Origin of the sequence: Chitinophaga fulva (genome assembly GCF_012927205.1) — a bacterium.
Classification (GTDB): domain Bacteria; phylum Bacteroidota; class Bacteroidia; order Chitinophagales; family Chitinophagaceae; genus Chitinophaga; species Chitinophaga fulva.
In genome coordinates, this window is record NZ_JABBGC010000001.1 from 1 (window position 1) to 57,671 (window position 57,671).

50 protein-coding genes, 2 tRNA genes and 1 rRNA gene (1 of these 53 running past the window's edge) are annotated in these 57,671 nt (G+C 48.1%); 24 read left to right on the forward strand and 29 right to left on the reverse strand.

Features of this window, described 5'->3' with window-relative positions; translation table 11 throughout:
• The 4 genes from HHL17_RS00005 to HHL17_RS00020 form a co-directional block, all read right to left on the reverse strand.
• A 16S ribosomal RNA gene (locus tag HHL17_RS00005) occupies positions 1–219 on the reverse strand; the annotation flags it as partial.
• Between the two features lie 934 nt (positions 220–1,153).
• The gene (locus HHL17_RS00010) at positions 1,154–1,915 is read right to left on the reverse strand and encodes a tRNA pseudouridine synthase A (protein WP_169222784.1); all 762 of its coding nucleotides are present in this window, start codon (positions 1,913–1,915) and stop codon (positions 1,154–1,156) included.
• Positions 1,916–2,016: 101 nt separating this feature from the next.
• Positions 2,017–3,477, reverse strand: coding sequence for a DUF4476 domain-containing protein (locus HHL17_RS00015; RefSeq protein WP_169222785.1), 1,461 nt, complete (start codon positions 3,475–3,477; stop codon positions 2,017–2,019).
• A gap of 36 nt (positions 3,478–3,513) precedes the next feature.
• Positions 3,514–4,011, reverse strand: coding sequence for a biotin/lipoyl-containing protein (locus tag HHL17_RS00020; RefSeq protein WP_169222786.1), 498 nt, complete (start codon positions 4,009–4,011; stop codon positions 3,514–3,516).
• 136 nt (positions 4,012–4,147) lie between these two features.
• Here HHL17_RS00020 and HHL17_RS00025 point away from each other — a divergent pair, with 136 nt between their 5' ends.
• Positions 4,148–6,691: a M1 family metallopeptidase gene (locus HHL17_RS00025; protein ID WP_169222787.1), complete on the forward strand. Its 2,544-nt coding sequence runs from the start codon at positions 4,148–4,150 to the stop codon at positions 6,689–6,691.
• 57 nt (positions 6,692–6,748) lie between these two features.
• Here the strand turns inward: HHL17_RS00025 and HHL17_RS00030 are convergent, their stop codons facing one another.
• The 4 genes from HHL17_RS00030 to HHL17_RS00045 form a co-directional block, all read right to left on the reverse strand.
• On the reverse strand, positions 6,749–7,663 hold the full coding sequence (locus tag HHL17_RS00030) for a DUF1835 domain-containing protein (RefSeq protein WP_169222788.1): 915 nt from the start codon (positions 7,661–7,663) through the stop codon (positions 6,749–6,751).
• 27 nt (positions 7,664–7,690) lie between these two features.
• Positions 7,691–8,461 (reverse strand): TPM domain-containing protein, encoded by a 771-nt coding sequence (locus tag HHL17_RS33680; protein ID WP_169222789.1) that lies wholly within the window; start codon positions 8,459–8,461, stop codon positions 7,691–7,693.
• 39 nt (positions 8,462–8,500) lie between these two features.
• A complete protein-coding gene (locus HHL17_RS00040) occupies positions 8,501–8,959 on the reverse strand; it encodes a TPM domain-containing protein (RefSeq protein WP_169222790.1) in 459 nt (152 codons plus the stop codon).
• Between the two features lie 93 nt (positions 8,960–9,052).
• Positions 9,053–9,631, reverse strand: coding sequence for a LemA family protein (locus HHL17_RS00045; RefSeq protein ID WP_169222791.1), 579 nt, complete (start codon positions 9,629–9,631; stop codon positions 9,053–9,055).
• 391 nt (positions 9,632–10,022) lie between these two features.
• Here HHL17_RS00045 and HHL17_RS00050 point away from each other — a divergent pair, with 391 nt between their 5' ends.
• The 5 genes from HHL17_RS00050 (at position 10,023) to HHL17_RS00070 (ending at position 16,359) form a co-directional block, all read left to right on the forward strand.
• Complete coding sequence (locus tag HHL17_RS00050) at positions 10,023–10,487, forward strand: response regulator (protein WP_169222792.1); 465 nt, start codon at positions 10,023–10,025, stop codon at positions 10,485–10,487.
• Between the two features lie 130 nt (positions 10,488–10,617).
• Positions 10,618–11,988, forward strand: coding sequence for a dipeptidase (locus tag HHL17_RS00055; RefSeq protein WP_169222793.1), 1,371 nt, complete (start codon positions 10,618–10,620; stop codon positions 11,986–11,988).
• Positions 11,989–12,085: 97 nt separating this feature from the next.
• Positions 12,086–12,487 (forward strand): RNA-binding S4 domain-containing protein, encoded by a 402-nt coding sequence (locus HHL17_RS00060; protein WP_169222794.1) that lies wholly within the window; start codon positions 12,086–12,088, stop codon positions 12,485–12,487.
• A 77-nt stretch (positions 12,488–12,564) separates the two neighbouring features.
• Positions 12,565–13,788, forward strand: a complete 1,224-nt coding sequence (gene lysA, locus HHL17_RS00065; RefSeq protein ID WP_169222795.1) for a diaminopimelate decarboxylase — start codon at positions 12,565–12,567, stop codon at positions 13,786–13,788.
• 225 nt (positions 13,789–14,013) lie between these two features.
• Positions 14,014–16,359: a hypothetical protein gene (locus HHL17_RS00070; RefSeq protein ID WP_169222796.1), complete on the forward strand. Its 2,346-nt coding sequence runs from the start codon at positions 14,014–14,016 to the stop codon at positions 16,357–16,359.
• A gap of 54 nt (positions 16,360–16,413) precedes the next feature.
• Here HHL17_RS00070 and HHL17_RS00075 read toward each other — a convergent pair whose 3' ends face one another.
• Both HHL17_RS00075 and HHL17_RS00080 read right to left on the reverse strand, forming a co-directional pair.
• Positions 16,414–20,061 (reverse strand): BamA/TamA family outer membrane protein, encoded by a 3,648-nt coding sequence (locus HHL17_RS00075; RefSeq protein ID WP_169222797.1) that lies wholly within the window; start codon positions 20,059–20,061, stop codon positions 16,414–16,416.
• Entirely contained in the window at positions 20,058–20,909 is an 852-nt protein-coding gene (locus HHL17_RS00080; RefSeq protein WP_169222798.1) for a hypothetical protein, read from the reverse strand. Before HHL17_RS00080 ends, HHL17_RS00075 begins: the two co-directional genes overlap by 4 nt.
• 122 nt (positions 20,910–21,031) lie before the next feature.
• Here HHL17_RS00080 and HHL17_RS00085 point away from each other — a divergent pair, with 122 nt between their 5' ends.
• Genes HHL17_RS00085 through HHL17_RS00105 form a run of 5 tightly spaced genes read left to right on the forward strand, consistent with a single transcriptional unit; the run spans position 21,032 to position 26,768 of the window.
• Positions 21,032–22,279: a Pycsar system effector family protein gene (locus HHL17_RS00085; protein ID WP_169222799.1), complete on the forward strand. Its 1,248-nt coding sequence runs from the start codon at positions 21,032–21,034 to the stop codon at positions 22,277–22,279.
• 6 nt (positions 22,280–22,285) lie between these two features.
• Positions 22,286–24,277, forward strand: a complete 1,992-nt coding sequence (gene ppk1 / locus HHL17_RS00090; RefSeq protein ID WP_169222800.1) for a polyphosphate kinase 1 — start codon at positions 22,286–22,288, stop codon at positions 24,275–24,277.
• 28 nt (positions 24,278–24,305) lie between these two features.
• The gene (locus tag HHL17_RS00095) at positions 24,306–24,815 is read left to right on the forward strand and encodes a thioredoxin family protein (RefSeq protein ID WP_169222801.1); all 510 of its coding nucleotides are present in this window, start codon (positions 24,306–24,308) and stop codon (positions 24,813–24,815) included.
• Positions 24,816–24,822: 7 nt separating this feature from the next.
• Complete coding sequence (locus HHL17_RS00100) at positions 24,823–25,332, forward strand: DUF4442 domain-containing protein (RefSeq protein ID WP_240975053.1); 510 nt, start codon at positions 24,823–24,825, stop codon at positions 25,330–25,332.
• 29 nt (positions 25,333–25,361) lie between these two features.
• Complete coding sequence (locus HHL17_RS00105; protein ID WP_169222802.1) at positions 25,362–26,768, forward strand: MBL fold metallo-hydrolase; 1,407 nt, start codon at positions 25,362–25,364, stop codon at positions 26,766–26,768.
• 52 nt (positions 26,769–26,820) lie between these two features.
• Here the strand turns inward: HHL17_RS00105 and HHL17_RS00110 are convergent, their stop codons facing one another.
• Entirely contained in the window at positions 26,821–29,988 is a 3,168-nt protein-coding gene (locus tag HHL17_RS00110) for a sensor histidine kinase (protein ID WP_169222803.1), read from the reverse strand.
• Between the two features lie 170 nt (positions 29,989–30,158).
• The gene (locus tag HHL17_RS00115) at positions 30,159–30,899 is read right to left on the reverse strand and encodes an SDR family NAD(P)-dependent oxidoreductase (RefSeq protein ID WP_169222804.1); all 741 of its coding nucleotides are present in this window, start codon (positions 30,897–30,899) and stop codon (positions 30,159–30,161) included.
• 81 nt (positions 30,900–30,980) lie between these two features.
• Here HHL17_RS00115 and HHL17_RS00120 point away from each other — a divergent pair, with 81 nt between their 5' ends.
• Entirely contained in the window at positions 30,981–31,370 is a 390-nt protein-coding gene (locus HHL17_RS00120; protein ID WP_169222805.1) for a winged helix-turn-helix transcriptional regulator, read from the forward strand.
• 102 nt (positions 31,371–31,472) lie between these two features.
• Here the strand turns inward: HHL17_RS00120 and HHL17_RS00125 are convergent, their stop codons facing one another.
• From HHL17_RS00125 to HHL17_RS00150, 6 genes are all read right to left on the reverse strand, one after another.
• Entirely contained in the window at positions 31,473–31,658 is a 186-nt protein-coding gene (locus tag HHL17_RS00125; protein ID WP_169222806.1) for a class I lanthipeptide, read from the reverse strand.
• A gap of 100 nt (positions 31,659–31,758) precedes the next feature.
• Entirely contained in the window at positions 31,759–31,956 is a 198-nt protein-coding gene (locus HHL17_RS00130; RefSeq protein ID WP_169222807.1) for a class I lanthipeptide, read from the reverse strand.
• Between the two features lie 209 nt (positions 31,957–32,165).
• Positions 32,166–32,237 (reverse strand) — tRNA-Glu (locus HHL17_RS00135).
• A gap of 83 nt (positions 32,238–32,320) precedes the next feature.
• Complete coding sequence (locus HHL17_RS00140) at positions 32,321–33,004, reverse strand: DUF1345 domain-containing protein (protein ID WP_240975054.1); 684 nt, start codon at positions 33,002–33,004, stop codon at positions 32,321–32,323.
• A gap of 71 nt (positions 33,005–33,075) precedes the next feature.
• The gene (locus HHL17_RS00145; protein ID WP_169222808.1) at positions 33,076–33,753 is read right to left on the reverse strand and encodes an SMI1/KNR4 family protein; all 678 of its coding nucleotides are present in this window, start codon (positions 33,751–33,753) and stop codon (positions 33,076–33,078) included.
• 168 nt (positions 33,754–33,921) lie between these two features.
• Positions 33,922–33,993 (reverse strand) — tRNA-Glu (locus HHL17_RS00150).
• Positions 33,994–34,133: 140 nt separating this feature from the next.
• Here HHL17_RS00150 and gap point away from each other — a divergent pair.
• From gap to HHL17_RS00165, 3 genes are all read left to right on the forward strand, one after another.
• Positions 34,134–35,150, forward strand: a complete 1,017-nt coding sequence (gene gap, locus HHL17_RS00155; RefSeq protein WP_169222809.1) for a type I glyceraldehyde-3-phosphate dehydrogenase — start codon at positions 34,134–34,136, stop codon at positions 35,148–35,150.
• A 166-nt stretch (positions 35,151–35,316) separates the two neighbouring features.
• A complete protein-coding gene (locus HHL17_RS00160; protein WP_169222810.1) occupies positions 35,317–36,507 on the forward strand; it encodes a phosphoglycerate kinase in 1,191 nt (396 codons plus the stop codon).
• Between the two features lie 95 nt (positions 36,508–36,602).
• Complete coding sequence (locus tag HHL17_RS00165) at positions 36,603–38,021, forward strand: cation:proton antiporter domain-containing protein (RefSeq protein ID WP_169222811.1); 1,419 nt, start codon at positions 36,603–36,605, stop codon at positions 38,019–38,021.
• Between the two features lie 159 nt (positions 38,022–38,180).
• On the opposite strand, the gene HHL17_RS00170 is transcribed toward HHL17_RS00165, so the two are convergent.
• From HHL17_RS00170 to HHL17_RS00210, 9 genes are all read right to left on the reverse strand, one after another.
• Positions 38,181–39,452, reverse strand: coding sequence for a lytic transglycosylase domain-containing protein (locus tag HHL17_RS00170; RefSeq protein WP_169222812.1), 1,272 nt, complete (start codon positions 39,450–39,452; stop codon positions 38,181–38,183).
• 10 nt (positions 39,453–39,462) lie between these two features.
• A complete protein-coding gene (gatA, locus tag HHL17_RS00175) occupies positions 39,463–40,908 on the reverse strand; it encodes an Asp-tRNA(Asn)/Glu-tRNA(Gln) amidotransferase subunit GatA (RefSeq protein ID WP_169222813.1) in 1,446 nt (481 codons plus the stop codon).
• A gap of 51 nt (positions 40,909–40,959) precedes the next feature.
• Positions 40,960–41,193 (reverse strand): Sec-independent protein translocase subunit TatA/TatB, encoded by a 234-nt coding sequence (locus HHL17_RS00180; RefSeq protein ID WP_240975055.1) that lies wholly within the window; start codon positions 41,191–41,193, stop codon positions 40,960–40,962.
• A 201-nt stretch (positions 41,194–41,394) separates the two neighbouring features.
• Positions 41,395–41,742 (reverse strand): 50S ribosomal protein L19, encoded by a 348-nt coding sequence (gene rplS / locus HHL17_RS00185; protein WP_169222815.1) that lies wholly within the window; start codon positions 41,740–41,742, stop codon positions 41,395–41,397.
• A gap of 152 nt (positions 41,743–41,894) precedes the next feature.
• On the reverse strand, positions 41,895–42,566 hold the full coding sequence (gene trmD / locus HHL17_RS00190; RefSeq protein ID WP_169222816.1) for a tRNA (guanosine(37)-N1)-methyltransferase TrmD: 672 nt from the start codon (positions 42,564–42,566) through the stop codon (positions 41,895–41,897).
• Between the two features lie 37 nt (positions 42,567–42,603).
• Positions 42,604–43,128, reverse strand: coding sequence for a ribosome maturation factor RimM (rimM, locus tag HHL17_RS00195; protein ID WP_169222817.1), 525 nt, complete (start codon positions 43,126–43,128; stop codon positions 42,604–42,606).
• Positions 43,129–43,220: 92 nt separating this feature from the next.
• Entirely contained in the window at positions 43,221–43,679 is a 459-nt protein-coding gene (rpsP, locus tag HHL17_RS33895) for a 30S ribosomal protein S16 (RefSeq protein WP_169222818.1), read from the reverse strand.
• Between the two features lie 108 nt (positions 43,680–43,787).
• Positions 43,788–45,113: a signal recognition particle protein gene (gene ffh, locus HHL17_RS00205; protein WP_169222819.1), complete on the reverse strand. Its 1,326-nt coding sequence runs from the start codon at positions 45,111–45,113 to the stop codon at positions 43,788–43,790.
• Between the two features lie 263 nt (positions 45,114–45,376).
• Positions 45,377–46,243 (reverse strand): sigma-70 family RNA polymerase sigma factor, encoded by an 867-nt coding sequence (locus tag HHL17_RS00210; RefSeq protein WP_078670220.1) that lies wholly within the window; start codon positions 46,241–46,243, stop codon positions 45,377–45,379.
• Positions 46,244–46,606: 363 nt separating this feature from the next.
• Here HHL17_RS00210 and HHL17_RS00215 point away from each other — a divergent pair, with 363 nt between their 5' ends.
• Entirely contained in the window at positions 46,607–46,987 is a 381-nt protein-coding gene (locus HHL17_RS00215; protein ID WP_169222820.1) for an START-like domain-containing protein, read from the forward strand.
• Here HHL17_RS00215 and HHL17_RS00220 read toward each other — a convergent pair whose 3' ends face one another.
• Positions 46,988–47,602 (reverse strand): hypothetical protein, encoded by a 615-nt coding sequence (locus HHL17_RS00220; RefSeq protein ID WP_169222821.1) that lies wholly within the window; start codon positions 47,600–47,602, stop codon positions 46,988–46,990.
• Positions 47,603–47,756: 154 nt separating this feature from the next.
• Here HHL17_RS00220 and HHL17_RS00225 point away from each other — a divergent pair, with 154 nt between their 5' ends.
• The 3 genes from HHL17_RS00225 to HHL17_RS00235 all read left to right on the forward strand — a co-directional run bounded on the left by HHL17_RS00225 (position 47,757) and on the right by HHL17_RS00235 (position 51,639).
• On the forward strand, positions 47,757–49,214 hold the full coding sequence (locus HHL17_RS00225; RefSeq protein WP_169222822.1) for an LptF/LptG family permease: 1,458 nt from the start codon (positions 47,757–47,759) through the stop codon (positions 49,212–49,214).
• Between the two features lie 11 nt (positions 49,215–49,225).
• Positions 49,226–49,897 carry a phosphatase PAP2 family protein gene (locus HHL17_RS00230; protein WP_169222823.1) on the forward strand — a complete coding sequence of 224 codons (672 nt, stop codon included), beginning with the start codon at positions 49,226–49,228 and terminating at the stop codon, positions 49,895–49,897.
• A gap of 116 nt (positions 49,898–50,013) precedes the next feature.
• Positions 50,014–51,639: an ArnT family glycosyltransferase gene (locus HHL17_RS00235; protein WP_169222824.1), complete on the forward strand. Its 1,626-nt coding sequence runs from the start codon at positions 50,014–50,016 to the stop codon at positions 51,637–51,639.
• Between the two features lie 73 nt (positions 51,640–51,712).
• Here the strand turns inward: HHL17_RS00235 and HHL17_RS00240 are convergent, their stop codons facing one another.
• The gene (locus HHL17_RS00240; RefSeq protein WP_169222825.1) at positions 51,713–52,444 is read right to left on the reverse strand and encodes a superoxide dismutase; all 732 of its coding nucleotides are present in this window, start codon (positions 52,442–52,444) and stop codon (positions 51,713–51,715) included.
• An 87-nt stretch (positions 52,445–52,531) separates the two neighbouring features.
• Between HHL17_RS00240 and HHL17_RS00245 the strand changes: the two genes are divergently transcribed.
• The 5 genes from HHL17_RS00245 to HHL17_RS00265 form a co-directional block, all read left to right on the forward strand.
• Positions 52,532–52,828: a hypothetical protein gene (locus HHL17_RS00245; RefSeq protein WP_169222826.1), complete on the forward strand. Its 297-nt coding sequence runs from the start codon at positions 52,532–52,534 to the stop codon at positions 52,826–52,828.
• Between the two features lie 115 nt (positions 52,829–52,943).
• Positions 52,944–53,666, forward strand: a complete 723-nt coding sequence (locus HHL17_RS00250; protein ID WP_169222827.1) for a hypothetical protein — start codon at positions 52,944–52,946, stop codon at positions 53,664–53,666.
• Between the two features lie 17 nt (positions 53,667–53,683).
• The gene (locus HHL17_RS00255) at positions 53,684–54,799 is read left to right on the forward strand and encodes a ThiF family adenylyltransferase (RefSeq protein WP_169222828.1); all 1,116 of its coding nucleotides are present in this window, start codon (positions 53,684–53,686) and stop codon (positions 54,797–54,799) included.
• A gap of 17 nt (positions 54,800–54,816) precedes the next feature.
• Complete coding sequence (locus HHL17_RS33685) at positions 54,817–56,988, forward strand: sensor histidine kinase (protein WP_169222829.1); 2,172 nt, start codon at positions 54,817–54,819, stop codon at positions 56,986–56,988.
• Between the two features lie 15 nt (positions 56,989–57,003).
• A protein-coding gene (locus HHL17_RS00265) for a sensor histidine kinase (protein ID WP_169222830.1) crosses the window boundary here: on the forward strand, positions 57,004–57,671 show its 5' portion. It continues 430 nt past the right edge of the window; only the first 668 of its 1,098 coding nucleotides appear in the window; it begins with the start codon at positions 57,004–57,006; its stop codon lies beyond the right edge, outside the window.

A 57,671-nucleotide genomic window follows, 5' to 3' on the forward strand; every position in this document is an offset into this window, starting at 1 on the left:
TGATAAATCTTTAAATGCTGTCTCATGCGAGACTACATTCCTATGAGGTATTAATCCAAATTTCTCTGGGCTATCCCTCGCTTGAAGGAAGGTTGCGTACGTGTTCCGCACCCGTTTGCCGGTCGCCACCCAGTATTGCTACCTGTGCTGCCCCTCGACTTGCATGTATTAGGCCTGCCGCTAGCGTTCATCCTGAGCCAGGATCAAACTCTCCATTGTAAAGAAGTTGATACCTGACTAATTCTCTTCAGAAAATTAATCGGATATTTAAAATTATGTTAGCTATAACATTACCTGTGTTTGTTGAATCAAACTATCACTAATTTGATTCGTGCTGTTGTTTCCATTCTTTCAAAGAACTTTAACTGTGATGGTCATGATTAAAACCATGATAACATGATTTTGAACTGACCGGCTACAGTTGTTGTTGATGTTCGAGATCCGATCTCTGTGGCCCGTTTGGCCGTACATCTTATCGTGTCAATTTCGCAACTTCGCTTTCCGTTCGTTGCCCCGTTATCGTTGGGGTTGCAAAGGTAAGCAACTTTTCATTTCCACCAAATCTTTTTTAAGATTTTTTTATTTTTTCTTTTCGAAGAGCAGTTAGCGCAAACACGCTGCTATTCGTTATTTGCAGCGATACGCTACTAATTCGAAAAACGTAAAAATGAAGTATGTGAAGAGCTTTTGTATGCGTGCTTTCTATCAAAGCGGAGCGCAAAGGTAGGCGGATTTTTAACACTTCCAACTTTTTTACTGAACTATTTTTTCAAGAAATGACTAAATCCTTTACCACAAAGGATTTCAGGTTGAATTTTTTTTAATAAAAAATCAGGAAACCAGATGATGGATTACGTTATTCACCGGAAAACCCTCATTATTTGTTCCCAGGGCTTCAGCCCTGGGCTATGATGTTATTCAATTCCTTTCACATGAAACGTGCTATTATTTATGCGGCACTCATTGAAGCACCAGACCGAAGCCACTGGTTAAGATGGCAGTGTGCGGTCATTTATGTAGTACCATATTGTACCACCGCGCTAAAGCCCAAGAGACAAGAAAAGCAATAACCCAATTAATACAAAGAACAAGGGACTGACCCAAAAGGTCAGTCCCTTGTTTAATATCATGAGACTTTAAATAGCATAAGACCTTACCTGACAAAGGAAAGCGGCTCCAGTAATCCTTCGGGATAACGAACAGTCATCAGGAACAATCCCTGCGGCGGTACGGCAAAATCCGCACGGGTACAATCCCGGCTTTCAATCGCTGCACGGAACGCTGGTATCGTCAGCTTACCGCGCCCCACCCGCAGCATGGTACCTACCAGCCCCCGCACCATCCCCCGCAAAAAACGGTTGGCGGTAACGTTATAGACTATACGCTCCCCCTCTACCGTCCAGAAAGACTCTTCTATCGCACAGATAAATGTCTTCACCTGCGTATTCCGCTTGGAGAAAGTAGTGAAATCACTGTATTCACGGATAATACCGGCTGCTTCCTGCAATGCGTCCACATCCAGCTTATAGGGAAAGAAATACCCACGGTCCTGCATAAACGGGTCCTTGCGGGTATACAACGTATATTCATAGGAACGGCCCAATGCGGCAAAACGGCTGTTGGTATCCTCCGGGACCCGGTACACGCCTTTCAGCACTACGTCTGCCGGCAAAATAGCGTTGATCTTATACAGGAACTGCGGATGCAAAGGCGCATCCGTATCAAAATGCAGGAAGTTCTGCCGGGCATTCACACCCGCATCAGTCCTGCTGGAACCAGTACTTTCAATCTTCTCGCGGAGCAACAGGCTCAGGGCCCTGTCCACTTCTGCCTGCACGGTGTGTGCATTCTCCTGTACCTGAAAACCACTGTACTGCGCACCTTTATAGGCCACTTCTATAAAATATCTGTTCATCGGGGGCGAAAATAATACAATTAAAAAAAATGAGCGAAGATGGTCAATCTTCGCTCATTCATCGGCCGAAGGCCAATACATTTATCTATTTGTTTATTTATCTATTTATGTAACATCGCTCTAAAACGGCCTTTATAATAACTTTCCGTCAGCAGTGACTCCAGAGAACCATATTTCTCGGTATCATAGGTTTTGGCGTAAGCCATGTCCAGCAGGCGATAACGGGCTTCATCGGAACTCACCAACAACGCCAGCGACTTAATCTGCTCGGTTTCAAGACAGTAATTGCGGGTAGACTTGCGGAACATGTCAATCATGCTCTCATCGGACTTAGCGCTCACAAACTTCCGCAATACCTTACGGAAGGTGGCTTCGTCCATCACATTACCACAGTCTGTATTAATCAGGCGAGTGCCAGCATCTTTCTTCTCAGATGCTTCGGCTACTGCCTCGTCATTCTTTTTCTTCTTCCTGGAAGGAGTTTCCCCGCTCACAGCCACACCATAACCACTGGAATCGGTGATAATATTGTTAGGGTGCTCCGTGTCATCAAACAGCTTCCGTTTTTTCTTCTTCCTTACCGGCGCCTCTTCAGTGGCTGGCAGATCTACAGCCGGAGCGGTGGTTTCTGCCGGAACAGCGACAACTGCCGCAGCCGGTGCGGGCACACTGGCCTTACCCTCTTCCTGGAATTCGATGAAATCAGGATCTCCTTCCCTTTTCTTATGTTTTTTCTGTTTTTTAGGAGCAGGTTGCTCTTCTGCTTCCTGTTTCGGCTGATCTGCAGTAGCAGCTTCACTGGCTGCTGTCTTGCTTTCTTCTGCCATAACAGACTTCAGTATGTCCTGCTCTTCTTCGGAAAGCGGTTCGCGTTCTGCTTTATGTTTCTTGCCCCGGGGCTTCTTCACGGCGGTTTCTTCTACCGGCACTTCAGTGCCCTTAGCTGGTTTGGCAGGCGCTACTTCCGCAACCGGTTCTTCCCGGTCATCACCAGACACTACTACTTTATCGAGGGCGGAAGAAAAGGCATTGCCGGATTTTGGGGCAGATGGCTTACCCGGACCTGTTACGGTCGCTTTCTGGGAGAAAGTATCTTCCAGCTCTTTCTGAAGATTACCCATCATCTCTTTACGGGTGGTATCTTCCGGGTTGCTGGCGGCCACCGCTTCCGGAGCCGGTTCCTGTGCCGCGGCTGTAGCAGCGCTACCGTCGCCGTTGTCGGACTTGATTTCCCGGAATGTCTGGAGGTTGTATAAGGCGCCTTTCTTCAGCAGGAAGCCCTGGTCATTTTTGGCGATCCGTACATAGAACTTCTGTTCCTGTGCAGGGCCTTCGCTCTGGGCATATCCAATAGACATCGGTACCGTGCCGCTTTCCAGTTTTGGAAGGATAATATATCCTCTTTCTGTAGAGCTCAGTACCTGACCATTGACCTTTACATAGAAAGGCTGGCCTTTTTCACTCTGTATATATACGTAATGCTGCTGATTCTGTGCCCATGCCTGGCCACAATAAAACAAGCACGCCAGTAAGTATAATACTGTCCTGTATTTAAGAAGCATACTAAAAATTGGTATAAAACTGTCCTTATGCAAATATTATTCCAGCACGATCAGCACCTCCCCTTTTTCTACGGCGGTGCGCTCTGCGACTTTAATTTCTTTGACTACGGCATCTGAGGCGGCCTTGAATACATTCTCCATTTTCATGGCTTCCAGGATCAGCACCGGGTCCCCTTTGTGGATAACCTGTCCGGGAGTAACCAGCACCTTCAGTACCAGTCCCGGCATCGGTGCTTTGATATCATTCACTTTTTTGGCCAGGGCGTCTTTAATACCCATTGACGCCAACAGCTGGTCTATCGGTTCTTCAATCGCTACCTCATACTGCTGCTGATTGATCTGCAAGGTCACGGTTTTGCTCTCTCTGTCCACTTTCAGCACCTGGGCCTGGTAGCTGTTACCGTCCATAATGATACTGTAATCACCTGAAGGCACCTGTACTGCTGACCAGTCCACCGCCTCTCCATTGCAGGTAATGGTAGAATCCTGATTGATGCTGAACGCAGACTTGCCGTTAACTGTTGCTTTGATCATAATTGCTGTATTTATTAGCCTCTTGGTCTAACAAAAATAGCATTTTTAACCACTTGGCTCATTATAAGGCCATTTGTTTAAATTTGACGCTTTATATAATCAGAAGCTGATATATTTAATCAAAACAGTTTTTTACATGAATCAATACTTGAAGCGGTCCCTGCTGGGTGTGCTGATCGGTGGGATGGCCGGCCTTGGTGCTACTACTTCCCTGATGGCACAATCCGGGAAAGCGGCCACCGATGATCCGGCCCTGAAGATATACAGAGCGGCAGCCACCAAGGTCAATGACCTGGTACATACCAAACTGGACGTGCGGTTTGATTACCCCAAAAGGTACCTCTATGGTAAGGCCTGGATTACCCTGAAACCCCATTTCTACGCTACAGACTCCCTCACCCTCGATGCCAAAGGCATGGACATCCATGAAGTAGCAGTCGTAAAAGGCGGCAAAAACACGCTACTGCACTATAGCTACGATACCATGCAGCTGCATATCAAACTGGATAAAAAATATGCTGCGACTGAATCATATGTGGTATATATCAATTATACCAGCAAGCCCAATGAGCTAAAAGTGAAAGGCAGCGCCGCCATCACGGATGCCAAAGGCCTGTATTTCATTAACCCGGACGGTACTGAGCCCAACAAACCCACCCAGATATGGACACAGGGCGAAACGGAGAGCTCTTCTGTATGGTTCCCTACTATCGATAAAACCAATCAGAAATGCACGCAGGAACTCAGTATGACTGTTCCGCAGAAATATGTGACCCTCTCCAACGGTAAACTGGTTAGCCAGAAAGCCAACACCGACGGTACCCGTACGGATACCTGGAAGATGGACCTTCCCCACTCTCCATACCTGTTTATGATGGCAGTAGGTGACTACGCCATCGTAAAAGACAAATGGAAAGGCAAGGAAGTCAACTATTACCTGGAAAAACCATTTGAAAAATATGCGAGAAACATCTTTGGCAACACACCGGAAATGCTCTCCTTTTATTCCAATATCCTGGGATATGAATACCCCTGGGTGAAATACTCCCAGATCACCGGCCGTGACTACGTGTCCGGTGCGATGGAAAACACCACCGCCACCCTGCATGGTGAATTTCTCCAGAAAACAGACCGCGAACTGCTCGACAATAACAATTATAACGAATGCGTGATCGCGCATGAACTGTTCCACCACTGGTTTGGTGACCTGGCTACAGCTGAATCATGGAGCAATCTGACCGTCAACGAGTCTTTCGCTGACTACAGCGAATACCTCTGGCTTGAACACAAATACGGGAAAGATGCCGCCGATGAGCACAGCTACGATGCTGCCATGTCTTACCTCTCCATGGTACAGTACTCCGGAGACAAGGACCTGGTACGTTTCCACTACCACGACAGGGAAGACATGTTCGACCAGATCACTTATCAGAAAGGTGGCCGTATCCTTCATATGCTGCGCAACGCTGTCGGCGATTCTGCTTTCTTTAAATCACTGAACCTGTACCTGAAGACCAACGCCTTCAAAGCTACAGAAGCCCATCAGCTGCGCCTCGCCTTTGAGGAAGTTACCGGTCGTGATATGAACTGGTTCTTCAACCAATGGTATTTCGGTCAGGGCTTCCCCGAACTGGATATCAGCTACAAATACAACAATAATAAAGTCACTGTTATTGTCCAGCAGCTCCAGAAAGAGGCCAAAGTATGGCAACTGCCGATGGCTATTGATATCTATGCCGGCGGTAAGAAAGAACGTTACAATGTAACGGTGGCCAACCGGGTGGATTCTTTCACTTTTGCCTATACCACCAAACCAGACCTAGTGAACGTAGATGCTGATAAGGTGATTCTCTCCAAAAAAGATGACCACCGCGATTTCTCCACTTATGTTTATCAGTATGCCCAGGCGCCACAGTACATGGACCGCCGCGTTGCTATAGAGGCAGCCACAGAAGAACAGGGCCGTAATCCGGAAGCCGTGAAACTGCTGGTACAGGCGTTAAAAGATAAATATCATGGGCTGCGTACATTGGCAGTTTCCTCTCTCAACCTGAAACTGCCGTCCGTAAAAGCTGTTGCAGTGCCAGCCTTGTTGGAGATAGCCAAACAAGACCCCAGCTCGCTCACCAAAGCCGCTGCCATCAAACAACTGGGCGACCTGAAAGATGTACAATATGTTGCGCTGTTTGAAGCTGCCACCAAAGACAAGTCTTACGGTGTGGAAGCTGCTGCGCTGGAAGCGTTGTCAGAACTGGACCTTAACAAAGCCTATGGCATCGCCAAACAACTGGAAAAAGATACCAAAGGTAAACTGGTGAGTGCCATCGCCGGCGTATATGCCCGTCAGGGCAACCCGGACGATATCAATTTCGTGGCCACCAAATTTGACGAAACTTCTGGTCAGGACAAGCTGAATGCCGCATTCGACTATCTCGGCTTCCTTTCCAAAATCAACAACACCACTGCCGTACAGCGTGGCGTAGACCAGGTAAAGGCAATGACCGTACAGTTCAACAATAGCCAGGTGAATACGTACATCAGCAACTGGTTGCAGGAGATAGCCCGGAAGAAAGACAGCGATGCCACCGCCGTTAGCGGCGCAGACCGCGATGGGCTGCAACAGCAGGCCACCTATATGCGTAAAGCATCTGATACTATCCGGACAGCCATCAAAGAATAGTATTTCAGACACGATAAAAGCAAAGAGCGAAGGCCGTTTGGTCTTCGCTCTTTGCTTTTATTCTTTCTTTTCGATCCTTTGTTTAACCGGATCCCACCACCAGGATGATTTAGCCATCCTGACACCGCCCAGCCAGCGATGTTCCAGCGAAACGTAGTCGAGATAATGCTCTTCATTGTTCAGTACTTCGCTCCCCAGGCTGGTGATGCCGATCATTTGGGCATCTTCTTCTATCACGCCGGCGCGTTGCATCCGTTGCACGAGCAGGTCCAGCTGAAAATCACCGAAGCCATATATCCACAGTTCATCCCAGAAAGCGATGTAAAGGTCATAACTCCTGTACCGGCCCATGGAGAGTTTTTGCAGGAAAAATTTTTCGATGGCACTGAGCCCGTTTTCCAAATTGGGGAAACGTTGCAGATGCGCGTTGATAGCGGCGGGCAGGTATTTGAGGTTTCCCGCCGGCATGTGGGAGATTGTTTCCAGTTCCAGCGGAGTATCCGCGCAGTAGGCGTCCCAGGCATCGAGCGCATGTTGAATGTCTGCCGGCTGAAGCAGCACCCGTTCTTCCAGTAATTTGGGGAAGTCTGTCGCTTCGCGGTGATGGGGCAGGTCTACCAGGCTGACGGGCGGTAAAGTATCGAGATTGGTTTTAAGGTAATGGATAATGAAGAGGAGATTGATTTGGCAGAAGAGGTCTGCCTCAAACCAGAGTACGATTTCATCAAATGAGCCGGAGTTTTTTAATTTCTCCAGCTCATGTACTACGTTGGTAAAATAAGTTTGTTTATCGATTCCGTAATGAAATTCGAGATGTTTAGCGCGGCTTTCAAAAAACGTATCAGCGTTTTTAGTGGCTTTCACTTTGCCTTCGCTCATCATTTCCCTGCACACCACCACACCTCCTCTCAGTTTGCTTTGCCGTAGCAGGGACAGTGTAGCATCTCCGTTTAACACATACATGAATGACATATCTCAGTTTTTCAAAGGTTTTCAGTATTACCAGCTGCCGCTGGCGCCTCCTCCGCCGCCGGAACCGCCACCAAAGCCTCCGAATCCGCCGCCACCGCCGCCGCCGGACCAGCCTCCTCCGCCACCGCGTCCGAAGCCGCCCATGCTGCCGATAACCGGCCATATCCAGCCTCCGCGCCTGTTGTAAGTGGTGCCACCACCGCCACCACCGCCGCGGCTGATGATGGATATGATGATAACAATCACCAGGATGAGGAGGAAAATGGCGCCCGGGCTGATACCCGGTTTACTTTGTCGTGGATCTCCTTTGTATTCACCGGCTGCTGCCTTGATGATGGCATCAACCGCTTTGTCAAGGCCTTGATAGTATTGTCCTTCCCGGAAAGCGGGCTTAATGATCTGTGCTATAATCTCATTGGCTATCGCATCAGGTACAGCACCTTCCATGCCGTAACCTGTTTCGATCCTTATCTTCCTGTCTTCCATGGAAACAAGAATAAGGATACCATTGTTCTTGCCTTTTCTACCAATACCCCAGTCTCTTAAAATTTTCAGCGATACCTGACTGATGTCATAGTCGCCAACAGATTTAAGGGTAACGATCGCTATTTGGGTGGAGGTACTGTCGTCGTAGGCTACCAGCTTTTGTTCCAGCCTTTCATCTTCATCTTTCAGGAGGATGCCGGCAAAGTCATTTACTAAAGTGGGAGGATCGGGCCTTGCCGGAATGTTCTGTGCTTTAGCCAGCAATCCCGTCAACAAAAATAATACAGGTAAAAACCAGCGTAATATCCTCATGTTCTTCTATGCTAAAAATCGTTTAAAATAGTGTGGCCGTTAGATACTGAAAACAATATCATCCGGTAACTCGTTGGCATCGCCGGCCTCATGCGGGAAATGTGTACGGAGGGATTCACCGATTTCACGGATACATTCTTCAATCCCCTCAATAATTTGATTGCCCTGAAAATGTGTTTTCAGGAGCGTGGCCTCTTTTTGCCAGAAGTCGTTACCTACTTTATCATGGATTCCCTGATCGCCGAGGATGGCGAACTGGTGATCTTTCAGGGCCACATATACCAATACGCCATTGCGTTGTTTTGTTTTTTCCATACCGAGTGACACGAATGCCTGGCGGGCACGGTCCATGGGATCTACATAACTGCAATGGTTTTCTACAAATAACCGGATCTCACCGGACGTGAGCCGTTCGGCTACCCGGATAGCCTGCACCAATTTGTTTTTATCCGCTTCGGAAAAAATCTCTCTCTTTTTGCTGAAAGGGAACAGACGCATGCTATTTCGTTATTGGGTTATTTGGTTATTTAGTTATTTGGTTATTGCGCTTAGGGCAATAACCAAACAACTAAATGATAAAATTTCTAAATATTAGAATTTCACTTCAGGGGCTTTGTCGGAGCCGGCAGCAGCTTCAAAATAACCTTTCTGTTTGAAACCACCGAGACCAGCGACGATATTGCCGGGGAAGGAACGTACACTGCTATTGAATCCTTTTACAGCATCGTTGAAATCATTACGGGCTACGTTGATCCTGTTTTCGGTGCCTTCCAGTTGAGCCTGCAGGTTCAGGAAGTTCTGGTTGGCTTTCAGTTCAGGATAGCTTTCGGAAACAGCCAGCAGACGGCCGAGCGCCTGGCTTAACTGGCCCTGTGCAGCCTGATATTGCTGAATTTTTTCGGGGCTAAGGTCGTTTACGTCCACTTTGATCTGTGTAGCGCTGGCGCGGGCTTGTATTACCTGCGTGAGCGTTGTAGTTTCAAAGTTGGCGGCGCCTTTCACCGTACTTACCAGGTTGGGGATAAGGTCTGCCCTGCGTTGATAGCTACTCTGTACTACACCCCATTTATTCTTCACATCTTCGTCCTGTTTAACTAATCCATTGTACTTGTTGCAACCCAACAAACCCAGTAATGCGATAACAATGATTACAATGATGCCTTTTTTCATCTGAATAAGAATTTAAGTTTTTGTGCCTGCCTGGAAAGCAAAAGCTGTTCCTGTTTCCGGGCCTGCCGGTGTAAGTAGTTGTTTTCACGGTGAATGCTATAAAAAACACGGTAAACGCGTGTTTTTCATCCCTACACGAAAATATGGAAACTAAAGCACTAAATCGCTATTGCTTAGGGAAACGATGAATTTAAAAAAAAGTTCATCCATACTTGAAAAATTCACACTAATACAGTATGTTTATATGTACCTTTATAGTAACGTTTATCGTTAGCCTTTTGCCGATAAATGCCAAAAAGTGAATGGGGCAGGATAAATACTAAATCGATATAACTGGTTTCATTGTTTCTAACTCATTTATTATTACTAACTTGGAACTAAGTCTGCTTAAATGAGTGCACAACACATCCATATACTCTATATTGATGATGAAATACACAACCTGAATGCCTTTAAAGCTTCATTCAGGAGGCTTTACAACGTTTCTACCGCCACCTCTGCGGAAGAAGCGGTGAAAGTGCTGGAAGAACGGGAATTTCATATCATCATTTCCGATCAGCGCATGCCGAAAACGACCGGAATCGAATTTTTTGAGTCTATACTGGAAAAATACCCCGAACCAATCCGGATGCTGCTTACCGGCTATGCCGATATTAATGCTGTAGTAGATGCCATTAACAAAGGCCAGGTTTATAAATACTTCTCCAAACCCTGGAATGAAGAAGAACTGAAGCATAACATTGAAAAGGCTTTTGAAGTTTATTCCCTGCGCAAGGAGAATAAGGAATTGACCGCCAAACTGCTGGATGTCAATGAAAAACTGGAGTTCCTTGTACGGCAGAAACTGATCTCTTAGCATTTAGACATTTAAATATTTTACTATTTAAATATTTCCCCCGGCTCCCGAACGAATCTGCAAATCCCAAATTCCCGAATGTTGTTTTTCCGTTAACTTGCACCCCATTGTGAACTTAATTTTCTGAATCATGCAAGTTTGGAAAGATTACCAGGCCCAACACCAGGATCGTTTCCTGGAAGAATTGCTGGAATTGCTGCGCATTCCCTCTGTGAGTGCTGACTCCCGCTTTAACGGCGACGTACAAAAATGTGCCGAAGCTGTAAAGCAACGCCTGCAGGAAGCTGGCGCGGATAACGTAGAAGTGTGCCCCACCGCAGGACATCCCATCGTTTACGGAGAAAAGATCATAGATCCTTCTTTGCCTACCGTACTGGTTTATGGCCACTACGACGTACAACCCGCAGATCCACTGGAACTGTGGCACAGCGGCCCGTTTGAACCTGTTATCAAAGACGGTAACATATATGCCCGCGGCAGTGCAGACGACAAAGGACAGTTTTACATGCACGTAAAAGCCTTTGAAACTATGCACAAAACCAACACGATCCCCTGCAATATCAAATTTATGATCGAAGGGGAAGAAGAAGTTGGTTCTGCCAACCTGGGCATCTTCCTGGAGCAAAACAAGGAAAAACTGAAGGCTGACGTGGTGCTGATCTCTGATACCTCTATGATCAGCCTCGAAACACCGTCTATCGACACCGGTCTCCGTGGCCTCTCCTACATGGAAGTAGAAGTGACAGGTCCTAACCGCGACCTGCACAGTGGCGTTTATGGCGGCGCCGTAGCCAACCCGGCTACCATCCTCGCCAAAATGATCGCTTCCCTGCACGACGAAAACAACCACATTACCATCCCCGGCTTCTACGACAAAGTACAGGAACTGACCGCTGAAGAAAGAGCAGCCCTCAACTCCGCTCCCTTTGACGAGGAGGAGTACAAAAAAGACCTGGGAATCAACGATGTATGGGGTGAAAAAGGCTATAGCACCATCGAACGTACCGGTATCCGTCCTACCCTCGAGGTAAATGGCATCTGGGGCGGTTACACCGGTGAAGGCTCCAAAACCGTACTGCCATCCAAAGCTTTCGCGAAAATCTCTATGCGCCTTGTTCCTAATCAGGACTGGCATGAGATCTCCGACCTGTTTGCCAAACACTTTGAAGCCATCGCTCCCAAGAGCGTGACCGTAAAAGTGAACAAACACCATGGCGGCAGCCCTTACGTAACACCGACAGACTCTGTGGCCTACAAAGCAGCCCACAAAGCGATATCAGCTACCTTCGGCAAAGAACCCATCCCCGTTCGCGGCGGCGGCAGTATTCCGATCGTAGCCCTCTTTGAAAAAACCCTCGGACTCAAAACTGTTCTCATGGGCTTCGGACTGGATAGCGACAACCTCCACTCCCCCAACGAGAAATATGGTGTGGCCAATTACTATAAAGGCATTGAAACCATCCCGTATTTCCATCAGTATTTTGCCGAGATGAGTAAATAATTTCTTGATTTTCGATTTCCTGATTTAGGGATTTGGTGGTTAATCCCCACTTTAAATCCCTAAATCAAAAAATCGAAAATCCCTGAATTTTTATACTATGAGTAATACCGAAAAATTACGGGTAGACAAATACCTCTGGTCCATCCGTGTGTTCAAGACCCGAAGCCAGGCCGCAGACGCCTGCGACGGCGGGAAGGTGAAACTGAACGGCAATAATGTGAAAGCCGCCAAACCCGTGGCTATCGGCGATAACTTTGAAATCAGGACAGAAGGCCGCAAATGGCTCATACAGGTAACAGGCCTCCTGGCCAACCGTGTGGCCTACAGTGAAGCCATCAAATACTATGTGGACAATACCCCGGAAGAGGATAAAACCGCTCCCAAAGCCATAGCCGCCGTATTCCAAACCGGCAAAAGACAAAGCAAAATAGGACGCCCTACCAAAAAAGACCGGAGAAGCATCGAAGGATTTATGGAAGGCGAAGGGGAGGAAGACTGATTTCATCCCTCCCTATATAATTTCTCAGTTTTGCGTAGTAATTTTGCCTCCTCATTATTAAATCAAGGAGTAAATCAATGCCTAAACAAAGCGACGTTCTTGCTACCGACTTTCTGGTGAAAATAGCAGAAGAATTTGGTACCCCGGTATACATATACCACGCAGAAAAGATCAAAACCCAGTATGAAAAGCTCCAGAAAGCCTTTCATAAGGCCAACACCCGCTTTTTCTACGCCTGTAAGGCATTGACCAATATCAACATCCTGAAGTACATCAACTCCCTTGGTTGCGGACTGGACACGGTATCCATACAGGAAGTACAGCTGGGCCTCAAAGCCGGCTTTGATCCTAAAAATATCATCTTTACCCCTAACTGCGTTGACCTGCAGGAAATTATTGCTGCCAAAGACCTCGGCGTGATTATCAATATCGATAACCTCTCCATCCTGGAACAATTTGGCAACAAATTCGGCGGTAGCTATCCTATAAGCATCCGGCTCAACCCCCATATCATGGCGGGTGGCAACTTTAAAATCTCCACCGGGCATATCGACAGCAAATTTGGTATTTCCATCCACCAGATGCGCCATATCGAAAGGATCGTGAAATCCACCAAACTGAAAGTGACCGGCCTGCATATGCACACCGGCTCCGAAATCAAAGACGTGGACGTATTCCTCCGCGGCGTGGAAATCATGTTTGAAATGACCCAGCACTTCCCGGACCTCGAATCCATAGACCTGGGCAGCGGGTTTAAAGTGGCCTACCAGCAAGGCGATCCTGAAACAGACATCGACCTGTTGGGCAAAAAACTGAGCGACGCCTTCAATAACTTCGCTAAAAACTACGAGAAACCTCTCCAGCTCTGGTTTGAACCAGGAAAATACCTGGTAAGCCAGTCCGGTTACTTCGTGGTAAAAGCCAATGTGATCAAACAAACTACCGCCAACGTATTCGTAGGCGTCAACTCCGGCTTCAACCACCTGATCAGGCCTATGTTCTACGATGCATTCCACCTGATCCGCAATATATCCAACCCGAAAGGCACGGAACGTATTTATACCGTGGTAGGAAACATCTGCGAGACCGACACCTTCGGATGGGACCGCAAAATCAATGAAGTGAGGGAAGGCGATTACCTCGTGTTCTATAACGCCGGCGCCTATGGCTTTGAAATGTCTTCCAACTTCAACTCCCGCCTGAAACCTGCGGAAGTACTGGTGAAAGACGGCAAGCCCTTCCTGATCCGTAAACGCGATACCATCGAAGACCTGCTGAAAAACCAGATCGAACTTGTTTAGTCATTTGATTATTTTGATATTTGGCTATTTATAAAAAGCTGTAGATCAACAGCGACAAAATAGCCAAATATCAAAATAATCAAATTTAAAATATTGGCCCTACCTTTACGTCTGCATACTATCTCCCCTTGTTACTCCTGCACTGTTTTAACTGTTACTTGTAATAGAAACTTTTTTGCTGGCACACAAATGAACAGCCTTTGGTGATAATTTTATACCGTTTATATGAAGATTTTAACTGCAGATTCCAGTGTAATACATGATGAACAGGTAATTGATTCTAATATATCTTTCGTCCCCTTCGTCCGCTTCCTGAAGGAAAAAGCGGCGAATGAAGACGATCCACGCTCCGCGTTTTATCGAATGATCATACGGAAATTTGAAGGCCACCCTGAAATCCTTCAGCCCATTCCTCCATCAACCGATCTTGCGGAATATAAAGAATACCTCGACCTGTTGACAGCCGCCATATTCCCTGTCACTACTGATACCACCCGCGATATCTACGGCATCGGCGTACCGTTTAAATTCGCCATCTTTTATTATTCCGACCTGTTCCGTAAAATGTTTACCGACAACGGGCTGGTGGCCGTACCACAGGGCATGTCGGTCAACAAGGTCAAAAAAGACAAACTGACCTGGTTGTATAAACTCATCCTGGAAAGGATATATCATTATCCGGTCAACTACCAGAATGAGATCATCCATCATATGGAGCTCCCCGATGGCACTAAAAAATATGTGAAAGTCAATATAGACCCGCGTTTTGTTGATGTGAAAGTAAAAGGCGACACCCCGCCGCCACTGGATTACAACAACTACTGCACCTATCAGACATCTCCCGATGTATTGAAAGAGATTATCCCCCCGGATAATTTCTACCTTGAAGGGTTTGTAATTTGGACCGTAGAAGATGTGACCCAGACGGAAATCCTCAACAATATCAAAGGACTGGTGATGAACATGAAAGCCAGCAACGAAGTGGAAAGCTATCGTACGCTGGAGAAAATGATCCCTACCATCATGGGCGGCAAAGGGATTACAGCCCATATTGTGCCTTTCCCGAAAGTAAACGGCAAAAACGTGCTGGAAGAACAGTTCTCCAATGCCGATCCTATTCTCGGTGTTGGCAACAAAAAACAACAGCAGCATTTCTTCCAGCTGTTATTGGACCATGCGGCCAAACAGCCTACCCCGCTGATACTGCCAACGGTGAATGAAACCAGCCTGACTCAGTATCCGTTCCTGAAGTATCTGCCCATTAAAAATATCCAGAGCTTCATCCTCTTCCCCATCACCCACAAAAAAGAAATACTGGGTGTACTGGAACTGGCATCTTCCACGCCCGGCGCACTGTCTGCCGAACCGCTGTGGAAGCTGGAAAGCACCTACCCGCTGGTAGTTATGATGCTCAGCCGGAGCATGAGCATCCTCGATAACCGGCTCAACGAAGTACTGAAAGACCAGTTCACCGCCCTGCAACCTTCCGTGGAATGGAAATTCACTGAAGCTGCCTGGAACTACCTGCTTACACCACCGGAAGAGCGCAAAGACATCGAGAATATTTCTTTTGAAGAAGTATACCCGCTGTATGGCGCCATCGATATCCGCAACTCCTCCGTACAGCAGGGCAATGCCCTGCGGGAAGATCTCCAGGAGCAGCTGGAGCTGATCAAATTTACCCTGCAACAAATAGCCCAAGAGGTACACCTCCCGCTGCTGGAGGAACTGATGTTTAAGACAGAAGACCTCATGCAGGGCCTCAGCGATAACCTGACTGCCGGCGAAGACCTGAAGGTGAACGAGTTCATGGAACAGGAAATCCAGCCCATACTTGAACACCTGTGCGAGGGCAGCGAAACCCTGAAGCCGGTACTGAACAACTATTTCAACAAGATCGATAAGGAACAGGGCCACGTATTCCGCCACCGGCGCGAATATGAAGAGAGCCTGTCTGTCATCAACAGGGCTATCAGCCAGTACCTGGAAAAAGAAAGGCTGTACATTCAACAGTCATTCCCCTGCTACTTTGAAAAATACCGTACTGACGGTATCGAATATACGATCTACATCGGGCAGTCTATTGCGCAGGAAAAGAAATTTGACCATCTGTACCTGCGTAACCTCCGTCTGTGGCAACTTTCATCCATGGCCCGCATTGCCAGGCTGACCAATAAAATATCGCCACAACTGAAAATACCGTTGCAGACCACGCAGATGATCCTCATGCACAGTGCGCCCATTACCATCAGTTTCCGTAGCGACGAACGCCGCTTCGACGTGGAAGGTGCCTATAACATCCGCTATGAGATCATCAAAAAACGAATCGATAAAGTACATGTGAAAGATACCGGCGAACGCCTTACCCAACCGGGCACCATCGCCATGGTGTATTCTTATGTGCGGGAAATGGAAGAGTTCAGGAAATATATCTCTTTCCTGCAGGCGAAGAACATCCTACTGCCTGATATCGAAATGCTGGACCTTGAAGAGCTGCAAGGTGTCAGCGGCCTCAAAGCCCTGCGTGTGAGGGTCAATATGGACCCGGATTTACCAGAATCAGGCATTTGATAATATTGATATAACTAAAAGACCGGAGCGATGGCCCCGGTCTTTTTTTATGCTTTAGAATTTAAATCCCAGTGTTAAATATGGTAACGTTTCTTCCCTCGAATGCCCTACCACCACCGTAACGATGAGTGCATTCACCGGCGCCAGGTATACCCCGCCACCATATCCATCGTGCCATACGTGGGAATGTTCATTGTCTTGCCATACACGGCCTACATCATTAAAGGCCAGCAGCCCTACCGTGGCTGGTAACACATAAGTCTTCAGGTCAAACAGTTTCACCCTGATCTCTGTGTTGTTATAAGCAGAAGCACCACCGGCAAAGCGGTAGTTACGGAAGCCGCGCAGATTCTGCGTGCCACCAATAGTAGCAGCCTGGAAAAACTCATAGTCGCCCCAGATTTTGCTGCCTCCAAAACGGCTAACGATCACAAAAGTGGCCGGCACCCGGAAACTCATATACAGGCTCAGATCGGACTGTAGTCGGGTATAGTTGCGGCTATCGCCGTTGAGTCCTTTGTTACCGGTCAGGGAGGTGGTCCACAGGATACCTCTTGTTGGAATCAGCTTGTTATCGCGGGTATCAATCTGAGCAACCGCCTTTAAACCTGCGTAGGATTTATTGCTGTATACGCTGGCAGAATCCAATCCATTTTTATCAAAACTGGTGATAAAGCGATTATCGTTTTCGTCTTTGTTGAACGCGTAGTTGTTTAAAGTTGGTCCGTATGATATACTGATGTGATTGCTCAGATTTGTACGGAGCAGGGCTTCCAGCGAATACAGGTTAAAACGGGCGCGATAATAGGTAATGCGCTTACCACCACTTTTATCGAAAACAGTTTCATTACCGAGGCCGAAGAAGTTGATGGTATTGTTCGGCGCCTTGGCGCTTGCTGCCAGCAGGAGGTCTGACTTACCGATTACATCGGTGAACTCCCCGTCGTATTTGAAGTTCCATGCTCTTGTGGCCAGCGCATGGGTAGCCGTAAAGATATGTTTGGCAGCATAAGGCTCTTTACGGAATGAATGACGGATCAGTTGTAAGGCCAGGCCCAGCTGAACGCCGTCATCACGGTTGTAACCGGCTGCCAGCATGGGGAAGGTTTTGTTATACTTGAATGCGCTGCGGTTGTAGCTTATATTCTCCGGATTATCGGACAGGCGGCGTTGCGTATGGCCGTCCAGCTGGAACGTATCCTTGCCGGTGCGTTGGTCGTATATCCGTATCCGTTTGCCACCACCGGAAGTGGAACTGTCGATATAGGTATCTGCGTCTTTGCCGCCGATCAGCCGTATCCGTATGGGAGTGCCGTGGTTTCCTTTGATCTCAAAACGGTCATGACCGCCCAGTCCATATACGTTTACCTCTTTTGTTTCTTTAGGGCTGAATGTGCGGGAATAGATGTTTTGCTCCACTTCCCCCTTCTTGCTGATCTTGAACATATTCAGGGATACCGCGCCTCCATCCAGCTTTTCCACCTGTATCAGTTCATTTTTTTTCGTAGCGGGTACATCCACTCCTTTAGCCAGAAAGCGGTAATATTTGAGAATATTGTCTTTGAGGATATCCCGGCGAACGGAAAGGCGGTGCACCATCATGGGCGCCACCTGCTTGCGGATGGTCTCCGGGAAAGCATTGACAGCTGCTTGTATCACGCTGTCTGTCATTTTCCGGAGGAATTTGTCCGTTTGTTTTTCCCAGTCTTTTTTGTCCAGTTCATTCATAAAAGAGCGGTCAAAGTAGCGGGCGCTGAACTGGAAGCCATTCACATAAGGGATACGGTCACGGAAGCCTTGAACATCAGGAAGAATCCACGGCTTACATATCATACGGGGCAACAGGCCTTCATTCACAAAGAAAGCCTGGTCACGGTCACGTGGCACCGGGTAGTAGTATTCCTGTCCTTTATGTTTTTCACGGTACCAGCGCCATTGGTCATCATGCCGGTCAAAGTCCATGATGTAGGTATCTAAGATACGTGCGCGCAGTACGGCTTTCTGGTCAATATGAATATCATTATCACCCAGTACTTTGTCCAGCACTTTGGGTGTACTGTAGGTTTTGTCTTTGTCGCCGGTTACGGGTTCCCTTTCTTCCAACAGAAAAACTTCATTACCGAATACATTGGCGTAAGTGCCGAGGGTTGTGTCCAGCGGCAGATACACAAAAGAGGGATGTGTATGCGGTACCCCGGCCGCTTCTGCCAGAACGCTGACAGCCAGCGGGGCGTATGGGTTAGACGCTGATATCTGGTCCTGTACCACTTCGCGGGCAATAGTTTCGCGCAGCATTTCAGGGATGGCGGCCAGCGGGAATTTTTTTAGGGAGCGCATAGCGTATTCCGTGCCGGTGCTGTCTGCAAGCCGTAGCGAGTGGGTTTGTTTACCGCCGCCACGTTGTAAGATGGTATATCCTTCTTTTTGCAGGTTTATCACCGGGAAATTCATCGGCGTATTCCATACCTCCCGGTAATTGTTGCCGAGCAGGAGACGATGGAATTTAGTGACCTGTGCATATTGCGTATCCGCCGCTACTTTCACGTATGCCGGCAGGTTGGAAGGCTCCCGGAATGGCAGTCCCTGGCTGCGAATATCCTGAATCCGCATCACCGTATCGCTGAAAGCCGGAGCTGACAATTCTTTTGCCAGGAAGTACTGTGCTCTCACCGTACCATCGGACATTACCTCCAACGCGCTGAAACCATTCTCAGATGTAGCGTACAATGATTTGCTGCCTTTTTTTACCCGGTTGTTTTTGGCGCCGCTGCCACTCACAATGTAAGTGTTGGGGGTGTCTTTGATCAGCTGTAACGTATGGTCATGACCGGAGACAAAGACTACCGGGCCATGTGGTTTAAACGCTTCCTCCACTCCTTTGATCATGTTCTGATATTTGGGATTGGGGATATCTTCCGGGGTACCGAACACGCCGCGTGCCAGCGGATAGATAGAACCTATCACCGGCATAGGCACATACAGCCATGGTTTCAGGTCAGTAAGCGGGAAAATATGTTGTTTGATGGTATAATAACCTCCATGGGGACCGTAGCTACGGAATGGGTGGTGCGTAGCAAAAATGAGCAGTTTGTTGCGGTTATTGGCAACAATGTCGGCCAGTCGGCCCACCACCTCTTCTTTGTCTTTACAGTCGCAGGATGATTCTGTTCCCGGCTTTTGATACGGGAACACCCACCATTCGCTGTCCATGATAATGAGTGTGATATTATCAGCCAGCTTCACCTCCACGGGGCCGGGGCAACCATCTTTAGGCTGGAAGTCCACGTTCTCCAGATGCAGGGAGTCAATATATTGTTGCTGGTTACGGATTACCTGCCATCCATTGGGTTTACTCTTGTCCCAGTCGTGGTTACCGGGAACAAAAATGCCTTTGGCGCGGGTACCTTTTACCAGTCCTACCTGATAGTCCAGTATCTCTTTGGCCATTGGATAGGATTTATGGGACTGGTCAGGTAACCCTCGCGGGTATACGTTATCACCGAGGAACAGGACGGTGTTAATATCTTCCTGTAAGTCGTATTTCTGTCTTACCGCATCTACCACAGGATTACGCCCGTTTTCGTGCAGTTCACCGGCATCCCCGATGAGAATAATCCTTTTAACGACGGCGGGCGATTGCGCAAACATGCGGCCGCAGGTCAGAAAAGCTAGTGTGACAAGGATAATGGCTTTGTTGATCATTTGCGCTGGTAAGTGAATTTTAGGATATTGGCTGTACCGTCGTAACCGCCTTCATTGGAGATATACAGATCGCCGTTAGCCGCAAAGGTAAGGCCTTCCGGTTGTAGGAAGAGCCGGTGTTTGAGGTTATAGGCTTCCTGAACGTGGCCCTGCAGGTCGGTGATCACCAGCAGCCCGTTGACCGACGCCACGATATACAGTCTTTTCTCAATCGGATGTATAGCAGCGGCAGATGGTTTAAAGAAGCGCATGTCTGTACCGGCCAGTTTGGCTATCTCCGCATTGTCGAGCCGGTAGATGGGTACCGTATCAAATGTGCGGGTAGCGAGATCGAACCGGTAGGCGCTGGTCATGCCTTCTTTTTTATCATCAGGTGCGTTTTTGGTGATTAGTACAATCGCATTGCGGACGCTATCGAAATAGGTGGTTTCAAATTCCCTTTTCGCTTCTTTGGGGAATTTATAGTGTGTACTGGAAGCGCTGTCCGTGAAAAGGCCGTGTACCTCATATAAGGAACCGTTGCTTTTGAGCACAAACCAGCCGCTGTCTGTACGGCATATATCTTCATAGTCTCCGTGTTTAGCGAACTTCCAGGAAGGATACGCTTTGTTGGTATGGACATTAATCTGATACACCCGGCCTTCTTCGTCATTGATCGCGATCATATTGGTTTCGTCCGGGAAAGCTTCGATACCGGAGATCTCCTGCATGGATTCCCTGACCCTGTAACGTACCGGCGCTTTGAGGTCATAGCCCGCCGGGGAGGCGAATACTTTCTGTTCCTGGTCGCTGATGTTATTGCAGGAAAGGAACATTAACATGATTAGCAACAGGGTTGTTCTGTTCATACATCGGCTTTGTAGCATAAATTTAACTCAAAAATGCAGTAACTTCCCTCATGCAAAGGCGCAAATCGGGGGAATGCACGCAAAAGTACCGCTTTCTCCCTTTGCCGGACAAAACTTAGAATATGCAGAACAGCTCACTCATCGATGCCGCCAGAGACTTTGTGATGGCCCAGTACCAGCAACATCCGCATCCTGAACTGGTATATCACAACCTAGAACATACGCTGCAGGTAGTAAAAGCAGCCGCTCAGATTGCCGCCCACTACCGCCTTCAGGACGAAGAATTACAAGCCGTTTACGTTGCTGCATGGTTCCATGATGCCGGCTATCTGATAGGTGAAGCTGGCAAACACGAAGAAAATGGCGCTGTGGAAGCTGTCAACTTCCTGCAAAGCCAGCAGGCACCGGAAAATATACAGACGATGGTAAAAGGCGCTATCCTGGCCACTAAAATGCCACAGTCGCCCCATAGCCTGGTAGAACAAATCGTTTGTGATGCAGACCTGTTCCACCTTGGCTCCAAAGATTTCGCCGACCGGAATAAGCTATTGCGCAAAGAGGTAGAAATGAGAACGCAGCAGGAAGTACCTACCAGCACCTGGCTCGCCGGCAATATCAAATTCCTCACCGCCCATCACTACTGGACCGACTACGCACAGACCTACACTAAACAACAAAAAGAAGAAAACCTGCAGAAGCTGTATAAAAAAATGGAAAAAAAATCTGCCGAAGCCGCTGAACCAGCCACCACACCGGTAGCTGGACCAGTAGACAACCCCACTACGCCCGATGCCCAGCTCCTGGAGAAAAATAAAAAGAAGGACAAGGATAAAAAGCCGGACCGCGGCGTGGAAACGATGTTCCGCATCACTTCCACCAACCATATCCGATTAAGCTCTATGGCCGACAGCAAAGCACATATCATGATATCGGTCAACTCCATTATCATTTCTTTTATGCTCTCAGTGCTGGTACGGCGGATAGAAGACTATCCCAATATGGTCATCCCGGCCATCATCTTCCTGGTCACCTCTGTCACCACCATCATCTTTGCGGTACTGGCCACACGGCCCAATGTCACCAGTGGTACTTTTACAAGAGAAGATATCAATAACAAAAATGCCAACCTGCTTTTCTTTGGTAACTTTTATAAGATGAAGCTGGATGAATACGAATGGGGCATGAGGAAGATGATGGACGACGCAGATTTCCTCTATGGCAGCATGACCAAAGACGTATATCATCTTGGTGTGGTGCTGGCCCACAAATACAAACTGCTCCGTATTTCCTATAACGTTTTTATGTTTGGCCTGATATCGTCTGTGCTGGCCTTCATGATCGCAGCCATCTTTTTCCCGGTAAAAGCATAAGTATTCATGGCTATTCCTTTATATAACCGCGATCTCAGTTGGTTGTCCTTCAACCACAGGGTATTGCAGATGGCAGCCGATTCACGGGTACCACTATACGAACGCATTAAATTCCTGTCCATCTTCTCTTCCAACCTCGACGAGTTTTTCCGTGTCAGGATGCCCGCCATCCTGGCCATCAACAAGGTACTGGAACGAGATCCTGATGCCGCCGGCGAAGAGTCTCCCACACCGGAAACATTACAGGAAGTAATGGACACTATTAACCGTCAGCAGGAAGAATACGGAAAGATATTTACCGGTATGGTGCTGCCGGCGATGCAACAACAAGGTGTCACCCTTTTCTATGGCACCGAACTGGCGCCGGAACTGGCCGCCCGCACCCGGTCCTACTTTCAATCCACCGTACAGGCCTGGCTGCAACCAGTATGGCTCAGTCAACGGCATAAAAAGTTTTTCCCGGAGAACAACGCATTATACCTCGTGGTGACACTCAGTCCGCAGGCGACTCCCGATAAACAGGAAATCGTGCTGGTGAATATTCCCTCCGGGCTGAAACGCTTCCTGACACTGGATGCGCCTGATAAGCAGTTTCACATTGCTTTCCTCGATGATATTATCCGGGCGCATCTGCCCTACCTCTTCCGTGGCTACATCATCCATCAGAGCTATTGCATCAAACTCACGCGCAACGCGGAAATAGATATGGATGAAATGAAAGGCGATGTGCTGGAAGAAATAGAAACCATGATCCGCAAGCGGGAACTGGGCGTGCCTACCCGCTTCCTGTATGACGCCTCCATGCCGTTATCGCTGCGCAACTTCCTGGCTGGCCAGTTTGAAGCGGCCGATAATGAAATGGTGCCCGGCGGCCGTTACCACAACCTGAAAGACCTTGCAGACCTGCCCATGCCGGCCGGCCTTCCCGGCGCCTTATATCCCAAAGCCAGACCGGTAGTACAACCAGAGGCAGCTGCCGCCGACTACCTGCTGGACCTGATACAACGCAGGGACCTGCTGCTGCATCTCCCTTATGAGCAGTACGACCCCGTATTGCGATTCTTCAGCGAAGCAGCCGTAGACCCGGATGTGGAAGAGATATACGTTACCCTTTACCGCATCGCCTCCGGCTCACAGATAGCGCAGGCACTGATCAGCGCCGCGCAAAATGGTAAAGCGGTGACCGTATTCGTAGAGTTGAAAGCCCGTTTCGATGAGGCCAATAACATCCGCTGGTCCAAGAAAATGAAAGAAGCCGGTGTAAAACTCATTTACAGTATCCCCGGCATGAAAGTACATGCCAAAACAGCGCTGGTAAAGCGCCGGCGCGGTTACCTCTGGGACTATTCCGGACTGATCGCCACCGGCAACTTCAACGAAAGCACGGCACGGTTTTACACCGACCACGTATTGTTTACCTCCCATGCCGGCATCACGCGGGAAATGGAGCTGTTGTTCCTCTACCTGCAAAGCCGCGAGCAGCCGATGGCCTATCATTTCCTGCAATTTGAGCATCTGCTGGTGGCGCAGTTTAATATGCTCACCCGCTTCACAGATATGATAGACCGGGAGATTGCCAACGCACAAAAGGGCCTGCCGGCGAAGATCACCGTTAAGATCAATAATCTCCAGGAGAAATCGATGATCTCCAAACTGTACGAAGCCCGTCAGGCTGGCGTGGAAGTGGATTTGATTGTTCGCAGTATCAATTGTTTGCAGACAGGCATTCCTGAAAGCAGCGGTATCCGCGTGGTGCGTATTGTAGACCGTTACCTCGAACATGCCCGGGTGTTTATCTTCCATAACAATGGCCAGGAAGAAGTGTACATGGGCTCGGCCGACTGGATGAACCGGAACCTGCACCGCCGTATCGAAGTATGTGTACCCGTATATGACGCCGCACTCCGGCAACAACTGAAAGACATCGTGTCTTTACAACTGGCCGACAGTCATCAGGCACAACAAGCCATTCAGGCGTATGTGCAAAATATAGTGTAAATTAGATAGGATGAATAAATCGAGTTTTATGAAGAAGATAGTATGGGCATTGGTCCTTGGACTGTTTTTCGCCATACCGGCGACGAAGGTACAAGCGCAGACACATGACCTGGAACACATTTACAACCCTTCCGCAGATGCTAAGGCGGATATAGCCGCTGCCGTTAAACAGGCTGCGCAGGAGAAAAAACATGTGCTGTTACAGATAGGTGGTAACTGGTGCATCTGGTGCAAACGGCTGTATAAATTCGTGGAAGATGATGCAGAGCTGAAAGCCGCCATGAATAAAAACTATGTGGTATATCACCTCAACTACAGTAAGGAAAACAAGAACCTGCCTGTCCTGAAAGAGCTGGGATATCCACAGCGTTTCGGTTTCCCGGTACTGGTAGTGCTGGATGCCAAAGGTAACCGGCTGCATACGCAGAATACAGGCCTGCTGGAATCGGCGGACTCCTATGACAAAAAGAAACTGGCGGAGTTCTTCAAACAATGGTCGCCTGCTGCTTTGCTGCCTTCCAATTACGTCAACGAATAATACTGCCATGAATAACGGCATGACCACTTTCAATACGGATGCTGTGCATACTTTTATAAAGTTTGCGCAGCATCCGTTTAAATTTAGGGCTTACCTCTTCTGGAAGCTGCCAGCTGCCTGGCTGGCCGGTGTACGGATGCAGACCATCACAGAAGATGCCTGTACCACCTCCGTCCCTTTCCGCTGGCTGTCACAGAACCCTTTCCGTTCCACTTACTTCGCCTGCCTCGCTATGGCCGCAGAAATGAGTACTGGCCTACCTGCCATGATGTATGTTCAGAGTGCACCCAAACGTATATCCATGCTTGTTACCGGTCTGGAATCCACCTTTGTGAAAAAAGCCACCGGCCTCACTTACTTCACCTGTAATGATCTTCCTGCGCTGAAAGAGGCGATCAGCAAGGCCATGAACGAGGAGGAGGCGGTTACCGTTACCATGCGCAGCGAAGGCAGGGACAAACAAGGCACACTAATTGCCTCGTTCGCTATCACCTGGTCTTTTAAAGGAAAATCATAAAATGGTGGTCATCACCCTAAATCAAGGATATGAAAATAGCATTCCATGGTGCAGCCCGCACCGTTACCGGCTCCAAGCATCTCATTACACTGAAGAACGGAAAGAAGGTCCTGCTGGACTGCGGCATGTTTCAGGGTATGGGCCCAGAAACAGATGAACTGAACAGGGACTTTGGCTTTGACCCGGCCGAAATCACGTATATGGTCCTCTCCCATGCCCATATAGACCACTCCGGCCTGATTCCCCGCCTCGTGAAAATGGGCTATAACGGTGATATCTACTGCACACCCGGCACCCGCGACATGACAGAAATCCTGCTGCTCGACTCCGCAGAAATACAGGAAGACGATGTGAAATTCACCAACAAAAAAAGAGCAAACGAAGGCAAACCATATGTGCTGCCACTCTACACCCTGGAAGATGCCAAAAGCGCGATCCGTTTTCTCAAACCAGTCAACAGCTATAATACCTGGATCAACATTGATCCGGACATACAAATCATGTTCACTGATGCCGGCCATATCGTAGGCGCTGCTTCCGTACACCTGCGTATCACGGAAAACGGCAAAACAGAACAAATCTCTTTCAGCGGTGACATCGGCCGGTATAATGATGCCATCCTCAAATCACCCGCCACCTTCCCGCAAGCAGACTACATCCTCATTGAATCTACATACGGCAGCACCCTGCATGCTGACGCGGCTCCTGCCGATGCAGAATTACTGCGTTACATTAAAGAAACCTGCGTAGAAAAAAGAGGTAAACTGATCATCCCGGCTTTCAGCGTAGGTCGTACCCAGGAACTGCTGTATGCACTGAACAAAGCACAGCTGAACGGTACCCTCCCGAAAGTGGACATCTTTGTGGACAGCCCACTGTCTACCGAAGCCACTGCTGTTACCAAATCACATCCGGAAGTATTTAACCGCGAAGTGTCTGACTTGCTAAGGCGTGACGACGACCCGTTCGATTTCCCGGGGTTACACTATGTAAAATCTGTGGACGAATCCAAAGGACTTAACTTCCGCAAAGAGCCCTGCGTGATCATCTCCGCCTCCGGTATGGCGGAAGCTGGCCGTGTAAAACATCATATCGCCAACGGCATCGATGAAGAAAGAAACACTATTCTTATCGTAGGCTATTGCGAACCACAATCCCTGGGTGGACGGCTCATGCGCGGCGCCAAAGAAGTGTCTATCTATGGTACCCGTTATGAGGTAAAAGCAGAAGTCGGCGTTATCCGCTCCATGAGCGCACATGGCGACTACGAAGACCTCAGCCAGTGGCTCGCCTGCCAGCACCCAGGTGATGTGAAAAAATTATTCCTCGTACATGGTGAATACGATGTGCAGGTTATCTTCAAAAACTGGCTGCTCAAAAAAGGATTCCTGGATATAGAAATCCCGGAAAGACATTATGAAATTGGATTGAGATAATTATCTATAAAAAGGAAAAACGGATTACGGACTTTGTTCGTAGTCCGTTTTTTTATTCATGGACATAAGGGAACCATATATTAACCCTTGTCCCGGTTGCGTTTCCCGCCCCGTCATTCAGGTCTTCAATATCAAAACTGGCATCCATGTTAAAGCGGCTGTTGTATAGCTGTAGTCTGTCGCGCGTGATCTGCAACCCGCGGGAATAATGCTGTTTGTCCATTCTTCGCAGCGCTGCCGACCTGGCCCTGCCGATGCCGTTATCTTCTATGGTACATAATACCCTGTCGCCTATACGGGCAAACATGATCCGGATTTTCCCCTGGTCGGGGATATGCAGGATACCATGCCAGATGGCATTCTCCACGAAAGGCTGCAGGATCATGGTGGGTATCTCCACGAAATCCGGTTCCAGTTCAGGATCTACGATAAACTCATATTCAAATGCATCTGCAAAACGCAGTTTTTCCAACTCCAGGTAGTTAGTGAGCATATTCACCTCTTTAGACACCGGTATGTTGTTCAACTGGGAGTTGTCCAACACATTCCGGATAAGGCGCGCAAAACGGGCAAGGTAAGAGAGCGCCTGCTCGGTTTCACTCTTCATCATAAATGTCTGAATGGAATTCAGCGCATTGAAAATAAAGTGCGGATTCATTTGAGCACGCAGGGCTTTCATTTCCAGCTGGGCCATCTGCTGTTGGATAGCGGCCCTCTCCCTGGCTTCTTTCTTTACGGAAGTAATACGCAGCCGGATATACAAATATACCAGTCCCAGTGCCGCCAACAGGCATAGGATACGGAACCACGGCGTTTGCCAGAATGCCGGCCGGATAAATATCTTCAGCTCGCTGATATGCAGGGAGGTGGTCCCGGCAGAGTTGACAGCCCTTACCCGGAAAGTATAGCTTCCCGGGGCAAGGTTGGTGTATTTGGCCACCAGTATGTTTTCTGCACTCACCCAGTCTTCATCCAGTCCTTCCAGCTGATAGAAATAACGGATTTTCTCCTGGTGATAAGACAGGCTTTTAAATTCTATGCTGATGATATTCTGGCGGTGATTCAGCTCTACCGGCTTATTATCGCGCAGCGCTTCCTCTATCAATATAGTGCTGTCCAACGCTTTCATATTAACGATGGTAACATCGGGCGGAGGTGGCGCCACCTCCAGTTTGTTCGGTTCAAATACCACAAAATGGTCTGAAGCGCCTACCAGCAGCCGCCCATCTTTCAGCCAGGAGATGCGGCGGCGTACCTTGCGGGAGTTATCGATGATATCATCGTTCTGAGTAAAAGTCTCCAGCCTCCCGCGGGGAATGGTATACCGGTAGAAGCCATAGGGCGTGATGAACCAAAATTTCTCCGGGGTGTCTTCCCGTATATTCAGCACCCACTCATCGAAGAGTTGTCCATCAATTCTGACGGGCACATAAGTGCCCTGACGGGTATTGTACATCCACAGCCCGTGATCAGTCCCGGCCAGCAGTGTACTGTCATTAAATCTTACCAATGAAGTAACATTGTTATAGCTGTGCTGCAGCCATTCAAAATTCTGACGGGCAACTATCCTGCGGGTATGCGGATTAAAAAGGATCAACCCGCCGCCGCTGGAAGCCAGCCATAGCAAGGAATCTCCTTCTGTCACGATTTGCAGCACTGACAAAGGCCGCTTCAGTGAATCTGTGATTTCGTGGTAATAGTTAAACTGATTGGTGCCCGGGTTCCAGCTGGCCAGTCCACGTTTGTAAAGCCCTATCCATACAGAAGTATCTCCCTGTACCAACATGCGCAATAATGTTTGTTCATGTAACGCCGGAGAGGTGAGATGCCGGATAAACCGTCCGGTAGCGGGATTAAAGAGCGACAGGTTACCATTTTCCTGTCCTATAAGGATAGTACCGTTTTTCAGTTCAGCGAAAGTCCATACCAGTCCGCGTTGTTCAGGGATAGTGGTCGTGGTATCTTCCCCATGAAAATAGTTGCCCAGCAATTGCAGGCTGGAAGATAAGCGGCTAAATCCTCTCCCCCAGTAGCCCACATATACGTCCCCGTTACTGGCTTGAAAAATGCCTGTTACCTCCGCTGCCGGCAGCCGTTCTTTTGTTTTTTCAAAAACAGTACGGTGGTCCAGCATCCGGAAGGAAGTATTGTGAATACTGAGGATATTCACGCCATGATCGGTACCTATCCAGAGGTGGCCTTCCCGGTCGCTCAGCATACAATTGGCTTCGTAGTCGTAGTGGAAACCACGTTCATCGGAGTTGTTGCTGGTGATGTTAAAATCAAAGCGCCGCAGCGAATCATTGAACCGGAAGATGCCGCCTTTTTCCGTGGCCACCCACAGGTCTTTGTTTCCATCGGTCATCACATCAAAAATATTGTCCACTTCAGGCGTATTGAAGCGGTATTCCTGCAGCCTGTTGGCAGCGGGATCGTACTGGTACAGGATACCCTTCCGGCCGGCCATCCATATATGATGGAGATTATCGGTGTATATCTTCTTAAAGCTGTTATGAATGTCCAGCACCGGCAGATGCCGGGGATTATTACCGGGTGAAAACAGCTGTTTCCGGTCGCGGTCCAGGATGTAGAGATGCTCCGTTCCGCTTATCCAGAGGTTGCCGGATTCATCTTCCATAATGCCGTCCTGCATTTCAAGGCGGTCGGCCTCGGGTACCATAGCGGCTTTATGAAAGCTGAAAGATGTTTCATCAAACTGCATGAGGCCATCACGGGTGGTAGCCCATATGATACCGTTGTGGTCCTGTATGATGTTGCTACATTGCAGCCCTTCCGGCAGTTCCGCCCTGTTGGCCACTTTGAGGGTCTTGATGCGCATCGTCACCGGATCGTATACACGAATATTGTCCGGAGTGCCCATCCAGATGCGGCCACGGTTATCCTCACAGAGGCAGATATCATCGTAGTAGATGGAGCCGGGCACCCGGTCGAAATTGGCCATGGTAACCAGGTTGGTACCATCATACCGTTGCAGGGCAGTACTGGCGATCCAGATAAACCCTTTACGGTCCTGCAGGATAGCCGAAACGTGGTTACTGGCAAGGCCGTTGCTGATATCGAGATGCCGGAAATGATAAGAAATATTTTCCTGCTGCGCAGTGGCAGTAAGCGTTACAGACAGGCAGCACAACAGGCAATATAGATACCTCTTGATGTGATACTGTAATGGGGCGACGGACCAGATAAACTGTTCAATCATGGCATTCAGGAAAAAATTGGCTGTGGGATAAAAGTACTAAATGTTGTCTTGATATTACAAATATATCACCATACAACCATTATCCCTGCTTAGTTTTTCTACATCAGCAGGACATGAAAAGTACCGTCACACAGCCATACGCCTGAGTAGCCCACAGTATGGGCTGGTAACTACAGGCTCATGCCACCGTCCATCACCAGTTCAGCGCCAGTGACAAAAGAAGCGGCATCACCGGATAACTGTGCCACCATCTTTCCTACATCACTGGCTTTTCCCATGTGTCGCAGCGGTACGCGGTCAACTATCCAGGCTTTCACGCCCTTGAGCTGTTCTTCATCGTATCCTTGTTTATGCAGGATTTCTGTTTCAATTGGGCCGGGGCTTACTGCGTTTACCCGGATTTTCCGTGGCGCCAGTTCTATCGCTGCGATCTTCATGATCGCATTTAATGCCGCTTTGCTGGAGGAATAGATGGAAGAATTGGCCACGCTCATGCTGGCGGTATTGGAGGAGAGGAATATCACTGACGCCCCATCCTTCAGGACAGGAATAAATCTGCTCAGCGTAAAATAAGCGCCTTTGAAGTTCACGTCTATCACCTGGTCAAATACTTCTTCCGTTGCCTGTTCAATGGATGTTCCATGCAGGATACCGGCGTTGATAAACAGAATATCCACTGTCCCAAACTGTGCTTTAACGTTGTCGGCCAGGTTTTCAATAGCATTGAGGTTTCCCTGGTCGGCCACGATGCCGGTAACGCCCAGTTCTGCCGCAGCTGTTTCAATGGCTTCTTTCCGTCGTCCTGTGATCACCACAGTTGCGCCCTGTTGCTTTAATTCCTTTGCCGTAGCGTAACCAATCCCGCTGTTGCCGCCGGTCACCACTGCTATTTTCCCTTTTAGTGTTTCCATGATTTGTATGATGATTAATTCATGGCAAAGGTATGAACGAACTGATATAACTTTGTAACCAGTATAACAGAGTATACCAGTATGACAGACAAAAAACGATTGGAAGAAATTGCCGAAGTGCTTAGTAACCCACGCAGTCAGAAGGACGAGTTACAGGCATTGCAGGATACGATTTATGTTATCGGGGGAAAATGGCGGTTGCCCATTATCAACGCCATCTGCAATGGCCATAAACGTTTCCGGGAGATAGAGCGCAGCATTCCAGGCATTACCACGCGTATGCTTTCACGGGAATTAAAAGAGATGGAAGCGAATCAGTTGATCAAAAGAACGGTCATACCTTCCTCCCCGGTGATGGTAGAATATACCGCTACCAGCTATTGCCGCTCCTTCGGGGATATTATTCTGGAGATGATCAAATGGGGGAAGGCACACCGGAAGAAGATTATCAGGAAGCCGGAGAAGGAGTAGTGGAGAGCTATACAGCGGGTAGATAGTGGCAGGCGCAAGGACTACCGGCCACTATCGCCCTGGCAAAGAGTTAGCCAGAAATTTATAATTTAAAAGCCCCTGTCAGACACACCCTACTGTCGGGCGGGGCTTAGATATGCAGGATGGATCATAACTATCGCAACCATCGCATTTGGTATCCCTTAAGCGGGCACCACGAACATTACTTTGTTCTTCAAAATTCAGATGGGTCAGTGCTACTTTTTTAAGAGAGACTTTTTTCTGCAAAAAAGCGTTTTTCTTTTTCATAACATGCGTATTGGATTAACATTAAAGGGAAGCTGGAATGCTGCATGAGACTTACAGCTACAGTAAAGGCCGGAGATGAATGTTGGTTCAATATCCCCAATCATACACACACCACGGTGCGGTGAGGCCTGGTCGGGCAGGATGGGTCATAACTGTCACAACCTTCACATTTGGTATCAAAGGGTCTCGCGCCGGCAACACCACCACGAACAACGTTTTGTTGTTCAAAATTCAAATTGGCCAATGTTACTTTTTTAAGGGAGACCTTTTTCTGTAATTCAAGGTTTTTCTTCTTCATAACATGAGTATTTGATGATTCTTAAAGATACGCTGAAGTGCTGCACAGGACTTGCAGTAGCACTGGAAACCCAGGCAGTACAACAGGTTCCGCCATCACAACAGGGGCGACACTCGAGGTCATCGGGGTAGCTGTATTGAGGAATATGTTATAAGAAATTCAGGGCAACAAAAAAGCCTGCATCATTTGCAGGCTTTTAATTTTTCTTGTACCACGTACGGGAATCGAACCCGTGATTCCTCCGTGAAAGGGAGGCGTCTTAACCCCTTGACCAACGCGGCGTTTCCGTTTTGGGATTGCAAAGATAGGGAATAGTTTTACATCACAAAATTTTTTTCAAATATTTTTTCGGAAGATGATCAATTTATTTGTGAATCAACCCGGCAATCAGGTTGATGGTTAATGCCATCACAAACGTATTGAGCAAATAGGATATCAGTCCATGTACCAGCACCGTACGCCGGATAATACGGTTCCCGATTTCCACATCGGATACCTGAAAAGTCATCCCGATCACAAATGAGAAATAAGCGAAGTCCAGGTAATCAGGATATTTCTCCTGGGGAAAATCGAGCCCGCCTGCGTGACGGGTACTGTCGTTCTCATCATCATCATAAAACAGATGGGCATAGTGAAAGCTGTACGTGGTATGTACCAGCGCCCAGGAAGAAAGGATGCCGATGATGGCCACCGGCAGGTAAATAATCGGTTCGGCCGGTTCGTTGGACACCATGACCAATGCAACAATGATCATGCTGGCAAACGAAGACACCAGCAGAAAAGTGGTCACGAAAGTACGGCTGCCATCATCCATACGTGCCCATGCGCGAATTTCAGGCACCTTACGCCGCACAAATACCAGCCAGGCGGTAGCGATGTAGGAGAGCGCAAAAACATCCCATAAAAGCACGGAAAACACCAGGGGACTGATGGGCACGCGGCATACTTGCAGTATCGCCCAAACGAGCGCTGTAAGGCCCAGACTGATCATTATACGCCGTAAAGGATAAAGGGGGAGCACATCTTTGAGCATTCTCCGTTTTGCCATAAAGTTGCCGGTTTGAGATATATGCTACTAAAAATAGCATTTTTTATACAGGGTATGAGTGCCGTATTTTATTAGCCCATTGCCCTGTGTTGTAATAAGACTTTCTTTTTCATCACCCGCAGCCATTTGGTCATCACGCCGATGCGGCGTCTGCGTTTGGGCATTTTGGGATTTTTTCGCCAGCCAGGGTACCAGAAACGAACGTTGGGCTCCCCATGCCGCCTCAAGCCATGTGTAGACCCGAGATCTATCTTGCAAATCTCCGCCAATGTGAAGGCATATAAGACAATATCATTCCCATGCATAGACAACATCGGGTGTCCTGGTTCGTCGATCATCATAAAACGATGGCTCCATACCGGAAAAATCCGGGAAATACCTCTTGCTTTTGCGATGGCCGGTGTGATGCGGCAGCTATCATAAATCCACTCAATCTTACTATGGATACGGTCTATATCCCGGGGGTAAGAATAAATCCTGTAAGATTCCCACGTGTTACCATCTTCATCAGTGTTAATATAGGGCCTGTCCAGCCCATTCATGGTCCGATAAAAATTACGCAACGGTTCCGGAAAAGAGAACCCCATTTCTTTTTCAAATGCCTGTAATTCTTCTTCTGAAAGACCCGGTAGCCATTTGGAGCCTGGGGCCGCAGAGGCAAAGGGATCATCGGGTGCAACTTTAGCCCATGTTGCTTCTGTTTCGGCTTTTAAATGTTCAAAAAAGGCAAGGGAATTATTTGGTTTCATGATAGCAGAGCGAATAAAAAACTTATTTCAAGGTATCGCTTATTTCCGGTAGCCGGGAAATACAGGTCGCTGAAAAATAGCGGCAGTATTAAAACATAAGAAAGAAGGGAAATGTATATCCACCTGATACAAAATAAAAAGCCGATCATAATGATCGGCTTTTCTTCGTACCACGTACGGGAATCGAACCCGTGATTCCTCCGTGAAAGGGAGGCGTCTTAACCCCTTGACCAACGCGGCGTATCGTTTTGGGATTGCAAAAGTACACTATTGTTTTATATTTCCAAAAAAAAATTTGATAACTCAAATTTCTATTGATTAATAAACGCATTGATTGTAAATTCGCTCTCGATTTTTTCATACTCAAATCACGACAAAAAATGGGAACTACTCTCAAAATTGGTATTAATGGATTCGGCCGTATTGGTCGTCTGGTATACCGCCAGATTTACAAAATGCCCGGCATTGATGTGGTAGCTATCAATGACCTTACCAGCCCAACCGTGCTGGCGCATTTGCTGAAATACGATTCAGCGCAGGGTAGGTTTGATGCAGAAGTTAAACATTCCGAGAACGCAATTAATGTGAACGGCGAAGATGTGAAGATATATGCACAAAGAGACCCGTCTCAAATTCCCTGGAAAGAGCATGATATCGACGTGGTGATCGAGTGCACCGGCTTCTTTACTGATAAAGACAAAGCTGCTGCGCACCTGACCGCTGGCGCGAAACGTGTTGTAATTTCCGCTCCTGCTACCGGTGATCTGAAAACGATCGTTTTCAACGTAAACCACGAACTGCTGGATGGCAGCGAAACAGTTATCTCCTGCGCTTCCTGCACCACCAACTGCCTGGCTCCGATGGCCAAAGTTCTGCAGGACCAATACGGTATCGTTACCGGCCTGATGACTACTGTGCACGCTTACACCAACGACCAGAACACCCTCGATGCGCCGCATCCAAAAGGTGACCTGCGCCGTGCCCGTGCTGCTGCAGCCAACATCGTTCCTAACAGCACCGGCGCTGCTAAAGCAATCGGCCTGGTACTGCCTGAACTGAAAGGTAAACTGGACGGTAACGCTCAACGCGTACCAACCATCACCGGTTCCCTCACTGAACTGACTACCATCCTGAGCAAAAAAGTAACAGCGGAAGAAGTGAATGCAGCGATGAAAGCAGCTTCCAACGAATCCTTCGGTTACACTGAAGATGAAATCGTAAGCTCCGACGTCATCGGTATCCACTACGGTTCCCTGTTCGACGCTACCCAGACTAAAGTAATTTCCGTTGGTGATCACCAGCTGGTTAAAACTGTGTCCTGGTACGATAACGAAATGAGCTACGTATCTCAGCTGGTTCGTACTGTGAAGTACTTCGCCGGCCTGATCAGCAAATAATCAGATCGTACTCCCGGCAGTGATGTACTGCCGGGATACTTTTTACATTCCGCGGAACAACTACACCATAGCAGCAGATAGGCCAGATCAATTTGGTTGACACTCGCTTTGTGCTGTTGCCCCGCGGTTTTTTTATGACTAAACCCTTTCTCTTAAATCGCTACATATGAGCAAATTCTCCGACTATAATTTCAACGGCCGCAAAGCCCTGGTCCGCGTGGATTTCAACGTTCCCCTGAACGATAAATTTGAAATTACGGATGACACCCGTATGCGGGCTGCCGTTCCGACCATCAAAAAAATCCTCAAAGATGGCGGCGCTGTCATCCTTATGTCCCACCTCGGCCGTCCGAAAGATGGTCCTACTGATAAATACTCTTTAAAACATCTCGTATACCACCTCATCAAACTGCTGGGCGGTGTTACCGTAAAGTTTGCAGCTGACTGCGTAGGCCCTGTAGCCGAAAAAGCCGCTGTCGACCTGAAAATGGGAGAAGTGCTGCTGCTGGAAAACCTGCGTTTCCACAAAGCAGAAGAGAAAGGCGATGCATCTTTCGCGGAACAACTGGCCAAACTGGGCAACGTTTATGTAAACGATGCTTTCGGTACCGCCCACCGCGCACACGCCTCTACAGCCGTTATCGCTCAGTTCTTCGCCAAACCGAACCGCATGTTCGGCCTCCTCATGGAAGCGGAAGTAACCAACGCGGAAAAAGTACTCAACAACGCAACGGCTCCATTCACAGCCATCCTCGGTGGCGCCAAAGTGAGCGACAAAATACTGATCATCGAAACACTGATGGACCGCGCCAATAACATCATCATCGGCGGTGGTATGGCTTATACCTTCCTCAAAGCACAGGGCAAGGAAATAGGCAACTCCCTCTGCGAAAATGATAAACTGGACCTCGCGAATGAACTGCTGGAAAAAGCCCACACCAAAAACGTTAAACTGATCCTGCCTGTTGATTCTGTTGCAGCGGATAAGTTTGCTGCCGATGCAGCCACACAGGTGGTTTCCAACGATAACATCCCTGCCGGCTGGATGGGCCTCGATATCGGACCCGCTTCCGTAGCTCTCTTCAACGAAACCATCCAGGCTTCAAAAACCATCCTGTGGAACGGTCCTATGGGCGTTTTTGAAATGGAAGCTTTCCAGAAAGGTACCAAAGGTGTTGCGGATGCAATCGTGACCTCCACTGCCAATGGCGCGTTCTCTCTCGTTGGCGGCGGCGACTCCGTAGCGGCGGTCAACCAGTTCGGTCTGGCCGACAAAGTAAGCTACGTGTCTACCGGTGGCGGTGCTATGCTCGAATTCTTCGAAGGCAAAACACTGCCCGGCATCGCAGCCATCTGATTGTAACAAATCATCAAACATAACAGCATTACGGATTTGCAGGGAAAAGGATTCACATGCCCTGCAAATCCGTATTTACTTTTACAATTCACCTTATGAAAAAACGCCTCCTCCTCTACCCTGCTATCATAGGTGTGTTCGGGGTTTTGATATGGGTCATCCTCGAACAGGGAAGGCTGCTGCCTGTAAAACAGGTCCAGCCCGTTGCCACCGCTGCCACTGCAACGCAACATACTGCCTCAACCAGCGACTGGTGGCAATACCTCGACAACCTGAAACATCCCCTGAGCCTGCTCCTGTTGCAGATCATCGTGATCATGCTGGTAGCCCGCCTGTTTGGTATACTGGCCAATAAAATAAAGCAGCCGGCAGTGGTAGGAGAAATCATAGCGGGTGTATTACTGGGGCCTTCCTTGCTCGGGTGGACCATGCCCTCTTTTTCGGCTTTCCTCTTCCCGGCTGAGTCCCTGAAAACGCTTCAGTTCCTTAGTCAGATAGGCCTCGCCTTCTTTATGTTCATCGTAGGCATGGAGCTCGATATCAGCAAAATCCGGAACAAGGCGCACGATGCTGTCATGATCAGCCACGCCAGCATCATCGTGCCCTTTTTTCTGGGCGTATGGCTGGCTTATTATCTCTTTACCGACTTTGCGCCGGCCGGTGTCAGCTTCCTCGCTTTTGCGTTGTTTATGGGCATTGCAATGAGTATTACGGCTTTCCCGGTACTGGCACGCATTGTACAGGAGAGGAAACTCACCGGCACCCCGCTGGGCACCATGGCCATTACCTGCGCTGCCGCGGACGATGTGACAGCCTGGTGTATCCTGGCAGTAGTGGTGGCCATAGTAAAAGCCGGAGGACTGGTCAGCGCGTTGATTACGATAGTGCTGTCCGTCGTTTTTGTGGCCGTTATGCTGAGCGTTGTAAGGCCCTGGCTCGTCCGCACGGTGAACAGGCATATTGCCCGTGGGCGTCAGAAAGCAGCTATTTCGGCGGTTTTCCTGACTTTACTGCTCTCAGCCCTTGCTGCGGAAGTAATCGGCATACATGCGCTCTTTGGCGCTTTCCTGGCGGGTGTTATTATGCCACAGGAATCTGCTATCAAACAACTGTTGACAGATAAACTGGAAGATGTGAGCGTACTGCTGCTGTTACCGATATTTTTTGTGTTTACCGGCTTGCGTACCCAGATAGGTTTGTTGAATGAGAGCCATCTTTGGGCTATTTGCGGGATGATCATGCTGGTAGCGGTAGCAGGCAAATTTGGCGGCAGCACCCTTACTGCCCGGCTCATGGGGCAGTCGTGGCGCCAGTCTGTTTCTATCGGCGCGCTGATGAATACCCGCGGCCTGATGGAACTGGTGGTGCTCAATATCGGCTACGATCTTGGTATCCTGTCACCCGGTATCTTCGCCATGTTGGTACTGATGGCGCTGGCTACCACCTTTATGACCGGCCCGTTGCTGGACCTCGTAGCTTTCAGCGAAAGGAAAAAAGGATTACTGGCGGCGTAAAACATACAGGCGTTCCCGTAATAGCGCCGGTCTGTGGGCAAGGCATTTCCAATGTTATAACGCCACCGGATATACGTCATCTTACACAGAAAAGAAACCATAAAAAAACCCGTGCTGGAAATACCAACACGGGTTTTTTATTTTCTTTTATAAGATGAACTACTTTTTGTGGGTAGTTTTCTTTTTAGCCTTATGTTTTTTGACAGCAGTATGTTTCTTAGTGCTGCTGTGTTTTTTGGCGCTGGTAGCGGTAGTTGCCTTTTTGGCCGATGTGGCTTTTTCAGCAGGCATTTTAGCCGGAGGCGGGAATTTGGATTTATCCACCCCTACTGCTTTGTCGTCCAGTGTCATTTGAACAGACTCTTTCAGCATCTCGTCTTTTTCAGCCAGGAACAGCTTCATTTTTTCTTTCGGGATGCGCAGGTCATAGTTGTTTTCAGCGCTGGACATTGCTTTGGCAAAACCCGGATTGTAACGGTCCAGTTCACCTACAGACATTTCCAGTTTTTTGGCGATAGCCTCGAGGCGGTATTTACCGGTAACATTGATTTCCACACTGCTGTAGATTTCATCTTCTGTCAGCGGACCTCTTGAAACAGCAGCGGCAGCAGCAGGAGCGCTGGTATTATCCGCTACAGGCATACCGGGTTCATCGCTCACACCGAAGAAGTTGTTGAATCGATCGAGGATATAACCGGTTGCAATAAATTTATACACGTGGTTACGGGATTCTGCGGGCAGGAAATACTGCATACCCCAGAAATCTTCACGACCACTGGCCTTCATAGCGCGTTGTACGCCACCAGGGCCACAGTTGTAGGCAGCTACTACCAGCAACCAGTCATCAAACTGTTCGTAAAGTTTGTTCAGGTACTGGGCGGCAGCCAGGGTAGATTTGTAAAAGTCTTTACGTTCATCTACTTTTTTACCCACGCTCAGACCGAAGATGCGGGCGGTACCGGCCATAAACTGCCAGGCGCCAACGGCTCCTACTCTGGAACGTGCATTGGTATTAAAGCTGGATTCAATAACAGCGAGATATTTCATCTCTTCCGGAATACCATGTTCACGGAAGATTTTTTCAACCATGGAGAAATAAGGCTGGCCTCTTTCAACCATGGTCTGCAGATGCTGACTGTACCGGGTAGCATAGTTATTTACATAACCGGCCACCAGGTTGTTGTTGATCTGTTCATACACTTTAGCGCTGCGAATGTTATTAGGCAGGCTTTGGGCAGCTTTTCTCACTGCCATAGTGGTGGGAGAAGGCGCTACAGAGTCTTTCGGCAAATGTACTTTGCGGAATTTCACTGTAGTGTCGGGCGAGACCAATGGTAACGCCGTCTCTTTAGGTACACTGTTGCTACCCATTACTTCAACACTTCCCAAACTCAATGCTGGCAACAGCAATAGTAAAAAGATTTTTCTCATACAATTTATTTTAAACAATCGACGCCCTGTCGGTTGCCATCAATTGATGGGCAATTTGTAGCAAGGCCGCTTCGTCAAACTTCTTTGTGATGATCTGTACACCGTATGGCATTCCGTTTGAATGCCGGCCCAATGGCACTGAAATGGCCGGGACCCCTGCCAGATTAGCCAGTACCGTGTAAATATCTGCCAGGTACATGGCAATTGGATCTTCTGTTTTCTCTCCTAGTTTAAAGGCTGTCGACGGCACCGTTGGCATTAAAATGGCGTCGAACTCTTCCAATATCTCGTTTAGCTTGTCTGTAACTAATCTCCTGACTTGTTGTGCTTTGGTATAGTAAGCGTCGTAATAACCTGCGCTCAACACAAAAGTCCCGAGTAATATACGACGTTTTACTTCTTTACCAAACCCTTCTGATCTGTTTTTTTTGTAAAAATCGATCAAATCGAGGTTTTTCTCATTTGTCCGATGTCCGAATCTGACCCCGTCGTAACGCGATAGGTTGGAGGATGCTTCTGCTGTTGTCAGCACATAATAGGCAGGGACCACATAATCGAGGTAGTCAAAACCTTTACCGGTAACGGTATGTCCTGCATCTACCAGGCTTTCAAAGAGGTCTATATAGCCATCCTTCATTTCAGCATCCAATCCTTCATGGTACTGGGCATCTCTTAAATACGCAAATCTGTGACTTTTATTGTGTGACAGGCTTTGCTGGTAATCAGGGACTTCCCGCTGGGCGGCTGTACTATCAAACTCATCAGGTCCTGCGATCACCTGCAGAACTGCTGCCACATCTGCAATTTCCTTGCCGAAAATGCCTATCTGATCAAAGGATGAGGCATAAGCCAATAGGCCATGACGGGAAATGCGGCCGTACGTTGGCTTCAAACCGATGATCCCGCAAAAATCCGCTGGTTGACGAACTGAACCGCCTGTATCGCTACCCAAACTAACCAGACAAAGGTCAGCCTGCACAGCTACGGCGGAGCCCCCTGATGAACCTCCCGGCACCCGGGTATTGTCCAATGCGTTCAGGACAGGCCCATAAGCCGAATTCTCATTAGTAGACCCCATCGCGAATTCATCGCAGTTGAGGTTGCCAATAATGATCGCATCGGCAGCCAACAGCCTTTCTACAGCTGTGGCGGAATAAAGCGAAGTAAACCCTTCCAGGATCCTGGAAGCGGCACCTACATGATGGCCTTTATAGCAGATCACATCTTTAATACCTACCACTACTCCTGCCAGTGCGCCTACCGGTTGACCGTTCTTAATCCGTTCATCCAGTTCCTGCGCTTTTGTCAGGGCTTCCTCCTCATATACTTCCAGGAAGGCATTTAAATGTTTTAACTGCGCTATCCGGTTGAGATACAGATGTACCTGTTCCGTACAGCTTGTACTGCCGGCGTATAATGCTTTATGGAAAGAAGTTATACTGCTGAATTCAGTCAAAGCTAAATCAGTTAAAATATTAAAATCAGGGACAGTATGTGCTACGCCAGATTATGCGTTGTGTTGAGCATCAGTTGGCTTCGTGTCGGTAGTAGCGGGTTGCACGGGCTTTTCCTTCATACCTTCTTCAATTTCCTGGCGCACATTGTTTTTGGCGTCATTGAACTCACGGATACCTTTACCCAGTCCCCGCATCAGTTCAGGGATTTTCTTGCCCCCGAACAGCAGTAATACCACAACGGCAATCAACAGCAGTTCGGACATGCCGATATCCTGGAGAATCAAAAATGATGGTTTTACAAAAACAGCAGTCATCTTCTCAAATGTTTGTTTAAGTTATCTACGATAGTCGACAAAGATAGCTTATAAAATCCGCTTTTTCACCCGTTGGGGTTGTTAAAAGCACAGATTTAATAGCATTTTAAGAACACGAAAAAAGCGGAACCATACCGGTCCCGCCTGTAACTAATTTCCCTGTATTTTATACTAAACCCTTTTTTCTTTGATACGGGCTTTCTTACCAGCACGTTCACGCAGGTAGAAAAGTTTCGCTCTTCTTACTTTACCTACCTTGTTTAATACGATACCATCGATATTAGGAGAGTAAAGTGGGAACAGTCTTTCCACACCAATACCGTCAGAAATCTTTCTAACAGTGAAAGACGCAGTAAACCCTGTACCCTGGATTTTCACCACATCACCTTTAAAGGACTGAATCCTTTCTTTATTACCTTCCACGATTTTATAATTGACAGTGACGTTGTCGCCTGCTTTAAACTTCGGGTACTGTTTTTTAGCTGTCAGTTGTTCGTGAACAAACGAAATTGCGTTCATCTTTCAAATATTTATGGGAGTGCAAAAGTAAAACAAGAAATGGCATTTACCAAATTAAATCAGGAATAAATGTTGAGATTATCCACCTTTTTTCCGGACTCATCTGTGGAAAACACAGACATTGCCATTTATGTCATCTTTAAGTGATTAATTTACAATAAGTCAGGTCTGCGGGCCTGGGTTCTTTCCACTGCCTGCTGATGCCGCCAATCTTCGATTTTTTTATGGTCGCCGCTTAGCAGCACATCAGGCACCTTCCAGCCCCGGAACTCTACCGGCCTGGTATACACCGGCGGCGCCAGCAGATTGTCCTGGAAAGAGTCAAACAAAGCGCTGGTCTCATCGTTCAGCACACCAGGCAGCAACCGCCCGATGGCATCCACGAGCACCGCAGCGCCCAGCTCTCCGCCGGACAACACATAGTCGCCGATGGAGATCTCTTTGGTAATGAAATGATCGCGGATACGCTGGTCAATACCTTTGTAGTGACCGCATAACATCAACAGGTTGCCTTTGAGCGACAGCTGGTTGGCCATCTGCTGGTTGAGCGTCTCCCCGTCAGGCGTCAGGTAGATGATCTCATCGTACTTTACCTTGGCCTGCAGCGACTCGATCGCATTGACGATCGGTTCCAGCATCATGACCATGCCGGCGCCGCCGCCAAACTGATAATCGTCGACCTGGTTATGCTTCAGGCTGGAATAGGCCCTTAACGGGTGTACATGTACCTCCAGCATTCCTTTTGCCTGCGCCCGCTTCATAATGGAATGGGACAGCGGGCTCTCCAGCAGCTCCGGCAGTACTGTAATGATATCTATTCGCATAAATGATAATGCTTTGGCCGCCCCATGGGCACGGCTGCTAAATATTTGTGTATAATTCCACAAGCCCTTCCGGCAGATCGAGGTGTACCACCTGGTTTTTGCGGTCTACCTTCACGAGTGACTGCTCATTAACGGGCAACAGTGCCTCTTTGCCTTTGATCTGCACTTTTACCAGTACCTGCATGGGCATTTCGATCACCTCTTCCACTGTTCCCAGCGGCCCATGGTGGGCATCTTCCACAGCAAAGCCCAGCAGGGCCAGCGGTGAAGAAGAGGCGGTTTGTGCCTTAAAGTCTTCTTCCTGGAGGTATATCTGCCCGGGCAGCAGCTTTTGCGCGGCTTCCTTGGAGTCTATGCCTTCGAGGCGGACATATACGTGCTCTGCGTCTTTAACCGTCACCTGCTGCAGGAAATAAGGGATAAAGCTGTTTTTCCTTTCTTCCAGGAAAATAGCTGTCACGCCTTTGAGGGACGATCTTTTGCCGAGGCTGTGACGCACCAGCAGTTCGCCTTGTAATCCGTGCGCAGACACCAGTTTTCCTATGCTGAAATAATTATTCATCGTAATGAGAGAGTCCTGCCATGAAATTAAAAAAGGAAATATTTGCGAATGCAAACATTTCCTTTTTCAGGTATTGTTAAAACGTTGCCGTTTTATGCTTCTGTACCTTCTTCTGCTGCTGGAGCGGATGGAGCTGCAGGAGTGTCTTCTACCTTTCTAACGATAGGAGCAGCTACTCTTGCTTTTCTGTGACCGTCACGGCGGGCAGATACTTTCTGTTCGTGTTCAGCTTGCCATTGTGCAAATTTCTGGTAAGCAGTAGGCTCGTCGAACAGGTTCAGGGTAACACCTCTTAACAGGTGTTTCAAATACAATACACCTTTGAAAGACAAGATCCGTCTAACAGTATCGGTAGGCTGAGCGCCTTTCTGCAACCAACGCAATGCTTTTTCAGTATCGATGTTGATGGAAGCCGGAACCGTTAAAGGATTGTAAGTACCGATTTTCTGGATGAATTTACCATCTCTTGGAGCGCGAGCGTCAGCCACTACGATAAAATAGAAAGGCCTCTTCTTAGCGCCATGTCTCTGCAGTCTGATTTTTACTGGCATAAATAAGTCGAGTTATTTTTTGCGAGTTAGGAAATATTGTTTAATTAGGGATGCAAATGTAACCTTCTAATTGGTATTTGCAAAAAAAAGTTTGCGAAGCCGTTTTTTTTATTTTACCAGCCCTCTTAAACCCTTGCCACCAGCGCCAAATTTGTTCATCATCTTCATCATCTGGCGCATCTGTTCAAATTGTTTCATGAACTGGTTCACGTCCTGGATGTTTTTGCCGGCGCCTTTAGCGATACGCTTACGGCGGCTGCCGTCGATGATGTCCGGGTTGCCACGTTCATCCGGTGTCATGGAGTTGATCATGGCTTCGATGCCCTTGAAGGCGTCGTCGCTGATATCGAGGTCCTTTACGGCCTTGCCTACACCGGGGATCATGCCCATCAGGTCTTTCAGGTTACCCATTTTCTTGATCTGCTGGAGCTGTTCCCGGAAGTCGTCAAAGTCGAACTGGTTCTGGCGGATTTTTTTCTCCAGCTTTTTAGCCTGCTCTTCGTTGAACTGGGCCTGGGCACGTTCCACGAGGGTGGTGATATCACCCATGCCGAGGATACGCTGGGCCATACGTTCCGGATAGAACACGTCGAGGGTGTCCATCTTTTCGCCCATGCTCACGAACTTGATTGGCTTGGTAACGGTGTAACGGATGGTCAGGGCCGCACCGCCGCGGGTATCACCGTCCAGTTTGGTAAGCACCACGCCGGTAAAGTCCAGCCGGTCGTTAAACGCTTTGGCGGTGTTAACCGCATCCTGGCCGGTCATGGAGTCTACCACGAACAGGACTTCCTGTGGCTTCACGGCATTTTTCACGTTGGCCACTTCGGTCATCATCACCTCGTCCACGGCCAGACGACCGGCGGTATCGATGATGATGATGTTATTGCCATTGGCTTTAGCGTGTTTGAGCGCATTTTCAGCGATCTGCACGGCATTTTTATTTTCGGGCTCGCTATACACTTCCACGCCGATCTGTTCACCCAGCACTTTCAGCTGGTCAATCGCCGCCGGACGGTAGATGTCTGCTGCTACCAGCAGGGGTTTCTTCGCCTTTTTGGATTTGAGGAAGTTGGCCAGTTTACCGGAGAAGGTGGTTTTACCCGAACCCTGCAAACCAGCGATGAGTATAACGGAAGGGTTTGTTTTGATATCAATTTCGGCTTCGGTGCCGCCCATCAGCTCTGCCAGTTCGTCTTTCACGATCTTTACCATGAGCTGTCCGGGAGAGATGGCGGTCAACACCTTTTCTCCCATGGCTTTATCCTTTACTTTATCAGTAAATTCCTTGGCTATTTTGTAGTTCACGTCCGCATCCACCAGTGCTCGGCGGATTTCCTTAATGGTGGTGGCAATATTGATTTCCGAAATACGGCCTTCCCCTTTAAGCTGCTTAAACGCGGAATCTAATCTCTCTGATAATGATTCAAACATTGTTGATATTTTAAACGGACAGCAAAATTATTGTTTTCGGGTGAGAATATGTCAAGAATATTGGTATTCCCAAGAATCTTGGAACTGTTCCCGCAGTGGAGGCCCGTTGCGCCGGAGACCGGAGTAAAAAAATAGCGGAGACAGGGAGCTGTTTCAGCTCCTGTCTCCGCCAAAGCGTTTATTTCCAACAATTCTAATCTAATCTAGCATCTGGAAGGCAGTTCCTGCCTTCATATGAACCATCAATTCGTCATTCGAACTGACTATCCCAGGTAGTTCCGGAGCAGTTTGCTTCTGGAGGTGGTCCTGAGTTTGGTAATGGCCTTGTCTTTAATCTGGCGTACCCTTTCGCGGGTGAGGCCGAATTTTTCCCCGATATCTTCGAGGGACATCGGATGTTCCACGGCGATGCCGAAGTACAGCATGATCACATCTTTCTGGCGGTCTGTGAGGGTAGACAGTGACCTTTCGATTTCCCGGCGAAGGGAATCATGATGGTCCAGTTCCTCGTCAGCGCTAACGGCGTTTGGATTTTCGAGCACGTCCAGCAGGGAGTTGTCTTCCCCGTCAATGAACGGTGCGTCCATGGACACGTGGCGGGCAGCTACGCCGAGAGTGGCTTCCACTTCATCAGTATTGATTTCGAGGATAGTGGCCAGTTCATCGGGTGACGGCTCCCTTTCAAATTCCTGTTCCAGCTGGGAATAAGCCTTGCTGATCTTATTGCTGAGGCCTACTTTGTTCAGTGGCAGCCTTACGATCCTGGACTGTTCAGCCAGTGCCTGCAGGATGGATTGACGGATCCACCATACGGCGTAGGAAATGAATTTAAAACCGCGCGTTTCATCAAAACGTTGAGCAGCTTTAATTAACCCCAGATTGCCCTCGTTGATCAGATCGCTGAGCGACAGACCCTGGTTCTGATACTGTTTGGCAACGGATACCACAAAGCGGAGGTTAGCTTTCGTCAGCTTTTCCAATGCTCTCTGATCGCCCTGCTTGATGCGGATAGCGAGATTTACCTCTTCTTCCGGCGTAATTAAATCCACCTTCCCAATCTCCTGCAAGTACTTCTCCAGGGACTGAGATTCCCTGTTGGTAATGGATTTAGTGATTTTAAGTTGGCGCATTGACATAGAGTCGGAACAGTTACAGGTTAAGAAAAAGTTAAGATTTGATGAATGCCTGACAAAAATAACTTTTTTTAGAAGCCGACCAAAAAAAATCTGTCGTTTTTAAATCATTTCCAAATAAAATCGATTGATCTTTAAGAGCTTATTATTTTCGTGCTAACCCGCCCCCGATACGGGGTCGGCTGAAATCGACCGTCAGCGCGCACTTACAAATAGTGAAATATTATAATATTTGTAAATTCTATAAGATGTTCATACATTCTTCGGATTAATTAAAAAAAAACCGTAAATTATTTTGACAGAATAAAATATTTTCTATAATTGCAACCAGATGATATTGATTTACTAATTATTTGAGAGATGTCTAAGAAAGTGCTTTACGAGTTGGAATTCCCGGTTAGGTGCTCCCCCGGTATCCTATACGAATTCCTGTCAACCCCAGCAGGCTTGCAGGAATGGTTCGCAGACAGGGTCGACTTCAGGGACAATGTTTTTTCCTTTTCCTGGAATGGCAGTGCTGAAGAAGCGGAAATACTGGAACAGGAAGAAGATGAATTCATCAAGTTCCATTGGCTCCATGCCCCGAGGGAAGAATACTTTGAATTCCGAATACAAATTTCTGAAGTCACCAACATGACCATTTTGGTTGTTAAAGACTTCGCTGAAAAGAGAGAGATTAAAGACCAGAGCCAGCTTTGGGAATCCCAGGTAAAAGATCTGTTCCATAGAATCGGAAACTAATCACGGCCTTTTCACCGTCAATTCATTGAGTAGGGTCGCATACGCCTCCACTATATCAGTAATTATTTCTCCCCAGCGTTCCAATGCAAACGGTTTCGCCAGTTTAATGAAATTTTTCCGGCCAACCAGCCTTTTCCAGTCTTCTAAACCCATATCACCTATGGACCGGTAATTTCCGTTTTCGAAATCATGCTCCCAGGGATCTTCCGGCAGATACACCTGAAAACCGGCCACCGCCAGTGGCTCATACGCCGCCAGCAGCGATGCCTCAAACCGCTTTTTGACCGCTCCCGCCAGGTGCAGGGTGCAGCTAAAGTAATGCCCCCACCAGAACATACTGCGGAAGGCAAATACGTCCGTTTTACTGAAATACCGTGGATAATCCAGGATTACCCATGGCAGTGATTTGTATTGCTCCCCTTTTGAGATCTTGGGACCCTGCTGCAGCCATTCCTGCTCAAAAGGGAAACCCGACGCCGCATCCCAGGCTGCCAGCGCTTCCTGCAGCTTTCCCATCAGCAGCATGACCTTTTCTATCGCCTTGTTTTTCAACTCCATCACCCGGGGGGTAAATACAATCGCTGCCTCTTCTGCGGTGAGATAAAAATTTTCCATATAATTTAACGGTATTTTCAGGGATGCTTTAACACTCCTTTGTGAAATCGTGCTACCTTTACGTTCGCAAAACGTATAAGGTTGGCTGGAACACAAAGATGAACGTTCCCGGCGAACCTTTTCCCTTTGCTGGCAAAAAAATCAGGCATTATCAGTGAAGAAACTCGATAAATTAATTATTAGAACATTTCTGGGCCCCTTCGTGGCGACCTTCTTTGTGACGCTTTTCGTACTGGTAATGCAGTTCCTCTGGAAATATGTAGACGACCTGGTAGGAAAAGGACTGGACACCATGGTGATCGTGCAACTGATCGCCTACACCAGCGCCACACTGGTTACCCTGGCCCTCCCCCTGGCCGTACTACTGTCGTCTATCATGACCTTCGGTAACCTCGGAGAGAGCTTTGAGCTGGTAGCCCTGAAATCGGCCGGTATATCCCTGCTGCGTTTTATCCGTCCCCTCATGGTGGTGTGCAGCATCATCGGGGTCCTGGCCTTCCTGTTTGCCAACTATGTTATCCCTGTGGCCAACCTGCAGGCGAAATCCCTGCTCTACGACATCACCTACTCCAAACCGGCCTTCAATATCAAGGCAGGTGTATTTTACCGCGACATCCCGGGATATACCATCAAGGTGGCCCAGAAAGATAAAGACAACCAGACCATCCACCAGGTAATGATCTTCGATCATTCTACCGGTGGCGGCAGCGGCGATAAAATTATCCTCGCCGAAAAAGGCCAGATGGTACTCACCGCCAACAAACGTTTCCTTTACTTCATCCTCGAAAATGGCTGGAGATACGAGGAAAAAGGCAATCGCGGCTATTCCGTTCCGGGCGACATGATCCGTTTCAGCTTTAAAAAATACAGCAAAGCGTTTGACCTGAGCTCGTTTGCGTTCAACCGCCTGAATACCGATCTGTTCGCCTCCAACCAGCAAATGCTCAACATCAAACAGCTGGATTTCGCGATAGATTCCCTGCAGAAATCGCAGGTGGTTTTCAGTAAAACCGTCAATGCTTATGTGACCGTACGTTTTCCTTTCTTCCGCTGGAAGGACTCCGCCTGGGCAGCTACCGCACCGCCGCTGAAAGTGAAGGATTTTGAAGATGTTGTTCCGGAAAAGAGCCGGCACAGTGTATTGGAGAGAGCAGAACAAAGCGTACGCGAAACCTTAAGCTCCCTCGATGCCCCTACCAGAGAATATTCTGACAAGCACAGCGTTATATTGATGCATAAAGTGGAATGGCAACGCAAATTCACCCTGGCAGCAGCCTGTGTGGTGATGTTCCTGATCGGCGCGCCGCTGGGTTCCATCATCCGCAAGGGGGGCCTGGGCACGCCACTGGTATTTGCCGTGATCTTCTTTGTGATCTTTAATATATTTTTCATGATCGGCGAGAAGATGGCCCGTAGCGGGGTGATGTTCACCTGGTCGGGCATGTGGTTGTCAAACATTGTGCTGTTGCCCATCGCCGGCTTTTTAATTTATAAAGCCATGAACGATTCCAACTTATTCAATAAAGAATTTTATTTTCGCATTTATCAAAAAGTAAAGAAGTTCTTACAAAAGTTTAAACGGAACAAGTTTAAAACGCAACCTACAATTTAAAACCTACAGAATTGAAAACACTGTTAACACTGTTCAGAAAGAATGCATATTTTTTTCTGCCCTTCCTACTGTGGCTCATAGTAGGGGGAGTAATGCTGGCAACCTACAGTCAACGTGAGTTATTTCTTGGCATCAACGGAGAACACTCAGCGTTTGGAGATGTGTTAGTTACCGGGATCACTTATCTCGGAGATGGTATTATGTTTGGCTTTATCCTGTTGCTGATGCTGCTCATGCAAAAGTTCAGGGTGTTTTTCATCGGTCTGGCAGTATTTCTGCTGGCAGCCATGGTAGTACAGGTGGCTAAACATTATTTTAATGCGCCGAGGCCTATCAGCTATTTTGGTGATGAAGCCGCTTCACTGGTACATACGGTAAAATGGGTAACCGTACATAGCAGCTGCAGTTTCCCTTCCGGACACTCAGCCGTGGCGTTTGCCATGTTCAGTTTCCTGTCCGTATGGCTGCGCAATAAAAAGCTGGGATTACTGTTTATTGTATTAGCACTGACAGCAGGTTATTCCCGCATTTACCTGGCACAACACTTTTTTGCGGACGTATATGTAGGCAGCATCGTAGGGACCCTGAGCACCATTGTGGTATGTGGGTTCTTCAGGTTCCGGGACTCCGCCACTTCTCCGGAAGTGTGTCCGGAAGCTGTGATGAACGCCAACGCGGCGTAAATCCCTAAGTTTTTCAAAGGAGCAAAGTTCGCAAAGATCAGCACCTTTGCGGACTTTGCTCCTTTTCTTTTTTGCATTTTTAGAGAGCCGTGATGCTCATTTTTTTATAAACTGTGATGATGAAATACCTGTTGATTGCTCTTGTGGCAGCCCTGCTATTTATACCTTTTCTGGGGGCTGTACACCTTTTTGATTGGGACGAGATAAACTTTGCCGAAGCAGCCCGGGAGATGATCGTTAGCCATAACTACAGTCAGGTTCAGATCGATTTCCGGCCCTTCTGGGAAAAACCGCCCCTGTTCATCTGGATGCAGGCTGGCAGCATGCTGCTCTTTGGCGTGAATGACTTCGCCGCCCGTCTTCCCAATGCAATCATCGGTATAGCTACCCTGCTGACGCTTTTCGCTATCGGTAAAAAACTGGCAGATGAGAAACTGGGCATGTGGTGGGCCCTGGTATATGCAGGCTCATGGCTTCCTCACTTTTATTTCAAATCGGGTATTATAGACCCCACTTTCAACTATTTTATTTTCCTCGCCATCTATTTCGCGTATAGGATAGCCTATAGTAACCGGTCATACCGCATGGCCATGCTGAGCGGCTTTTTCCTCGGCCTGGCAGTGCTTACCAAAGGGCCGGTGGCCATCCTGGTGTCTATGCTTGCCCTGGTAGTATATTGGCTCTGGAACAAATTCCGCATTGGTATCAAACTGGCGCATCTTGGCCTTATCGCCCTTTTTGCGTCTATCACCACCCTGCTTTGGTTTGGCTATGAGATCCTCGCCCACGGCTGGTGGTTTGTCAACGAATTCGTGACCTACCAGATCCGGCTGCTGACCACCGAAGATGCCGGCCATGGCGGCCCGTTCCTCTACCATTGGGTAGTACTCCTGATTGGTTGTTTTCCTGCGAGCATCTTCCTGTTTTCGTATATCCGTGGCAGAAAAAAGACGATCTACGGACAACCCGCAGCTGCCGAACAAAAGGACTTTAAAGTGTGGATGTGGATATTATTCTGGGTGGTATTGATACTGTTTTCCATTGTGAAAACCAAGATCGTGCACTATTCTTCCCTGTGTTATTTTCCACTGTCCTACCTGGCAGCTTACCAGGTATATAAATTGTCTTCCGGCAAACTGCGCCTGCGTGGCTGGAATATTGCCCTGCTGTGTGTGACCGGTATCCTGCTGGGCATAGCGATTGCCCTGCTGCCGCTGGTGGGCGTATACAAGGACATAATCATACCCTATATAGGCGATAAGTTTGCCGCTGCAAATCTGCAGGCCCAGGTGCCCTGGTCTGTTGCAGAAACCGGCTACGGTATCGCCTATATTGTACTGGTAACCCTCAGCACCGTGCTACTGTACCAACGGAAAATCACCAACGGACTGATATGCCTCTTTGTAAGCACGATGGTGTTCATACCGGTGACGGTACTCCACTTTGTGCCTAAATTGGAACGTTATTCTCAAGGTGCTGCTATCGACTTTTTTATTTCGCTCCAAGGCAAGGACGTGTATGTAAAAGCACTTGGCTATCACAGTTACGCCCAGCACTACTACACCCGGGAACAGCCCCATCATAATAAAAACTATCCTAACACTGACTGGCTGCTGAACGGCGCTATTGACAAGCCTGCTTATTTCATCTGCCGAATCACCGATAGCGAGGAGTTCATTCATCATCCAAATCTGGAAGTGATTGGAGAGAAGAATGGATTTGTTTTCATGAAACGCAAATAGTCACCCTTCCATAAAAGAAAAAGAGCGAAGACCGATCTGATCTTCGCTCTTTTTCTTTTATGGATAGATGCGCTTACGCGTTGTTGTAGCGCTTTTCCACCTCGTCCCAGTTCACCACGTTCCAGAAAGCGTTGATATAATCCGGACGTTTGTTTTGGTACTTCAGGTAGTAGGCGTGTTCCCACACATCGAGTGCGAGGATGGGCGTACCCTTTTCCTTCACGATATTATGCATGAGCGGGTTGTCCTGATTAGGGGTGTTGATCACCGACAGTTTTTTGCCGGGGCCAACGATCAGCCATGCCCAACCGGAGCCAAACTGTGTTTTACCTGCGTCATTAAATTTCTCCTGGAATTTCTCAAAGGAGCCGAAATCTTTAGTGATGGCTGCTTTCAGTTTATCGGAAGGAGTCGTTTTCTTAGGAGAAAGCAGGGTCCAGAACAGGGAGTGGTTGTAATGTCCGCCGCCGTTGTTGCGGATGCCTTTGTCTTTATCGGCCGTGGTTACCTTATGCAATATTTCCTCCAGCGACAGGGTAGCGAAGGGCGTGCCTTTAATGGCCTCATTAAGATTTTTTACATAGGCGCCATGGTGTTTGTCATGATGCAGTTCCATCGTCATTTTGTCGATGTAAGGTTCCAGGGCGTCATAAGCATAAGGCAGTGGTGGTACCACAAATGGGGCCTTCGGGTCGTCGGAGCTGGTTTTCGCAGAAGTAACGGGCACGGCCAGACTGCTGAGTGGGCCGCTGAGTGCAGCTACGCCAGCCAGGCTGGTCAGCTTTATGAATTCTCTTTTGTTCATATTAGAAGAATTGAAATTTGTTTATAGAAAATAAGAGAGATACAAATCTAATTGTAAAGGGAATTCTTCGCAGCAAAATTTACACCAATGACAGCAGCTATTTTCACCAGTAAAATATTTACAGATACTTATACTATTGAATACCAGTGTACCACATCCCAAGCATTTAGTATTTATTCAAAAAACGGGACATTCTTTATGGATTATTCTGGAAATAATACTATTTTACCATTACCTTCATGTGAAGATGTAGAGCTTTTTAATCTTTTTCAACAAATGGAACTATTTATCCCGGGAGATGCTAACTGCGGAGATAGAGATGCAATCCCTGCTATAAAGGCCAACGATACTATGCTGTGTACACCCGCCATTGTTACAGCGTAGTGGGAAAGCGGTAGCTTTTTTGCTGACAATGCTTATAATAAAAAACTGCGTATATTATTTAAAGCCACCCGACCCTGGCAGACTAAACTAAAAAAAATCTAAAGCATTCCCATACATGCTCAAGGTAAGAGTATTCAAGGCAATCGAATATCCCGAAGAATGTTTGCAATATATTGCAGGACATCGGAAAGTGCTGGAAGCCTATGGTGTGACGAAGGTGACCTCCGCAAACGTCGACTGGATGTACGAGCCTTATACCTACATTATTACCGTGAGCAATGACGACTATACTAAAACATATGGAGGCTGCCGGATACAGCTGGCGGGAGGAAGTGTTCCGCTTCCCATTGAGAGCGCCATCAACAATATGGACTCCAGGATATACGATATCGTGAAGGACTTAGCCACTGGCGGCGGCACCGGTGAATTCTGCGGATTATGGAATTCACGGGAGGTTGCCGGCTGGGGTATTGGCAGTATTGTCCTTTTCAGGGTGGTGAATGCCGTACTGAACCAGTTGCCTGTAACCACGTTTTTAGGCTTCTGTGCGCAGACTACTTTCCGTAACAGTATCCGTACCGGGTATCAGATTATGACCAATATCGGTAACCAGGGTACTTTTTATTACCCCAAGGAAGACCTGATCGCCACTGCACTCGTACTGAACGACCCCCTGGAACTGAAGAGCGCTCACCCCGAAGACCGGGAAAGAATGATGAGTTTACGCAACAATCCGGTGCAAACGATTGTAGAAAAAGGGCCCAAGGGAGAGATGCAGGTTGACTACGACCTGAGGATCATGTCGGCGGCAACGAGTGACCTGCCGCTATCCCGGTAGCAATAAATAACTTAACGATGAACAACGTACTAGTAGATGCCATAGCAACGAGCCAACAGAGATCATTAGAAAGGGAAGTAAGGTTTTTCAGGTTACAGGACCCCGCACAGCTGGACGCCCTTACCCAGTTGCTCGCCCAACAACCCGGTATCCGGGTCTTCGACGAAATACAGTCCCAGCTGGCAGAACTTATCCGTCTTCAACATCCAACAGAAAGATTGTCCGATACCGCCGTTGCCGAAAAGGTGGCCGCCCACCTGGGCAACACACCACCGGCCGCTTATGGTGTATGGGTATACTATCCCTGGTCTGCCTACGTGGTACATATCCTCGACGAAGCTGAATTTATACACCTGCGCACCAGCCGCAATCAGCATAAAATCACCGAAGCAGAGAGAAAAACCCTGCAAACAAAAAAAATAGGTATCATCGGCCTTTCCGTAGGGCAGTCCGTTGCACTGGCACTGGCCATCGAAAGACTCTGTGGCGAACTTCGTATAGCCGACTTCGACCGGCTGGACCTCAGCAATATGAACCGCATCCGGACAGGCGTCCATAATGTGGGCATCCTCAAAACAGTATTAGTAGCCCGGGAAATCGCGGAAATTGATCCTTTTTTGCAGGTCCATTGTTATGATAATGGTATTTCAGATGACAACATAGACACTTTTCTGACGGCAGGTGGTCCACTCGACATTCTTGTAGAAGAATGCGACGGGCTGGATATCAAGGTCCTGGCGCGCCAGCGCGCCAAATCCCTGCATATCCCGGTAGTGATGGATACCAGTGACCGGGGCATGGTGGATATAGAGCGGTTTGATCTACAGCCTGATTTACCTATATTGCATGGACGGATACCGGAAAATATCACCGCCACCCAGATCAGAAACATGCAGGGACCGGAAAGGATGGAGCTGGTAGACCGTATTGTTAATTTCAACGCCATGTCAACCAAAATGCAGGCCTCTCTCGCTGAGATAGGCAAAACCATTACTACCTGGCCGCAGCTGGCTTCGGCCGTGATGCTGGGAGGCGCCGCCATCGCCCATGTGTGCCGGGAAATGGGGCTGAACAGAGAGATCGCCTCCGGCCGTTATTACGTAGACTTTGAACAGATTTTTAATCACGAATAAATGATCCGAAATAAGCTATGCGACTTCTGATCAGACCGGCATTTTATAAGTTCGTATGCCTGTTACTGTTAGTAACGGTCCGCTGGGTGCCCGTTTGGGCAGATACCATTTGCATCTCACGCAACTACCCTATCCAACTGGCTGAATACGGCCAGCTGGAATACCTGCTGGACCCGGCTGGCAGCCTCACGTTTAAAGACGTGGAACACTCCCCCGCGTTTCAGAAGCTGCAGAAACAGATTCCTAATTTCGGGCTTACCAAAGATGCCATCTGGCTTCGCTTTACCATCAAGAACAACACCCAGCTGCCGGAACTGATGTTCAACATCACCTATCCGATCCTGGACCTGATAGACCTCTACTACCCTGGCCCCGACGGCTATGAGGTGATTCCGGGAGGGGAACTGCGGCCTTTCAAAAAAAGGCCGGTCGTACACCAGAATTTCGTGTATAACATCAGTATTCCCACCGGCACCTCCAGTACGTTCTACCTGCGTATACAAAGCCGGGAGGCCATCCTGGTACCGGTGTACATTGGCACAACCAGGGAGATCTACAGCAAACTATATAACGACGACCTGCTTCTCTCTATCTACATCGGTATCATCCTCGTTATGATATTCTACAATACCTTCATTTTCTTTTCCGTAAAAGACTGGAGTTATTTTTACTATATCATCTACATCGCCTGTGTGGGATTGGCGCAAATCTGCCTGCACGGCTTCGGGTACCGTTTCTTCTGGCACGAGAACCTTTACGTTACCGAGCAGAGTGTACTCTGGGCCGGCGCCCTGTCGGGCATTTCGGTACTGGTGTTTGTACAGAGCTTCCTTCACGTGCGGGAAAAAGCGCCCTGGGCTTACCGGATCATGACCTTGTTTGTGATCGTTTACTCCAGCACCATCGTACTGTCGTTGCTCGGGTACTTCTCCATCGCCTATGCCCTGATCGATTTCCTCGCCATTACCGGTGTCAGCTTCATCCTGCTGTTTGCCATCATGCAAGCCGTAAAACACTCCCGTACGGCTAAAATATTCGTACTGGCGTGGACGGTGTTCATTCTCGCCATTATCTGTTTTGTGTTGAAAGATGTGGGCATCATCCCCTATAATATTTTTACCAGCCACATTATCGTAATAGGCTCCGCGATAGAAGTCATCCTCCTGTCCTTTGCCCTGGCAGATAAGATCAACACTTTTAAAGCCGAAAAAGAAGCTTCACAAGCCATCGCCCTGGAGATATCCAAAGAAAACGAACAGCTGGTAAGAGAACAAAATATCATCCTGGAAGCCAAAGTGCAGGAACGCACGGAGGAACTGCAAAACAGTAACCGCGACCTCAATGTTGCCCTTACCAACCTGAAAGATACCCAGACACGGCTGGTGGAAAAAGAAAAGATGGCGTCCCTTGGTCAGCTGACCGCCGGCATTGCCCATGAAATCAATAATCCGATCAACTTTGTCACATCCAACATCAAGCCATTGAAGCTGGATATTGCCGACCTGCAGGACCTGCTCAGCCGCTACGACGGGCTGGCCGGCAAAACCGACATACAGAGTGAATTGAAGTCCATTGAGCAATTCAAACGGGAAATCGATATCGAGTATATCCATGAAGAAATCTCTTCCCTGATCAAAGGTATCGAAGACGGCGCCGCCCGTACCGCAGAAATTGTGAAGGGGCTGCGTACCTTCAGCCGCCTTGATGAAAGCGACGTGAAGTCCATCGATATCCATGAAGGCCTGGACTCCACGCTGGTATTGCTGCGCAACGGTATTCCGCCCAATGTGAACATCATTAAACATTACTCGGAACTGCCTAAAATTGAATGTTACGCCGGTAAGATCAACCAGGTGTTCATGAATATCTTCTCCAATTCCCTGAATGCGATCAAAAGCAAAAAAGAGCACCACAACGAATCCATCACCATTACCACCAGTCAGGAGGACCAGTTTATCACCATCCGGATCAAAGACACCGGTATCGGGATGACGGAAGAAGTGCAACAGAAGATATTCGACCCCTTCTTTACCACCAAGGACGTAGGGGAAGGAACTGGTCTGGGGCTATCTATCGTATTCAGCATCATAGAGAAACACAAGGGTAAGATCATCGTAAACTCCACTCCGGGGGAAGGAGCGGAATTTATTATATATTTACCTCTCAACGTCACGATTCATCAATCCTAACCATAACACCCTTTAATGAAAGAAAACCGCATTAGAATATTATATATCGATGATGAAATCCATAATCTGAACGCCTTCAAGGCCAGCTTTCGCAGAAGTTACGAGATTTATACCGCAAACTCAGCGCAGGAAGGCAAACAATTACTGAAGGAGATTATGGTCCATATCATCATAGCGGACCAGAAAATGCCTGTTTCTACCGGGGTGGAGTTTTTTAATGAAATCAAAGACACCCTTCCGGACCCGATGCGCATTTTGCTGACCGGTTATACCGATGTGGAAGATATCATTGATGCCATTAACAAGGGTCATATCTTTTCCTATATTAAAAAACCCTGGGACGAAAATGAGCTGCATAAAACGATCAACAACGCGTATGAGATCTATCATACCCGCAAACAGCTCAAGGAAAAGATCGTAGAGCTGGAAAAAACCAATGATGAGCTGAACCGGTTCATCTACTCCACCTCCCACGACCTTCGTTCCCCGCTGATGTCTGTACTGGGCATTATCAACCTGTCGCGGCTCGACAATTCGGTGGTAGACCCCAACGGCTATATGAACATGGTAGAATCCTGCGTACTGAAGCTCGACGGATTTATCCAGAAAATCATCGAATATTACCGTAATTCCCGGCTGGAAGTAGAATATGAGAAGATTGACTTCAATAACCTGTTGAATGA

What these genes read in the sequence shown, in the direction of transcription:
- HHL17_RS00085 (WP_169222799.1), top strand. Translation starts at nt 21,032, where the DNA reads ATGCAGAACAGCTCACTCATCGATGCCGCCAGAGACTTTGTGATGGCC.
- HHL17_RS00020 (WP_169222786.1), bottom strand. Translation starts at nt 4,011, where the DNA reads ATGATCAAAGCAACAGTTAACGGCAAGTCTGCGTTCAGCATCAATCAG.
- HHL17_RS00130 (WP_169222807.1), bottom strand. Translation starts at nt 31,956, where the DNA reads ATGAAGAAGAAAAACCTTGAATTACAGAAAAAGGTCTCCCTTAAAAAA.
- rimM (WP_169222817.1), bottom strand. Translation starts at nt 43,128, where the DNA reads ATGAATAATTATTTCAGCATAGGAAAACTGGTGTCTGCGCACGGATTA.
- HHL17_RS00015 (WP_169222785.1), bottom strand. Translation starts at nt 3,477, where the DNA reads ATGCTTCTTAAATACAGGACAGTATTATACTTACTGGCGTGCTTGTTT.
- HHL17_RS00125 (WP_169222806.1), bottom strand. Translation starts at nt 31,658, where the DNA reads ATGAAAAAGAAAAACGCTTTTTTGCAGAAAAAAGTCTCTCTTAAAAAA.
- HHL17_RS00140 (WP_240975054.1), bottom strand. Translation starts at nt 33,004, where the DNA reads ATGGCAAAACGGAGAATGCTCAAAGATGTGCTCCCCCTTTATCCTTTA.
- HHL17_RS33685 (WP_169222829.1), top strand. Translation starts at nt 54,817, where the DNA reads ATGCGACTTCTGATCAGACCGGCATTTTATAAGTTCGTATGCCTGTTA.
- HHL17_RS33680 (WP_169222789.1), bottom strand. Translation starts at nt 8,461, where the DNA reads ATGAGGATATTACGCTGGTTTTTACCTGTATTATTTTTGTTGACGGGA.
- HHL17_RS00255 (WP_169222828.1), top strand. Translation starts at nt 53,684, where the DNA reads ATGAACAACGTACTAGTAGATGCCATAGCAACGAGCCAACAGAGATCA.
- HHL17_RS00040 (WP_169222790.1), bottom strand. Translation starts at nt 8,959, where the DNA reads ATGCGTCTGTTCCCTTTCAGCAAAAAGAGAGAGATTTTTTCCGAAGCG.
- HHL17_RS00145 (WP_169222808.1), bottom strand. Translation starts at nt 33,753, where the DNA reads ATGAAACCAAATAATTCCCTTGCCTTTTTTGAACATTTAAAAGCCGAA.
- gap (WP_169222809.1), top strand. Translation starts at nt 34,134, where the DNA reads ATGGGAACTACTCTCAAAATTGGTATTAATGGATTCGGCCGTATTGGT.
- HHL17_RS00210 (WP_078670220.1), bottom strand. Translation starts at nt 46,243, where the DNA reads ATGCGCCAACTTAAAATCACTAAATCCATTACCAACAGGGAATCTCAG.
- HHL17_RS00100 (WP_240975053.1), top strand. Translation starts at nt 24,823, where the DNA reads ATGAATAACGGCATGACCACTTTCAATACGGATGCTGTGCATACTTTT.
- HHL17_RS00095 (WP_169222801.1), top strand. Translation starts at nt 24,306, where the DNA reads ATGAAGAAGATAGTATGGGCATTGGTCCTTGGACTGTTTTTCGCCATA.
- HHL17_RS00240 (WP_169222825.1), bottom strand. Translation starts at nt 52,444, where the DNA reads ATGAACAAAAGAGAATTCATAAAGCTGACCAGCCTGGCTGGCGTAGCT.
- HHL17_RS00115 (WP_169222804.1), bottom strand. Translation starts at nt 30,899, where the DNA reads ATGGAAACACTAAAAGGGAAAATAGCAGTGGTGACCGGCGGCAACAGC.
- HHL17_RS00080 (WP_169222798.1), bottom strand. Translation starts at nt 20,909, where the DNA reads ATGAACAGAACAACCCTGTTGCTAATCATGTTAATGTTCCTTTCCTGC.
- HHL17_RS00120 (WP_169222805.1), top strand. Translation starts at nt 30,981, where the DNA reads ATGACAGACAAAAAACGATTGGAAGAAATTGCCGAAGTGCTTAGTAAC.
- HHL17_RS00055 (WP_169222793.1), top strand. Translation starts at nt 10,618, where the DNA reads ATGCAAGTTTGGAAAGATTACCAGGCCCAACACCAGGATCGTTTCCTG.
- HHL17_RS00110 (WP_169222803.1), bottom strand. Translation starts at nt 29,988, where the DNA reads ATGATTGAACAGTTTATCTGGTCCGTCGCCCCATTACAGTATCACATC.
- HHL17_RS00030 (WP_169222788.1), bottom strand. Translation starts at nt 7,663, where the DNA reads ATGTCATTCATGTATGTGTTAAACGGAGATGCTACACTGTCCCTGCTA.
- HHL17_RS00025 (WP_169222787.1), top strand. Translation starts at nt 4,148, where the DNA reads ATGAATCAATACTTGAAGCGGTCCCTGCTGGGTGTGCTGATCGGTGGG.
- HHL17_RS00010 (WP_169222784.1), bottom strand. Translation starts at nt 1,915, where the DNA reads ATGAACAGATATTTTATAGAAGTGGCCTATAAAGGTGCGCAGTACAGT.
- HHL17_RS00070 (WP_169222796.1), top strand. Translation starts at nt 14,014, where the DNA reads ATGAAGATTTTAACTGCAGATTCCAGTGTAATACATGATGAACAGGTA.
- HHL17_RS00215 (WP_169222820.1), top strand. Translation starts at nt 46,607, where the DNA reads ATGTCTAAGAAAGTGCTTTACGAGTTGGAATTCCCGGTTAGGTGCTCC.
- HHL17_RS00250 (WP_169222827.1), top strand. Translation starts at nt 52,944, where the DNA reads ATGCTCAAGGTAAGAGTATTCAAGGCAATCGAATATCCCGAAGAATGT.
- trmD (WP_169222816.1), bottom strand. Translation starts at nt 42,566, where the DNA reads ATGCGAATAGATATCATTACAGTACTGCCGGAGCTGCTGGAGAGCCCG.
- HHL17_RS00165 (WP_169222811.1), top strand. Translation starts at nt 36,603, where the DNA reads ATGAAAAAACGCCTCCTCCTCTACCCTGCTATCATAGGTGTGTTCGGG.
- HHL17_RS00245 (WP_169222826.1), top strand. Translation starts at nt 52,532, where the DNA reads ATGACAGCAGCTATTTTCACCAGTAAAATATTTACAGATACTTATACT.
- rpsP (WP_169222818.1), bottom strand. Translation starts at nt 43,679, where the DNA reads ATGCCAGTAAAAATCAGACTGCAGAGACATGGCGCTAAGAAGAGGCCT.
- lysA (WP_169222795.1), top strand. Translation starts at nt 12,565, where the DNA reads ATGCCTAAACAAAGCGACGTTCTTGCTACCGACTTTCTGGTGAAAATA.
- HHL17_RS00075 (WP_169222797.1), bottom strand. Translation starts at nt 20,061, where the DNA reads ATGATCAACAAAGCCATTATCCTTGTCACACTAGCTTTTCTGACCTGC.
- HHL17_RS00160 (WP_169222810.1), top strand. Translation starts at nt 35,317, where the DNA reads ATGAGCAAATTCTCCGACTATAATTTCAACGGCCGCAAAGCCCTGGTC.
- HHL17_RS00060 (WP_169222794.1), top strand. Translation starts at nt 12,086, where the DNA reads ATGAGTAATACCGAAAAATTACGGGTAGACAAATACCTCTGGTCCATC.
- HHL17_RS00105 (WP_169222802.1), top strand. Translation starts at nt 25,362, where the DNA reads ATGAAAATAGCATTCCATGGTGCAGCCCGCACCGTTACCGGCTCCAAG.
- rplS (WP_169222815.1), bottom strand. Translation starts at nt 41,742, where the DNA reads ATGAACGCAATTTCGTTTGTTCACGAACAACTGACAGCTAAAAAACAG.
- HHL17_RS00220 (WP_169222821.1), bottom strand. Translation starts at nt 47,602, where the DNA reads ATGGAAAATTTTTATCTCACCGCAGAAGAGGCAGCGATTGTATTTACC.
- HHL17_RS00050 (WP_169222792.1), top strand. Translation starts at nt 10,023, where the DNA reads ATGAGTGCACAACACATCCATATACTCTATATTGATGATGAAATACAC.
- ppk1 (WP_169222800.1), top strand. Translation starts at nt 22,286, where the DNA reads ATGGCTATTCCTTTATATAACCGCGATCTCAGTTGGTTGTCCTTCAAC.
- ffh (WP_169222819.1), bottom strand. Translation starts at nt 45,113, where the DNA reads ATGTTTGAATCATTATCAGAGAGATTAGATTCCGCGTTTAAGCAGCTT.
- HHL17_RS00170 (WP_169222812.1), bottom strand. Translation starts at nt 39,452, where the DNA reads ATGAGAAAAATCTTTTTACTATTGCTGTTGCCAGCATTGAGTTTGGGA.
- HHL17_RS00045 (WP_169222791.1), bottom strand. Translation starts at nt 9,631, where the DNA reads ATGAAAAAAGGCATCATTGTAATCATTGTTATCGCATTACTGGGTTTG.
- HHL17_RS00235 (WP_169222824.1), top strand. Translation starts at nt 50,014, where the DNA reads ATGATGAAATACCTGTTGATTGCTCTTGTGGCAGCCCTGCTATTTATA.